Annotated in this window: 59 protein-coding genes, 8 pseudogenes, 1 riboswitch and 1 other annotated feature (1 of these 69 cut by a window edge); of the genes and pseudogenes, 46 read left to right on the top strand and 21 right to left on the bottom strand. The window is 35.2% G+C overall.

Annotation, left to right across the window (positions count from 1 at the left end; genetic code table 11):
- Positions 1–29: the final stretch of a PhzF family phenazine biosynthesis isomerase gene (locus tag SB773_RS24435; RefSeq protein WP_060750652.1), read on the top strand. Its footprint begins 871 nt before the window's first position; 29 of the gene's 900 nt are visible here — the last part of the coding sequence; the start codon falls outside the window, past its left edge; the stop codon is at positions 27–29.
- Between the two features lie 155 nt (positions 30–184).
- Here the strand turns inward: SB773_RS24435 and SB773_RS24430 are convergent, their stop codons facing one another.
- Complete coding sequence (locus tag SB773_RS24430; RefSeq protein ID WP_044443258.1) at positions 185–394, bottom strand: hypothetical protein; 210 nt, start codon at positions 392–394, stop codon at positions 185–187.
- A 176-nt stretch (positions 395–570) separates the two neighbouring features.
- Between SB773_RS24430 and SB773_RS24425 the strand changes: the two genes are divergently transcribed.
- The 3 genes from SB773_RS24425 to SB773_RS24415 are packed head-to-tail and all read left to right on the top strand — an operon-like array spanning position 571 to position 2849.
- Positions 571–1410, top strand: a complete 840-nt coding sequence (locus SB773_RS24425) for a phosphotransferase family protein (protein WP_410592676.1) — start codon at positions 571–573, stop codon at positions 1408–1410.
- Between the two features lie 27 nt (positions 1411–1437).
- Positions 1438–1995, top strand: a complete 558-nt coding sequence (locus SB773_RS24420) for a DUF7010 family protein (protein WP_410592674.1) — start codon at positions 1438–1440, stop codon at positions 1993–1995.
- 29 nt (positions 1996–2024) lie between these two features.
- Positions 2025–2849 carry an MBL fold metallo-hydrolase gene (locus SB773_RS24415; protein WP_410592672.1) on the top strand — a complete coding sequence of 275 codons (825 nt, stop codon included), beginning with the start codon at positions 2025–2027 and terminating at the stop codon, positions 2847–2849.
- A gap of 150 nt (positions 2850–2999) precedes the next feature.
- Here the strand turns inward: SB773_RS24415 and SB773_RS24410 are convergent.
- Both SB773_RS24410 and SB773_RS24405 read right to left on the bottom strand, forming a co-directional pair.
- Positions 3000–3417, bottom strand: a pseudogene (locus SB773_RS24410) (SRPBCC family protein).
- A gap of 168 nt (positions 3418–3585) precedes the next feature.
- Positions 3586–4260, bottom strand: a pseudogene (locus tag SB773_RS24405) (aldo/keto reductase); the annotation flags it as partial.
- A 571-nt stretch (positions 4261–4831) separates the two neighbouring features.
- Here SB773_RS24405 and spxA point away from each other — a divergent pair.
- The 4 genes from spxA to SB773_RS24385 all read left to right on the top strand — a co-directional run bounded on the left by spxA (position 4832) and on the right by SB773_RS24385 (position 6538).
- Positions 4832–5227 carry a transcriptional regulator SpxA gene (gene spxA / locus SB773_RS24400; RefSeq protein WP_410592670.1) on the top strand — a complete coding sequence of 132 codons (396 nt, stop codon included), beginning with the start codon at positions 4832–4834 and terminating at the stop codon, positions 5225–5227.
- 48 nt (positions 5228–5275) lie between these two features.
- A complete protein-coding gene (locus SB773_RS24395) occupies positions 5276–5410 on the top strand; it encodes a BA3454 family stress response protein (RefSeq protein ID WP_000573526.1) in 135 nt (44 codons plus the stop codon).
- Positions 5411–5629: 219 nt separating this feature from the next.
- On the top strand, positions 5630–6043 hold the full coding sequence (gene saiR, locus SB773_RS24390) for an Rrf2-family transcriptional regulator SaiR (RefSeq protein WP_410592668.1): 414 nt from the start codon (positions 5630–5632) through the stop codon (positions 6041–6043).
- Between the two features lie 162 nt (positions 6044–6205).
- Positions 6206–6538, top strand: coding sequence for an IDEAL domain-containing protein (locus tag SB773_RS24385; RefSeq protein WP_060750659.1), 333 nt, complete (start codon positions 6206–6208; stop codon positions 6536–6538).
- 182 nt (positions 6539–6720) lie between these two features.
- On the opposite strand, the pseudogene SB773_RS24380 reads toward SB773_RS24385, so the two are convergent.
- A pseudogene (locus tag SB773_RS24380) lies at positions 6721–6924 on the bottom strand (VOC family protein); the annotation flags it as partial.
- Between the two features lie 559 nt (positions 6925–7483).
- Here SB773_RS24380 and SB773_RS24375 point away from each other — a divergent pair.
- Positions 7484–7993, top strand: coding sequence for a heme-degrading domain-containing protein (locus tag SB773_RS24375; RefSeq protein ID WP_060750707.1), 510 nt, complete (start codon positions 7484–7486; stop codon positions 7991–7993).
- Positions 7994–8120: 127 nt separating this feature from the next.
- Here the strand turns inward: SB773_RS24375 and SB773_RS24370 are convergent.
- Positions 8121–8207: pseudogene (locus SB773_RS24370) on the bottom strand (winged helix-turn-helix transcriptional regulator); the annotation flags it as partial.
- 408 nt (positions 8208–8615) lie between these two features.
- On the opposite strand from SB773_RS24370, the gene zwf reads away from it, so the two are divergent.
- The 6 genes from zwf (at position 8616) to SB773_RS24340 (ending at position 17076) form a co-directional block, all read left to right on the top strand.
- The gene (zwf, locus tag SB773_RS24365; RefSeq protein ID WP_410592665.1) at positions 8616–10100 is read left to right on the top strand and encodes a glucose-6-phosphate dehydrogenase; all 1485 of its coding nucleotides are present in this window, start codon (positions 8616–8618) and stop codon (positions 10098–10100) included.
- 39 nt (positions 10101–10139) lie between these two features.
- The gene (tkt, locus tag SB773_RS24360; protein ID WP_410592663.1) at positions 10140–12134 is read left to right on the top strand and encodes a transketolase; all 1995 of its coding nucleotides are present in this window, start codon (positions 10140–10142) and stop codon (positions 12132–12134) included.
- Positions 12135–12246: 112 nt separating this feature from the next.
- Positions 12247–13140 carry a phosphogluconate dehydrogenase (NAD(+)-dependent, decarboxylating) gene (gene gnd / locus SB773_RS24355; RefSeq protein WP_060750662.1) on the top strand — a complete coding sequence of 298 codons (894 nt, stop codon included), beginning with the start codon at positions 12247–12249 and terminating at the stop codon, positions 13138–13140.
- 202 nt (positions 13141–13342) lie between these two features.
- Positions 13343–14011, top strand: a complete 669-nt coding sequence (fsa, locus tag SB773_RS24350) for a fructose-6-phosphate aldolase (RefSeq protein ID WP_060631636.1) — start codon at positions 13343–13345, stop codon at positions 14009–14011.
- A 343-nt stretch (positions 14012–14354) separates the two neighbouring features.
- Complete coding sequence (gene gntK / locus SB773_RS24345) at positions 14355–15878, top strand: gluconokinase (RefSeq protein WP_410592686.1); 1524 nt, start codon at positions 14355–14357, stop codon at positions 15876–15878.
- Positions 15879–16008: 130 nt separating this feature from the next.
- On the top strand, positions 16009–17076 hold the full coding sequence (locus SB773_RS24340) for a lactonase family protein (RefSeq protein ID WP_486304297.1): 1068 nt from the start codon (positions 16009–16011) through the stop codon (positions 17074–17076).
- Positions 17077–17199: 123 nt separating this feature from the next.
- Here the strand turns inward: SB773_RS24340 and SB773_RS24335 are convergent, their stop codons facing one another.
- Positions 17200–17376 carry a DUF1272 domain-containing protein gene (locus tag SB773_RS24335; RefSeq protein WP_410592660.1) on the bottom strand — a complete coding sequence of 59 codons (177 nt, stop codon included), beginning with the start codon at positions 17374–17376 and terminating at the stop codon, positions 17200–17202.
- A 195-nt stretch (positions 17377–17571) separates the two neighbouring features.
- Between SB773_RS24335 and SB773_RS24330 the strand changes: the two genes are divergently transcribed.
- Positions 17572–18426 (top strand): pentapeptide repeat-containing protein, encoded by an 855-nt coding sequence (locus tag SB773_RS24330; RefSeq protein WP_410592658.1) that lies wholly within the window; start codon positions 17572–17574, stop codon positions 18424–18426.
- Positions 18427–18534: 108 nt separating this feature from the next.
- Here the strand turns inward: SB773_RS24330 and SB773_RS24325 are convergent, their stop codons facing one another.
- Entirely contained in the window at positions 18535–19422 is an 888-nt protein-coding gene (locus SB773_RS24325; RefSeq protein WP_410592656.1) for a DMT family transporter, read from the bottom strand.
- Between the two features lie 310 nt (positions 19423–19732).
- On the opposite strand from SB773_RS24325, the gene SB773_RS24320 reads away from it, so the two are divergent.
- From SB773_RS24320 to SB773_RS24305, 4 genes are all read left to right on the top strand, one after another.
- Positions 19733–20137, top strand: a complete 405-nt coding sequence (locus tag SB773_RS24320; RefSeq protein WP_088293862.1) for a MerR family transcriptional regulator — start codon at positions 19733–19735, stop codon at positions 20135–20137.
- Between the two features lie 120 nt (positions 20138–20257).
- Entirely contained in the window at positions 20258–21586 is a 1329-nt protein-coding gene (locus SB773_RS24315; RefSeq protein WP_044443291.1) for a hemolysin family protein, read from the top strand.
- A 53-nt stretch (positions 21587–21639) separates the two neighbouring features.
- A complete protein-coding gene (locus SB773_RS24310; protein ID WP_002084378.1) occupies positions 21640–22053 on the top strand; it encodes an ATP synthase subunit I in 414 nt (137 codons plus the stop codon).
- A 220-nt stretch (positions 22054–22273) separates the two neighbouring features.
- Positions 22274–22825 (top strand): DUF2179 domain-containing protein, encoded by a 552-nt coding sequence (locus SB773_RS24305; protein WP_002014015.1) that lies wholly within the window; start codon positions 22274–22276, stop codon positions 22823–22825.
- 96 nt (positions 22826–22921) lie between these two features.
- Here SB773_RS24305 and SB773_RS24300 read toward each other — a convergent pair whose 3' ends face one another.
- Positions 22922–23149: a DUF3923 family protein gene (locus tag SB773_RS24300; RefSeq protein ID WP_193664216.1), complete on the bottom strand. Its 228-nt coding sequence runs from the start codon at positions 23147–23149 to the stop codon at positions 22922–22924.
- Between the two features lie 75 nt (positions 23150–23224).
- Complete coding sequence (locus SB773_RS24295) at positions 23225–23605, bottom strand: hypothetical protein (RefSeq protein ID WP_002084382.1); 381 nt, start codon at positions 23603–23605, stop codon at positions 23225–23227.
- 369 nt (positions 23606–23974) lie between these two features.
- Here SB773_RS24295 and SB773_RS24290 point away from each other — a divergent pair.
- Positions 23975–24888 (top strand): annotated as a pseudogene (locus tag SB773_RS24290) (tetratricopeptide repeat protein).
- An 82-nt stretch (positions 24889–24970) separates the two neighbouring features.
- On the opposite strand, the gene SB773_RS24285 reads toward SB773_RS24290, so the two are convergent.
- Entirely contained in the window at positions 24971–26167 is a 1197-nt protein-coding gene (locus tag SB773_RS24285) for an MDR family MFS transporter (protein WP_088293866.1), read from the bottom strand.
- Positions 26168–26279: 112 nt separating this feature from the next.
- Here SB773_RS24285 and SB773_RS24280 point away from each other — a divergent pair, with 112 nt between their 5' ends.
- From SB773_RS24280 to SB773_RS24270, 3 genes and pseudogenes are all read left to right on the top strand, one after another.
- Complete coding sequence (locus tag SB773_RS24280) at positions 26280–26822, top strand: CGNR zinc finger domain-containing protein (RefSeq protein ID WP_060750708.1); 543 nt, start codon at positions 26280–26282, stop codon at positions 26820–26822.
- A gap of 41 nt (positions 26823–26863) precedes the next feature.
- Positions 26864–27268 carry a class I SAM-dependent methyltransferase gene (locus SB773_RS24275; protein WP_410592650.1) on the top strand — a complete coding sequence of 135 codons (405 nt, stop codon included), beginning with the start codon at positions 26864–26866 and terminating at the stop codon, positions 27266–27268.
- 198 nt (positions 27269–27466) lie between these two features.
- A pseudogene (locus tag SB773_RS24270) lies at positions 27467–28642 on the top strand (collagen-like domain-containing protein); the annotation flags it as partial.
- An 81-nt stretch (positions 28643–28723) separates the two neighbouring features.
- Here SB773_RS24270 and SB773_RS24265 read toward each other — a convergent pair.
- Both SB773_RS24265 and SB773_RS24260 read right to left on the bottom strand, forming a co-directional pair.
- Positions 28724–28867: a hypothetical protein gene (locus SB773_RS24265; RefSeq protein ID WP_000945246.1), complete on the bottom strand. Its 144-nt coding sequence runs from the start codon at positions 28865–28867 to the stop codon at positions 28724–28726.
- A gap of 97 nt (positions 28868–28964) precedes the next feature.
- Positions 28965–29107, bottom strand: a riboswitch (cyclic di-AMP (ydaO/yuaA leader).
- 28 nt (positions 29108–29135) lie between these two features.
- On the bottom strand, positions 29136–29606 hold the full coding sequence (locus tag SB773_RS24260; protein ID WP_060750672.1) for a GNAT family N-acetyltransferase: 471 nt from the start codon (positions 29604–29606) through the stop codon (positions 29136–29138).
- A gap of 231 nt (positions 29607–29837) precedes the next feature.
- Between SB773_RS24260 and SB773_RS24255 the strand changes: the two genes are divergently transcribed.
- Positions 29838–30086 carry a GlsB/YeaQ/YmgE family stress response membrane protein gene (locus SB773_RS24255; RefSeq protein WP_060750673.1) on the top strand — a complete coding sequence of 83 codons (249 nt, stop codon included), beginning with the start codon at positions 29838–29840 and terminating at the stop codon, positions 30084–30086.
- 64 nt (positions 30087–30150) lie between these two features.
- A complete protein-coding gene (locus SB773_RS24250) occupies positions 30151–31272 on the top strand; it encodes an AI-2E family transporter (RefSeq protein WP_410592646.1) in 1122 nt (373 codons plus the stop codon).
- A 28-nt stretch (positions 31273–31300) separates the two neighbouring features.
- Here the strand turns inward: SB773_RS24250 and SB773_RS24245 are convergent, their stop codons facing one another.
- A complete protein-coding gene (locus SB773_RS24245; protein ID WP_061689138.1) occupies positions 31301–32458 on the bottom strand; it encodes a 1-deoxy-D-xylulose-5-phosphate reductoisomerase in 1158 nt (385 codons plus the stop codon).
- 135 nt (positions 32459–32593) lie between these two features.
- Positions 32594–32800, top strand: a binding site (T-box leader).
- A 44-nt stretch (positions 32801–32844) separates the two neighbouring features.
- On the opposite strand from SB773_RS24245, the gene SB773_RS24240 reads away from it, so the two are divergent.
- Complete coding sequence (locus SB773_RS24240) at positions 32845–33843, top strand: tryptophan--tRNA ligase (RefSeq protein ID WP_410592644.1); 999 nt, start codon at positions 32845–32847, stop codon at positions 33841–33843.
- On the opposite strand, the gene SB773_RS24235 is transcribed toward SB773_RS24240, so the two are convergent.
- Both SB773_RS24235 and SB773_RS24230 read right to left on the bottom strand, forming a co-directional pair.
- A complete protein-coding gene (locus SB773_RS24235; RefSeq protein WP_131245416.1) occupies positions 33840–34298 on the bottom strand; it encodes an NUDIX hydrolase in 459 nt (152 codons plus the stop codon). The genes SB773_RS24240 and SB773_RS24235 overlap by 4 nt on opposite strands.
- A 17-nt stretch (positions 34299–34315) precedes the next feature.
- Positions 34316–35155 carry a DUF2785 domain-containing protein gene (locus SB773_RS24230; RefSeq protein ID WP_002013997.1) on the bottom strand — a complete coding sequence of 280 codons (840 nt, stop codon included), beginning with the start codon at positions 35153–35155 and terminating at the stop codon, positions 34316–34318.
- A 123-nt stretch (positions 35156–35278) separates the two neighbouring features.
- Between SB773_RS24230 and SB773_RS24225 the strand changes: the two genes are divergently transcribed.
- The 4 genes from SB773_RS24225 (at position 35279) to SB773_RS24210 (ending at position 39109) form a co-directional block, all read left to right on the top strand.
- Positions 35279–36001, top strand: a complete 723-nt coding sequence (locus SB773_RS24225; protein ID WP_002033371.1) for a GNAT family N-acetyltransferase — start codon at positions 35279–35281, stop codon at positions 35999–36001.
- Positions 36002–36174: 173 nt separating this feature from the next.
- A complete protein-coding gene (locus tag SB773_RS24220; protein ID WP_410592640.1) occupies positions 36175–37206 on the top strand; it encodes a tyrosine-protein phosphatase in 1032 nt (343 codons plus the stop codon).
- A 157-nt stretch (positions 37207–37363) separates the two neighbouring features.
- The gene (locus tag SB773_RS24215; protein ID WP_410592638.1) at positions 37364–38074 is read left to right on the top strand and encodes a YjjG family noncanonical pyrimidine nucleotidase; all 711 of its coding nucleotides are present in this window, start codon (positions 37364–37366) and stop codon (positions 38072–38074) included.
- A 72-nt stretch (positions 38075–38146) separates the two neighbouring features.
- Complete coding sequence (locus SB773_RS24210) at positions 38147–39109, top strand: tubby C-terminal domain-like protein (RefSeq protein WP_410592636.1); 963 nt, start codon at positions 38147–38149, stop codon at positions 39107–39109.
- 68 nt (positions 39110–39177) lie between these two features.
- On the opposite strand, the gene SB773_RS24205 is transcribed toward SB773_RS24210, so the two are convergent.
- Positions 39178–39378 (bottom strand): helix-turn-helix transcriptional regulator, encoded by a 201-nt coding sequence (locus tag SB773_RS24205; RefSeq protein ID WP_098095092.1) that lies wholly within the window; start codon positions 39376–39378, stop codon positions 39178–39180.
- Complete coding sequence (locus tag SB773_RS24200; RefSeq protein ID WP_410592634.1) at positions 39366–39725, bottom strand: DUF3796 domain-containing protein; 360 nt, start codon at positions 39723–39725, stop codon at positions 39366–39368. Before SB773_RS24200 ends, SB773_RS24205 begins: the two co-directional genes overlap by 13 nt.
- Positions 39726–39904: 179 nt before the next feature.
- Between SB773_RS24200 and SB773_RS24195 the strand changes: the two genes are divergently transcribed.
- From SB773_RS24195 to SB773_RS24170, 6 genes are all read left to right on the top strand, one after another.
- The gene (locus SB773_RS24195; RefSeq protein ID WP_002128286.1) at positions 39905–40099 is read left to right on the top strand and encodes a hypothetical protein; all 195 of its coding nucleotides are present in this window, start codon (positions 39905–39907) and stop codon (positions 40097–40099) included.
- 80 nt (positions 40100–40179) lie between these two features.
- Positions 40180–40905 carry an ABC transporter ATP-binding protein gene (locus SB773_RS24190; RefSeq protein ID WP_002033261.1) on the top strand — a complete coding sequence of 242 codons (726 nt, stop codon included), beginning with the start codon at positions 40180–40182 and terminating at the stop codon, positions 40903–40905.
- Positions 40898–42562 carry a putative ABC transporter permease subunit gene (locus SB773_RS24185; RefSeq protein WP_016120538.1) on the top strand — a complete coding sequence of 555 codons (1665 nt, stop codon included), beginning with the start codon at positions 40898–40900 and terminating at the stop codon, positions 42560–42562. The genes SB773_RS24190 and SB773_RS24185 overlap by 8 nt, the downstream gene beginning before the upstream one ends.
- Before the next feature lie 56 nt (positions 42563–42618).
- On the top strand, positions 42619–43377 hold the full coding sequence (locus tag SB773_RS24180) for an SDR family oxidoreductase (RefSeq protein ID WP_215588369.1): 759 nt from the start codon (positions 42619–42621) through the stop codon (positions 43375–43377).
- Between the two features lie 488 nt (positions 43378–43865).
- Positions 43866–44552: a hypothetical protein gene (locus tag SB773_RS24175; protein ID WP_410592630.1), complete on the top strand. Its 687-nt coding sequence runs from the start codon at positions 43866–43868 to the stop codon at positions 44550–44552.
- Positions 44553–44927: 375 nt separating this feature from the next.
- A complete protein-coding gene (locus SB773_RS24170) occupies positions 44928–45080 on the top strand; it encodes a hypothetical protein (RefSeq protein WP_410592628.1) in 153 nt (50 codons plus the stop codon).
- Between the two features lie 372 nt (positions 45081–45452).
- On the opposite strand, the gene SB773_RS24165 is transcribed toward SB773_RS24170, so the two are convergent.
- A complete protein-coding gene (locus SB773_RS24165; protein ID WP_078185441.1) occupies positions 45453–45827 on the bottom strand; it encodes a winged helix-turn-helix transcriptional regulator in 375 nt (124 codons plus the stop codon).
- Between the two features lie 127 nt (positions 45828–45954).
- Between SB773_RS24165 and SB773_RS24160 the strand changes: the two genes are divergently transcribed.
- Complete coding sequence (locus tag SB773_RS24160; RefSeq protein WP_410592626.1) at positions 45955–46635, top strand: NAD(P)H-dependent oxidoreductase; 681 nt, start codon at positions 45955–45957, stop codon at positions 46633–46635.
- 84 nt (positions 46636–46719) lie between these two features.
- Here SB773_RS24160 and SB773_RS24155 read toward each other — a convergent pair whose 3' ends face one another.
- Positions 46720–48393, bottom strand: a complete 1674-nt coding sequence (locus SB773_RS24155) for an alkaline phosphatase (RefSeq protein ID WP_410592624.1) — start codon at positions 48391–48393, stop codon at positions 46720–46722.
- Positions 48394–48660: 267 nt separating this feature from the next.
- Here SB773_RS24155 and SB773_RS24150 point away from each other — a divergent pair, with 267 nt between their 5' ends.
- Together SB773_RS24150 and SB773_RS24145 are read left to right on the top strand one after the other, a co-directional pair.
- Positions 48661–49713 carry a pyruvate kinase gene (locus tag SB773_RS24150; RefSeq protein WP_410592622.1) on the top strand — a complete coding sequence of 351 codons (1053 nt, stop codon included), beginning with the start codon at positions 48661–48663 and terminating at the stop codon, positions 49711–49713.
- A gap of 363 nt (positions 49714–50076) precedes the next feature.
- Positions 50077–50358, top strand: a complete 282-nt coding sequence (locus tag SB773_RS24145) for a DUF1292 domain-containing protein (protein ID WP_002013967.1) — start codon at positions 50077–50079, stop codon at positions 50356–50358.
- A 159-nt stretch (positions 50359–50517) separates the two neighbouring features.
- Here SB773_RS24145 and SB773_RS24140 read toward each other — a convergent pair whose 3' ends face one another.
- Positions 50518–51813, bottom strand: a complete 1296-nt coding sequence (locus SB773_RS24140) for a histidine--tRNA ligase (protein WP_078422365.1) — start codon at positions 51811–51813, stop codon at positions 50518–50520.
- 341 nt (positions 51814–52154) lie between these two features.
- Between SB773_RS24140 and ybaK the strand changes: the two genes are divergently transcribed.
- Positions 52155–52631, top strand: a complete 477-nt coding sequence (ybaK, locus tag SB773_RS24135; RefSeq protein WP_002142510.1) for a Cys-tRNA(Pro) deacylase — start codon at positions 52155–52157, stop codon at positions 52629–52631.
- A gap of 605 nt (positions 52632–53236) precedes the next feature.
- Positions 53237–54103, top strand: coding sequence for a PhzF family phenazine biosynthesis protein (locus SB773_RS24130; protein ID WP_410592619.1), 867 nt, complete (start codon positions 53237–53239; stop codon positions 54101–54103).
- Between the two features lie 212 nt (positions 54104–54315).
- On the opposite strand, the gene SB773_RS24125 is transcribed toward SB773_RS24130, so the two are convergent.
- Positions 54316–55542: a phospholipase D-like domain-containing protein gene (locus SB773_RS24125; RefSeq protein WP_410592617.1), complete on the bottom strand. Its 1227-nt coding sequence runs from the start codon at positions 55540–55542 to the stop codon at positions 54316–54318.
- 210 nt (positions 55543–55752) lie between these two features.
- On the opposite strand from SB773_RS24125, the gene SB773_RS24120 reads away from it, so the two are divergent.
- From SB773_RS24120 to SB773_RS24105, 4 genes and pseudogenes are all read left to right on the top strand, one after another.
- Positions 55753–55953 carry a DUF1657 domain-containing protein gene (locus SB773_RS24120; RefSeq protein WP_000218933.1) on the top strand — a complete coding sequence of 67 codons (201 nt, stop codon included), beginning with the start codon at positions 55753–55755 and terminating at the stop codon, positions 55951–55953.
- A 114-nt stretch (positions 55954–56067) separates the two neighbouring features.
- Positions 56068–56301, top strand: a pseudogene (locus SB773_RS24115) (DDE-type integrase/transposase/recombinase); the annotation flags it as partial.
- A gap of 92 nt (positions 56302–56393) precedes the next feature.
- Entirely contained in the window at positions 56394–56603 is a 210-nt protein-coding gene (locus SB773_RS24110; RefSeq protein ID WP_000764044.1) for a glycine zipper domain-containing protein, read from the top strand.
- Between the two features lie 429 nt (positions 56604–57032).
- A pseudogene (locus SB773_RS24105) lies at positions 57033–57242 on the top strand (hypothetical protein).
- Positions 57243–57466 lie beyond the last annotated feature (224 nt).

Genomic DNA, 57466 nt, shown 5'->3' with positions numbered 1-57466 from the left:
ATGTAAAAGAGTTTGAAATTTCAATATAAAGTGAAACTTTAATCAGCCCTCACCAATCGGGCTTTTACGGGCAGTTGATTCCCCACCTAACTTCTTTGCTTCCGCTGAATTTTGAGGTGGAGGTCTTACTGCAAGGCAAATAGCGGGATAAAAAAAGAAAGCCCGGAATACATCCAGACTTTCATTATCTGTTCAACACTTCAATATACGAAGCATCTCCAGTTGTTCTTAAAGCAGAGCGGAAATTGTTGTTTTCTAACGTTTTAGCGACTTGTTGTAATTGCTGTGCATCATCATGATGGATAAGTAAGCTGTCGGCACCGCTTTCTTCTATATGAATGTGTTCGACACTTCCAATGGCATCATGTACTGCTTTTAAAAATTCAGGTTTCATATTGTCCTCCTAATATGTATGTAACGTTGTTGTTAGTATTTCCTTATTTTTGAAATATAAAAGTAAATGATTTTTTGTTATATTAAGATTTTGGAAGGGGTTTCCTATTCGTTTGTCAAATAATAGTAAAGTTGTCTTTTGAATTGGGGGAATCTTCGGAATTAAAGGGTGAGAGAATGGACATTTCAATAATTGCTGCACAACTAGTTAAGGAGAAAGTTATTTCACATGATCCAAATAGCGTAAAAGCGTTGAACGGAGGAACGACAAGTACTGTATATTTGTTGGACGAAAAATATGTAGTAAAGCTGAATGAAGCGGAAGTAATACGTGAAGAAGCTAATTTTCTCTCATTTTATGAGGAGAATAGTTTATTTTCAAAGCTTTTGTATAAGGAGCCTTTACATACATATTTCGTGTATTCTTTCCTTGAAGGTAATACTTCGTGTAAACAAGGATATAAACGAAGTACGCTTCGTACACTTGTAAAAGAAGTTATCAATAAGTATAAAATGGTTCCAGGGGCAGCAGGCTGGGGATGGAAAGAAAGTCCGGTTCAATCTTGGAATGAATTTTTAACGGCAAATGTGATGGAAGCTTATGAAAATGTAAGACGTTACATAAGTGAGGAAGATTATAGAATTGTTCTTAAACTAGCAAATAGGGATGCCGGAGTAAATCAGCCATTTTTATTACATGGTGATTTCGGATTTCATAATTTTATATTTCGAGAGAATAGGTTACATGGGGTAATTGATCCGTTACCTATTTTAGGAGATCCTTTATATGATTTAATTTATGCGTTCTGTTCAACTCCGGAAGATGTAACAAAAGAAGCGATCGATTATGTGATGAAACAATGTGTATTTCTTAAAAAAAATCGAGATCTATACGAGGAAATAGTCATAGGATTATATTTGCGTATAGATACATGTTTGAGACACCACCCGAAAGATTTAGAAGATTACTTAGTAGCTTGGCGTTATTGGATGAACGAAATTGAGCCGGCTTTATAGTACAAATAGTTTGGGGGAGATAGTGAAATGAACATAGCAGAAGCAAAACGAGATTTAGCACAAAGAACGAAGAGGGGAGTTCCTGTTATAATAGCTGGTATTTTGTTTTGGATTGTAGCGAGTGTAACGGGTATTCTTCTTTCAGAAAAACAAGTTGTGTGGGTGTATTTAATTGGTATGGGTTGTGTATTTCCTTGTGGCTTAATGATAGCTGCTATATTAAAAATTGACATGTTTGCGAAAGGAAATCCGCTAGGGACTTTAGCTGGAGTAATTGGTGGGATAAATGTATTGAATATTCCGTTTGTATTACTTGCATACTTTCAATTTCCAGAATGGTTACCTTTTGTAGTAGCAATGTTAATAGGTGTTCATTTTTTACCATATGTATGGATTTATGAAAGTAAAAGTTATGGTTTTTTATCAGTAGGAACTGTATTAGTAACGTCAGTATGTGGGATTCTTTTTGCGGAAAAAGGATTTATTGTAATTCCTATGGCGGTTACAGTTGTCTACTTTATTACTCTTATAAGCGTATCACTTGAAAATAAAAAAGCAGAAAACTATCAACAAATATCAGCTTAATAAAAAATTAAAGAGATAGGGGAATGACTATGAATAATTTCGTTTGTACAACGTGTGGCGTGCAGTATGCAGCGAGTGTGGAAGAACTGGTAAGTTGTGTTATTTGTGATGAGGAGAGACAATATATTAATCCGAAAGGGCAGTCTTGGACGAGTTTAGAAAACTTGCAAACGAGTGATACATATAAAAATGAAATTATAGAAGAAGAAAATGGGCTTTATAGTATTACGACAAAACCAGAATTTGCGATCGGTCAAACGGCATTTGTAGTAAAAACAGAGTCATATCGTTTGTTATGGGATTGTATTACTTATTTAGATGACACGACAATTGAGAAGGTAAAAGAGTGGGGCGGATTAGATGCAATTGCACTATCTCATCCGCATTATTATTCAACACAAGTAGAATGGGCAGAAACATTTGATGTACCAATTTATATACACGAAGACGATAAAGAGTGGGTTATGCGCCCGAGTAGTCGTATTATTTATTGGACTGGTGAGTCTTTACAATTAGCAGATGGAATTACTGTGCATCGTCTCGGAGGACATTTTAGTGGCGGTTCTGTATTACATTGGGAAGAAGGAAATGATGGGAAAGGTATATTATTAACAGGTGATATCATTCAAGTTGTAGCGGATCAACAGTGGGTGAGCTTCATGTACAGCTATCCAAACTTAATCCCACTACCGGCGAGAAAAGTTGAGGAAATGGCGAATCGAGTGAAACCGTTACAATTTAATCGTTTATATAATGCTTTTCACCGAGTAGTAAAAGAAAATGCAAATGAGGCAGTGGAACGTTCTGCGGAAAGATATATGAAAGCGATAGAAGGAAAGCTGTTTCGTACGTAAAGGAGTGCTAGATTAATGAAAAAGACGATTTACACTTTGGACCACAAGGTTATGAGTATTTAGCGAAGTTAATTAGTAAAAAGTTAAAAGGGATTCTAGAAGAAGCAAAGCGCCCAGCGCTTTGCTTTTCATTGTTTCTTTTAAAGTAAATCAATCTAGAAATGCTTGTTGCAATGCCTTCAGACCATCGCTGTAGATGCTATGAAACAGATTAATTGCCTCTTCATCATTAACCCCTACAGGAGTGAAGTTACCAGACCACTCTACTAACGATGTGTTACTTTCAGTACCTTCTTTAACCTGAATCGTGGATAGATAATTAGTGACTGGAAATGGTGTATTCATAATTGAATACGTGTAGTAGCGCTCCTTATCATTGAATACTTCTAAGCGCTCTATAATCGTATCACCATCTGGATTAGCTAGATGGTGATACGCGTCCACCTTCAGTTACTTTACTGCTAGGTATATAAGGTAACCAGTCTGGAAGGGAGTTGAAACCTCCGATTAATTGCCATACTTGTTCAGGTGAAGAAAAAACTGTCATAGATGTAGTAGTATGTGCCATGTTCATTACGCTCCTTTTTATCCCACTATTTGTGGGCAGTAAAACTCCCACCTCAAAATTCGGCTGGGGCAAAGAAGTTAGGTGGGAGATCAACTGTCCGTAAATGCCCGATTGGTGAAGGCTAATAATCAGTAGGGGATAAACCGCCCCACTGATTAAAGGTTCACTTTATTTAACGTTGATTGGTAGTGGTGCATTAGGTGCTACTAATTTTTGTTCGCGCATTTCTTCCCAGAATGCCGTTGGAATTACTGTGTTTAATGCAGCTTGGTCTTCTACAATTCGTTCCGGCTTACTTGCGCCAGGAACAACAGCTGCAACAGCTGCAACAGCTGCAACAGCTGGATTAGCTAGTGAAAATTGTAATGCAGCAGCTTTGATGCTGATTTCATGACGATCTGCAAGAACTTTGATTTTCTCAACTTTTGCAATGATTTCTGGTGATGCTTTTTGATATTCGAAGTGAGCACCTCCAGCAAGAATACCTGAGCTATATGGGCCACCAACAACAATATCCATATTATGCTTTACAGCTGCAGGCATTACTCGTTGCAAGGCACGCTCGTGGTCTAATAATGAATAACGACCAGCTAACAAGGATATATTTGGCTGCGCTTCTTCTAAATCAAGCATCAGTTCAATGGATTCTACTTTGTTTACTCCAAGTCCCCAACCTTTAATGACCCCTTCTTCACGTAAACGTGTTAGCGCACGGAATGCTCCTGTACGAGCCGTTTCAAATTGTGAAATCCACTCGTCGCCATAAAAGTCTTGTGCTAAATCATGAATGAAAACAAAGTCTAGACGATCTGTTTTTAAACGTTTTAAACTTTGCTCAATAGATGTGAAAATCAAAGGCTGACCAAACCAATCTATGCCATCTCATTGCCTGACAAAATGCATTATAAAAGTATTTAAACAGTTAAAAAAGTACGCACTTTAAAGTACGATGGGTACTAAAAGGTAAAGTAGGTAATTTCTAATACTGTATTACTCACTCAACTCTTACATATGCCATTATGAAATGTATTTTACATAATAAAAAGTATGTACTTTAAAGTGCATTTGGAACTGGTTAGCGTAACACTACGGGGACATTCACGCAAAAGAAAACGATTTGTTACGTTGATAGATTTAATCCAAGACTTAACAGTTGATTAATATAACTGTAAAGTTTAAAATTACAGTATGGTTTTAAGAAGTGAGTTGTCATCGTCTGTAAAATGTAGATACAGTAATTTTATTAAAGCATCATTTTAAAAGGAAACGGATAGTTAAGATAAATTAAATATTGTCGAATAAATAACATTACGTGAATTTGATTCTAAACTGTAATTTTTTTTAATACATTTCAATAATCCATATTTAAAGTAATTGTACGTTTGATAAAGAACATTAAAGGAGTGAGTAAAATATGGTGATTCTATATACGACAGCAAGCTGTGGTTCATGCCGAAAAGCTAAAGCATGGCTTGAGGAGTATCAAATTAATTATATTGAAAAAAACATCGTATCAAATTCTATGACAGTTGATGAACTTAAATCAATTCTTCGTTTAACTGAAGAGGGGGCTACTGAAATTATTTCAACTAGATCTAAAACTTTTCAGGAATTAAATATAAATATCGAGGCGCTTTCGCTTAATGAATTTTATAAATTAATAATTGAACATCCACAAATGCTGCGTCGCCCAATTATGCTGGACGAAAAAAGATTACAGATTGGTTTTAACGAGGAAGAAATTCGCAAATTTTTACCACGTAGCGTTCGAACAGTTTTGAACATGGAATTGCAAAAGTTGGCTAATTAATAAGTAATATTTCTTAAGGGGAATTTTTTTGAAAGGAGGAAGTAGAAGATGATTGAAGTATGCGTTACAGTTAATTATAAAAATAGAAACTATCAAACAAATGTTATTGTGAGCAAAGATACGATATGGACAAAAATTAAACAATTAGCAGAAGAACAAGTTAAGAAACAGTGGGATTTTTAAATTTATTTTAAACTTAAAAAGTATGAATGATAAAAAGGTTGTTCAAATAGCTAAATGAAGTTATTTAGACATAGATGAGCTAGGATAGAATACAAAGGAATTTATTTCTTCATGGTAAGAATTATTTATATATCTTAACGTTTGACAAACTTATCTGTAATATTTATAGTTACAGTATGTTGGAAAGTGATTAGCAATTTATATCGTAGGAGGAAGACTATGAATAGTGATTTTACCTTGGCCATTCACAGTTTAACTTATCTAGCTCTACAGCCAGACCGAATGTCAACAAGTAATTCTATTTCAGAAAGTGCAGGTGTTCATCCAGTACGCATTCGCAAAGTGTTAAGTTTGTTAAAAAAACATAAGTTTATACAATCAAAAGAGGGAATTGGTGGAGGTTTTATTTTCGCTCGAGATTTAAGTGAAGTTAATCTCTGGCATATTTATCAAATAACCTCAGAAGGTGCTTTGCAACCTAAATGTCCAGAATCGAATGACCAGTGTATTGTAGGTTCGAATATGCGAAAAGTCCTTTTTGCTATTTTCTTAGGTGCTGAAGAACATCTAGGTGAATATTTAAAGAACTATACGATGAAAGAAGTAGTCGATCTAATCAATCAAGAACGATAAACGGCTTAATTGTTACATAGCCGTGTAGTTCTGATTGTTTAAGTGTAATAAAAAACATTACAGTTTGAGTTTTTTGTATATCTTGTTTGTCGCCTCTAAAAATGAGGAACTACTCCTAATATATTAATACTAAAATCATTTGTAGGAAGGTGAAAAGGTATGATGTCAAATAATAATCATGTTTTAAAAGTAGGAGATTGGGTTCGTGGAATATCAAAAGAGGGTGAATTAATACTTGGTTATATTGAATCATTTGATAATGTAGGGGAAGTAGTTAAGGTTAATGTTGTTAAATGTGACAACAGAGATACAATAAGTAAAACAATGTCCTTTTTGAGTAACCATGTAAAAAAACTTCCTGAATCAAAGGCAATAAACAAGGAGCAAATCCTTTTTCTTATAGATTTAGCATTATTAACAGGAGACGAAGAATGGTTTATCGGACTTTCTTCAAAATTAAACTCAATAAACGAGTTAGTTAATGGGGGAGTTTGAAAATTATAATAAATATGATATCTATTTGTATTTTTAAGTTTCTGTAAAATCAATCCTTCGGTTTTAAATAGTTCCATTCATCAAATATTAGCTATCATCAACAACTTAGATGTGTAAAGTCATTTCACTGCTAATAACGATAATTATGTAAATAAGCTGTCCATATGGGCAGCTTATTGTAATTAGTCACGTCTAAATGGACCTTTTGGAGCAATAAGCTCTAAATTAGTACCATCTGGATCACGGAAGTAGGCAACTCCTGTACCAAATCCAGATTTCAAGCCATCTTCTTCCTGAAAGACAATCGGCTCGCCATCGGGTTGTACCCCCATTGCTTTTAGACGTTCTACAGCGGCATCGATATCTTTTACTTCAAAACAAAGATGCTATGACAAACAAGTTTCCTTTAAAAATTCATTCTTTTCATTAATGTTTTACTGTAATTAAAATGAGCTTTTGATAGAAGTTCTATTCTAAGTCTTTTATAACAATATAGGAAAGAGTTTATACATATAATCGTATCGTGAACGAAGGTCTTTATTATGAATAAAGACATGGGAAATATAAGAGTGTTTTTCGAGCAGGAAAGAATCTAATACCGACTAGATTCTTTTTGTTTCATTTGATAAAAAAAGCTATGAATGAATGTGGATTGCAGTCATTGAGCAGAAAAAGTTTTATATTAAAAATATTATTGTTTAGTACATACATTTTTAATGTGTTAAATATATTTCATAATAGCCTACGCAAGAGGGGGATAAGTAGGATAGTACTTTAAAGTACCTATAGCACTTAAAAATGCTTACTTTTTATCATTCATAATAGCACTAGTAAGGAGAAAACAAGCTTTACGGTACTAGTTACCGATGCTGTTACAGCAGTTTATTTAGATTCAGAAGTATTGAAAGGTGATACTTTAGAGTAGGGTAATTTCAAAAAATGCCAATGTGGCATAAAACGATTATGGAGGTTGAAGATATGAGTACTTCAAATTTGAGTGAAATAAGTAAACAAATTTTAATAGACGAGGAAACACTTCAATTTTCCTCTTTTACAAATGAAGATGCCTTGCAATTAGGTTTATTTATCGTTGAAACAGCAAAGCGAGAGGGAAAATTGATTGCTGTTGATATAACAAAAAATGGTGTGCAATTATTTCATTTCAAGATGACAGGGACAACTGAGGAAAATACGAAATGGATTGAGCGTAAAAAACGAGTCGTTTCCCTGCATAATCATAGCTCGTATTATATGCAGATACAAAGTGAAATAACTGGAATTTCATATAATGAAAAATATCTGTTAGATGCTTCGGAATACGCTGCGTTTGGTGGATGCTTTCCTATCCAAATAAAAAACGTAGGGGCTATTGGAATGATAACAGTTTCAGGATTACCACCAGAAGTAGATCATGAATTGGTTATAAGAGCAGTTAAAAATCATTTGAATCAATAATAAAAGTAACTTTAATGGTTAATTAAAAAAGGCAAAAACGGACATATCCCTGTTCGTTTTTGCCTTTTTATTATTTGTCTACTGTAATGAGAATAGACGTATTTTCATTTTTTTCGAGATGACATTCTTAAAAAGTGCAAAGTGAATCTAGTATGGACGCTAAAGGCCAACCATATTCGGCTAAAGAACATTTTATTTTCGGTGGTACGCTATTCATTGAATTATACCGTCTGCTTCTAATAAATAGACAAAAACTGAAAAATATTACGAAATGAAAAGTCTTTAATTCGAGACATTTTTCTTGACGATAATAATTTGTGTAGTTAATATGCTAGATGTAAGGTTATCTAATAACTAAAAGTAATTAAATATATATTGTTAAGTATAGTTCGATAAATAAGCAAGTTGTGGTAGAAATGCTTTGAATTGCCACTATTGATATTGGGGACAATTAGAAAGCGAAAGGTATAAAGAATTGAAATTTGATAACTCTTTGTTTTTTATAAAAAGAAAAGAGTTAGAAGATAAGAAGAAGCAAGAATGAATCAACAAGAGTATGAGCTTCTGTACAATTCATTTTTAATATAGTGACAATGATTATACACCATGAGGGGGACTGAAATTGGAATCAATGACCTTTGTTTTATTTGGAGCGACAGGGGACTTAGCTAAAAGAAAAATTTACCCCGCACTATATAACTTATATAGAGATAAAAAGATTCCAAAGCAGATATCCGTTATCGGGCTTGGAAGACGTCAAGTATCTCATATAGATTTTCAAAAAAAAATAAAAGAATCAATAGAGACGTTTTCCCGTCATAGGGAGGAAGGTACTCCAGAACTCGAAGGTTTTTTAGATAATTTTCGCTATTGCCCGTTAGATGTGAGTAAGCCGGAAGACTATGAGAGGTTATTACAAGTAGTTCGTGAAAGGGAAGAAGAACTAAATATAAAAGGGAATAGAATGTTCTATCTTTCAGTTGCACCTGACCTTTTCGAGACAATTGCTTTAAATATTAAGGAAAGCGGACTTGATAGAACAGATGGATGGAAACGCTTGATGATTGAGAAACCGTTTGGACACGATCTTACATCTGCTCGTGAGCTTAATGATAAGCTTAGTCGCACGTTTGAAGAAGACGAGATATACCGTATTGATCATTATTTAGGTAAACCGATGATTCAAAACATTGAAGCACTCGAATTTGCAAATCCTGTTCTCCAATCGATTTGGAACAAAGAACATATAGCGAATGTGCAAATAACAGCTAGTGAAACAGTTGGGGTTGAAGAAAGGGCCGGATATTATGATCAGGCAGGAGCCATTCGAGATATGGTTCAAAATCATATGTTACAAATATTAATGATGACTGCTATGAATCTGCCGGAAAAGATTAACGCATCTGAAATCCGAGAGGAAAAACGAAAGGTAATGGAGACGCTTCGTAAAGTGAAAAAAGAAGACGTTCAGAACCATATCGTTCGAGGGCAATACTCTTCAGGAGAGGTAAATGGTCAACAAGTTGTAGCATATAAAGAGGAGCCAGGAGTAAATCCTTCTTCTAACATAGACACATTTGTTGCTGCTCGCTTATGGATCGATAATCCATTTTGGACTGGCGTTCCTTTTTATATACGAACAGGCAAAAGAATGAAAGAAAAGTCTACTCGTATTGTAATCGAATTTAAAAATACGTTAAAACAGCAATATCAAGAGAATAATCCAAATGCAGAACCTAACTTATTAATAATTGAAATTAGTCCAGGTGAGAATGTTTCATTACAGTTAAATAGTAAAAACCCATTGAAAAATGGAGAGATTGAACCGATCCGTATTAATTTTACTTGCGAGCAAGCGGATGTGGGAGTACCTGAAGCGTATGAAAGACTCATCCATGATGCTGTGAGTGGAGACTCTACATTCTTTGCACATTGGAGAGAAGTTGAATTGTCATGGGAATGGGTACAGCCAATTCTTGAAGCATTCGAGGAAAACTTATTGCCACTTCATGAATATCAGTCGGGTTCATATGGTCCAGATGCGGCTAATGCTTTATTGCAAGAAAGTGAATTTAAATGGTGGTTAGATCGAAAAATTGAAAAATAAGTACATTCTGAAATGAAGGTATTTAGGGGGACAATTACTATGGCACATAACATGAATCAATTAGCAGTTAATACACTTCGTACTTTATCGATTGATGCTATTAACGCGGCAAATTCAGGGCATCCAGGTCTTCCGATGGGAGCGGCACCAATGGCTTATGCATTATGGGCGAATCATTTAAATCACAATCCTAATCATCCAGAATGGTTTAACCGTGATCGTTTCGTTTTATCGGCGGGACATGGATCGAGCCTACTATATAGCCTACTTCATTTAGCTGGGTATGACGTTTCAATTGAAGACTTGAAAAGTTTCAGAAAGTTAAATAGTAAAACACCGGGACATCCTGAGTTTGGTCATACCCCTGGAGTTGAAGCGACTACAGGCCCGTTAGGACAAGGAATTGCCAATGCTGTCGGAATGGCAATGGCGGAAGCTCATTTAGCAGCGAAGTTTAATGAGGATGGTCACTCTATTATAGATCACAATACGTACGCTTTAGTTGGAGATGGTGATTTAATGGAGGGTGTCTCTTATGAAGCGATGTCAATGGCAGGACATATGAAACTTGGTAAGTTAATTGTGCTATATGATTCAAATGAAATTTCACTTGATGGTGAATTAAACATTGCTTTCTCTGAAGACATTCAGAAAAGGGTAGAATCTGCACAGTGGCAGTATGTAAGAGTTGAGGATGGAAACGATGTTGATGCTATTACAAAAGCCATTACATTAGCGAAAGAAAATACGGACCAACCTACTCTTATAGAAATTCGAACGATTATAGGTTATGGAAGTCCAAAAGTTGCTGGAACGAACAAAGCACATGGTAATCCGCTTGGAGTAGAAGAGGCGACAGCGACAAAACAAGTGTATGGTTGGCATTATGAAGAAGATTTCTTTGTGCCTGAAGAAGTAACAGCTCATTTTAATGATTTGAAACAAAAAGGTATGGAAAAAGAGAACGACTGGAATGAACAGTTCAACTTATACAGAGAAGCGAATCCTGGACTAGCAGATGAATTAGAAAAAGCGATTACAGGTGAGGTTTTAATCGAAGCGAATGACATTCTATCCTTTAATACTGGTAAAACTATTTCAACTCGTGTTGCAAGTGGGGAAGCTATTAATCATTATGTGAAATCGATACCTTCTATTTTCGGTGGAAGTGCGGATCTTTCTCATTCTACTATGACAGATATGAAAGGTGAAGCTGTGTATGCAGTAGAATCATTTGCTGGCCGAAATATATACTTCGGTGTACGTGAGCATGCAATGGGTGCGGCAGCTAACGGACTGGCTCTTCATGGAGGAGTAAAACCTTTCGTAAGTACATTCTTTGTATTTAATGATTATCTTCGTCCATCGATTCGACTTGCTGCATTGCAAAAGTTACCTGTTACTTATGTATTTACACATGATTCGATTGCTGTAGGAGAAGATGGTCCAACGCATGAACCAATTGAACAATTGGCAGCTCTTCGGGCAATTCCTGGTCTAACAGTTATTCGCCCGTCAGATGCAAATGAAACAGCCAGTACTTGGGCTTATGCTTTACAGCAAACGGATGGTCCAGTCGTTTTAGTACTTAGCCGTCAAAATTTACCGGTGTTTGATGAAACGAAAGCGAATATAGAGAATCTCTCTAAAGGAGCTTATATATTAACGCAAACAAATGAAAATCCGGATGTAATTTTAATCGCGACAGGTTCTGAAGTATCCTTGGCTGTTAGTGCGAAAGCAAAATTAGAACAAGACCATGTTTCTGTTCGTATCGTTGCAATGCCGAGCTGGGAATTATTCGATCGCCAATCGAAAGAGTATAAAGAATCGGTTCTTCCGTCTTCAGTAACAAAGCGAGTATCTCTTGAGATGGGTGTCTCTCTCGGCTGGGAGCGTTATGTAGGACAAGAAGGAAAAGTACTATCAATTGAAACATTTGGAGCTTCAGGAACTGGAGCTGAAGTCATGAATCTATTTGGATTTACGACAGAAAATGTTGTTCAAATTACAAAAAATGTATTGAATTCTTAAACTATGACTGTGAATACCTTTCGGGACATATGGATTTGTCAAGACTGAAAGGTATTCAAAATCGTAGTGATATGGATTTTTAATAAAAGATAATCTGAGGAGGAATTATATTATGCAAGTAGGGTTAATTGGTTTAGGTAAAATGGGATTAAATTTAGGGAAAAATTTAATGGATCATAAACATGAAGTAGCAGCATTTGATTTAAATACGAGTGCAGTAGAAGAAATGAAAGAGTATGGGGCTACAGGTACATCTAGTTTAAGTGAACTTGTTCAGTCATTAGAATCACCAAGAATTCTTTGGGTTATGGTTCCGCACGCTGTTGTTGATTCTGTCATTAATGAGGTTACACCGCTGTTATCAAAAGGAGATATTTTAATTGAAGCTGGAAATTCACATTATAAAGAGTCTATCCGCCGATATGAGCAATTAAAGAAAGATGGCATTCACTTTATGGATGCAGGTACTTCTGGCGGAATGGAAGGCGCTCGTAATGGTGCTTGTTACATGATCGGAGGAGATCAAGAAGCTTGGGAAATCGTTGAACCTATCTTCCGCGATACAGCTGTAGAAAATGGATACTTATATGCTGGGAAAGCTGGTAGTGGTCACTTCTTAAAAATGGTTCACAACGGAATTGAATACGGGATGATGGCTGCTATTGGTGAAGGATTTGAGATTTTAGAGAAAAGTGAATTTGATTACGATTATGAAAAAGTATCAAGAGTATGGAACAACGGTTCAGTAATTCGCTCTTGGTTAATGGAATTGACTGAAAATGCATTTTCTAAAGATGCAAAACTGGATGAAATTAAGGGCGTTATGCATTCTTCTGGTGAAGGGAAATGGACAGTAGAAACAGCATTAGATCTTCAAACAGCAACTCCTGTTATCGCAATGTCTCTATTAATGCGCTATCGCTCATTAGACAATGATACATTTACAGGAAAAGTTGTAGCAGCTCTGCGCAATGAATTTGGCGGACATGCAGTAGAAAAGAAATAAAGTGAAACTTTAATCAGTGGGGTTCTTTATCCCCCACTGATTATTAGCCTTCACCAATCGGGCTTTTACGGGAAGTTGATCCCCCACCTAACTTCTTTGCTTCGCTGAATTTTGAGGTGGGGGTCTTACTGCCTGGCAAATAGCGGGATAAACATCCTAAAAATTTTACTCATTAACGTTTAAAAAATGGAGGGAATGGATCATGAAGTTTTTTATTGATACTGCAAATCTTGAGGACATAAAAAAAGCATATAAACTTGGAGTTTTAGCTGGTGTTACAACGAATCCTTCTTTAGTAGCAAAAGAGGGCGTTAAGTTTGAAGACCGTATCGCAGAAATTTGTCAGGCAGTACCTAAAGTTGAGTCTGTTTCGGCAGAAGTAACGCCAGATGCTGTTACAGCTGAAGAAATGATTGCTCAAGCAGAAGAATTAATTAAAATTAACGGTGGCGATAAAAACGTCACGATAAAACTTCCGATGACGTTAGCTGGATTAGAAGCTTGTCGCTATCTTACTGAAAAAGGTGTGAAAACGAACGTTACACTTATTTTCACTGTGAACCAAGCTCTTTTAGCGGCCCGAGCAGGTGCAACGTACGTTTCTCCATTTTTAGGACGTTTAGATGATATTTCTGAAGATGGTGTACTATTAGTTGCTAAAATTGCTGAATTATTCGATATTCATCAATTAGATACACAAATTATTGCGGCTTCTGTCAGACACCCAGACCATGTAACTCGTGTAGCGCTGGCAGGTGCTCACATCGCAACAATTCCTTATAAAGTAATTGAGCAACTTGCTATGCACCCATTAACAGATCAAGGTATTGAAAAGTTTGCCGCGGACTGGGCAAAAGCGCCTAAATTATAATGAAGTGAAGTTTTCACTAATTGCTTTTTCACGAGAGGGCCACTCCCTATGTAACTTCATTCTGTAAACTTAATCTCGAGTTTGGCATCTTATTACGTGAAAACGGCAATAGAAAAAGAAACGATTCATTTTTAAAATAGCACAATAGTTATGAAAAGGACCCCCTTATGAGAGTAAAGTTTGTTAAAACGTAACTCTCATAAGGGAGAGTCTTTTTTCGTATAAATCATGGTACTCTCAAGTATGTATATGTAAATATCCTTCTCACCCAAGGAAGAACTTTGTGGGTGCTCTTTTGTTATAGGAATATTTTGAAAGGGGTTACATAGTGAGCTCAAAATATATGATTGGTGTAGATATTGGGACAACTAGTACAAAATCAGTTTTGTTTTCAATTGATGGATCTGTTATTGCAAGCCACGGGATTGAATATCCTTTACATTCTCCCGCGCCAGAAATAGCAGAACAAGATCCGGAAGAGATTTTTCAAGCAGTGATACATACGATTAAAGAAACTGTACGATCAAGTAGTGTAGAGTCGAATGATATTCTTTGTGTTTCTTTTAGCTCGGCAATGCATAGCGTCATTGCTATTGACGAAGAGGGGAATCCGTTAACGAGATGTATCACTTGGGCAGATAATAGAAGCGCAAGCTGGGCAGAGAAAATAAAGAGTGATATGAATGGTCATGAAATTTATCTTCGTACTGGGACACCAATTCATCCTATGTCACCACTTTCGAAATTAGTTTGGCTTCAGAATGAGCATGCAGAGTTATTCGCAAAAAGCTATAAATTCATTTCTATTAAAGAGTATATTTTCTATAAGTTATTTAAGGAATATGTAATTGATTATTCTATAGCATCAGCAACAGGAATGTTCAATTTGAAATCTTTGAAATGGGATGAAGAAGCTCTTCGTGTTGCAGGGATTACAGATGAAAAGCTTTCTACACTTGTTCCAACGACGCACAGCTTAATAGGATTAGATGAAGAACTTGCAAAAGAGATGAATGTATTTGTTTCTACTCCCTTTGTAGTAGGAGCAAGTGATGGAGTACTATCTAATTTAGGTGTAAATGCAATAGAGCCTGGAGTTGTTGCTGTTACAATTGGTACGAGCGGTGCGATACGTGCCGTCACAAATCGTCCCGTAACGGATCCAAAGGGTAGAATTTTTTGTTATGCACTAACTGAGGACCATTGGGTAATTGGCGGGCCAGTTAATAACGGTGGGATGATTTTTAGGTGGGCTCGTGACCAATTAGGCACTTCAGAGATTGAACTTGCGAAGCGTTTAGGAAAAGATCCATATGAAGTGCTTACTGAAATAGCAGCAAAAGTTAACCCTGGATCTGACGGTTTATTATTTCATCCGTATTTAGCAGGAGAAAGAGCTCCTTTATGGAATGCAAATGCGCGAGGGTCTTTCTTTGGACTTGGATTACATCATAAGAAAGAACATCTTATTCGTGCTGTTTTAGAAGGAGTAATTTATAACTTGTATACCGTTCTGCTTGCTTTAAAAGAGCTTATCGGCGAACCGAAAAAAATTCAAGCGACAGGTGGTTTTGCAAGGTCGGAACTTTGGAGACAGATGATGGCAGATATCTTTCATCAAGACGTATATGTTCCTGAAAGTTTCGAAAGTTCTTGCTTAGGAGCTGCGATCCTCGGTTTATATAGTTTAGGTGAAGTAGATACGTTGCATGTAGTTTCTGAAATGGTTGGGGCAAATTTTTATCATGAACCAAACATGGAAAGCGTGGAAAAATATAAAGATTTAACACCAATCTATATTCGTCTGTCCCGTCACTTGGAAGAAGAATATGAAAGTATAGCAACTTATCAAAAAAAATGGGTTTAAAGGCTATTTAGCAAGAAAATATGGTAACGTATAAAGAGGTACTCCGATTTTTTAGGATATTCTTTCAATATAAATAGTTTAAGGCTACTTAGTAAAAAGTATGATGAACAAAAACTATAGGGAGAGGGTTATGAAAATGAAGGATAACAAAAAGTTTATTGGATATGTTGGAACTTACACGAAAGAAAATAGCGAAGGAATATATACGTTTACTTTAGACACGGAAGCAAAAAAAATTAGTAATGTAACACTTGCGGCCAAACTGGATAACCCTACATATGTAACTATTAACCGAAATAATGAATATCTCTATTCTGTTGTTAAAGAAGGAGAAACTGGTGGTGTAGCTGCTTATTCAATTGATAGTCATACTGGAGAACTTCAGGCAAAAAACAGACAAGTAGTAGAAGGGGCTTCTCCTTGTCATCTTAGTGTTGATAGTGGAAATCATACGGTAGTTACAGCGAATTACCATAAAGGAACGATTGAGTCTTTCGGAGTAAATGAAAAAAATGGAACTGTAAATCCTGCCGCATCTATTATGGCACATGAAGGTTCAGGTCCAAATAAAGAAAGACAAGAAAAACCACATGCACATTACGCGGGATATACTCCTGATGAAAAATATGTGGTGGGTGTTGATTTAGGAATTGATAAATTAATTACATATGAAATAAAAGATAGTGCATTAACAGAAGTGAATAGCTTATCTGTAAATCCAGGAAGTGGTCCGAGACATATTACTTTTCATCCAAATGGAAAGTACGCCTATGTGATGACTGAGCTGAGTTCAGAGGTTATTGTGTTAACATATAATTCAGAAGAAGGGGCTTTTACAGAATTACAGTATATTTCTACTGTTCCAGAAGAATTTGATGGAAACAGTCAAGGGAGTGCTATTCATATTTCTTCTGACGGCCGTTTTGTGTATGCAGCTAATCGTGGTCATAATAGTATCGCTGTTTTCAGTGTGGATCAAAACTCAGGTCAGCTTACATTTATTGAACATACATCTACAGAAGGAAATTGGCCGAGGGACTTTGTATTAGATCCGATTGAAAAATTTCTTGTTGCTACAAATGAAAAGTCACATAACCTTGTGCTATTTTCAAGAAATGAATCTACTGGTAAGTTAACACTTTTACAATCTGATGTTGTTGTACCAGAGCCTGTTTGTGTTAAATTTTTAAATGTTTAATTTGTGAGAGAGATTGAAACTCAGTTCATGTAGAAATGTCTTTATTTATAGGTAAGTCGATATAATTTCATATAACCCCAAAATAGGGGAGAGAAAAAAGCAAAGCGATATCGCCTTGCTTTTTTACTGTTTCTTTTTCGGTCTGCGTACTAACTCACCACCGCAGTTTGGACAAACGTTGTTTCTTTCTTCTGTACATGGTGCACAAAATGTACATTCATATACACAAATGTATGCTTCAGAATCTTGCTCGAGGGAATGATCACAAATTTGACAGTTGGTTTTCATTTCTAGTGCCATAGTAACTCTCCTTTTAGTTTGAATATTTATAATTTAATTATAATTCATTAGATAGAAATAGTCTTTTTCAATTGAAAGGAAATTGAGTGATAAAGTTATGAATTGAAATGAAAGATGCTGTTTTATTTTAAAATTGATTATTTAATACAGTTGGAATATTATGAAATAGTCAAAAGACAACAGGGGGTATATATTTTGACTAATAATAACGATTATTTTCATGTAGAAGAGGATACAAATCACAATAGTTTAAAAGCAGATTGTGAAAAGTGTTTTGGTTTATGTTGTGTAGCATTACCGTTCGCAGCGTCAATAGATTTTGCGGTGAATAAAGATGGTGGTAAACCTTGTACAAATTTACAATCAGATTATAAATGTAGTATACATAGAGATCTTAGAGGAAAAGGGTATAAAGGTTGTACAGTGTTTGAATGTTTTGGTGCTGGACAAAAGATTTCTCAAGTTACGTTTAAGGGAATTGATTGGCGGAAAGATGCTCAGCATGCGAGAAAAATGTATGATGCTTTTCCGGTAATGCATCAACTTCATGAAATGCTTTGGTATTTGAATGAGGCTATTCTATTAAAGGCGACGCAGACCATTCATAAAGAGCTGAAGGAAGCAATTGAAGAGACTGAGCGTCTTTCTAATTTAAGTCCAGATGAGTTAATGGAAGTAAATGTGCCATTACACCGTGCAGAAGTGAACATTCTCCTTTTAGAGACGAGTGAATTAGTTTGGAAAGAAATGAATGATGCACGTAAGAAACGAATCAGTCACCGAGGTGCAGACCTTATGGGAGCGAATTTAAAAAAGAGAGATTTACAAGGAGCAAATTTAAGAGGGGCGTATCTTATTGCGGCTAATTTACGAGATGCAAATTTAAGGGGAGCGGATCTCATCGGAGCAGACTTGCGAGATGCAGACATTCGCGGGACAGATTTTACAAATAGTGTTTTTCTTACGCAAGTTCAAATTAATGCGGCGAAAGGGGACAAACATACGAAATTACCGAAAGTGTTGTCTCGTCCAGCGCATTGGAGTGCGTAAATTGCATGTAGTGGTTTGCAAAGTAATATACCAATTTGCATCGGTTTTCACGACCAAGACCCAATTATGCGAACAGGCAGAGACTAAGTCTCTGCCTGTTTTTTTATACTATTTTTGCTTTTCAAAAGTAGTAATTATAACACTGCATATAATAAGGATACCACCAATGAAAAAGTTACTGTTTAACGTCTCATTTAACAGGAGCCAGCCAAGTAATGATCCTACGATCGGTTGAAAGAAGAAAAATAATGAACCGATGCTAGCATCCATTAATTCTAACCCTTTATTCCAAAGAAAAAATGCACCTGCGGTTGAGACGATTCCTAAATAGAGTACGCCTAATAATACGTACATGTTTATATGTTCAATAGGACTTGATTGGAATTCCCATACCATAAAAGGTGTAATGAAAAAGAGTGAAAAAAATATTGCGTACGTTGTAATAATTAAAGATGAAAATCGAGCGGAAGCGATTTTTACATAAATGGATAGTAAAGCCCACGTAATAGCCGCTCCAACTAAAATGATTGTACCGATAAAATAGGAGCCGATTTCAATATCCCATCCGATAACGATAATAACACCGATTGTCGCTATTATAGTTGATAAAAGTTTACGAGCAGTTAGTTTCTCTTTTAAAAGGAGCGCTGCAAATATAACCATAAATGCAGGTGTAGCTGATGTTACTAAGGAGCCTGTATGAGCATCGGATAATTTCGTTCCGATAAATTGACATGTGATCGAAATGAAATACCCGATGAATCCAATCCAAGCGAATAATAGCCAATCTTTTTTGTGTATGGTTACTTTTTTCTTTTGCTTTTTTTCAGTTGTTTTCAAAATCGCATATAAAACAACAAAAGCGATAATAAAGCGTAGCCAAACGAGTGTAAGTGGCGGAATAAAGTCGAGTACGTATTTACTAACGACGTACATACCGCCCCAAATACTTGCTGCTAGTGATAAACATATAGCTCCTAAAATGGTTTGTTTCATTTGAATGACCTCCGTCTATTTTTAGGGTTATGATTTATTCCCTAAGACGAGGCATGGTGCACTTGTTATATGGATGCCCGTCTTAGATTATAGACGGCCTACAGGTTGATCGTTTTCGAATGAAGTGTTGTAGTACATGAACGTAGCCTCCCTTCTTCTTTTAACGATATTATAACTTAATTTTCTGATTATTAAAGAGTGTTATGGAATTGTGCATAAAATGTGAATAACAAACCGTCACGTTTGACTGTACAGTTTATGTATTGTATGATAATAGTAATATAAACAAGGGGGGAAGATCGTTGGGAAGGTGTATCGAATCGGACAGTTGGCTCTCATGGCTCACGTGTCGAAACGAACGATTGATTATTATACGAATCTAGGAATCTTAAAAGCGGAGCGATCTCAATCTAATTATCGCTATTACGACGAAACAGCATTTGAGACATTACAATTTATTGAGAAGTGCAAAGAAATGCATATGCCGCTTTGTGAGATTAAAGAGAAGATCGAGGAGAAGAAGCTGCTCGGTATCAATGAACACGTTTCGAAACATGTGAATGAAGTGACAGACCATATTCATAGATTAGAAGCAGAACTAACAGAGTTAAAGCCTCTTTTAGATGAATTGACTGATTCACAACGTGAAAAAATATCGAAATCTTTATCAGGTCAAACGACAGCTTTATTACAGACACTTGCTCTATTATTATAGAATAAGTGAAATCCGACCTCTTTAATTTTTGTATCGGGCTATGTTTTCTAACGAACAAATAAGAAAACATTATAGTATACAGGAGGTGGACACCTTAGTTTTTTTAACTAAGGGGATTCATTGGAAATATTTAATTTAGTCATGGTTGCGATTTTAATCGCATTTACTGGATTTTTCGTAGCAGCAGAGTTTGCGATTGTTAAGATACGTTCAAGTCGCATTGATCAGCTTGTTGCGGAAGGGAAACGCGGTGCGTTAGCAGCGAAAAAGGTAACAACAAATTTAGATGAATATTTATCTGCTTGTCAATTAGGTATTACAGTTACAGCGATGGGACTTGGTTGGTTAGGTGAACCGACAATCGAAAAGTTATTACACCCGTTATTTGAGAAATGGAACGTAAATCCTTCTATCTCATCAGTATTAACTTTTGGTCTTGCTTTTATGCTAATGACATATTTACACGTTGTAGTAGGGGAATTAGCTCCGAAAACGCTGGCAATTCAAAAGGCTGAAAAAGTAACGTTGTTATTGGCAACTCCGTTAATGATGTTCTATAAAATCATGTATCCATTTATTTGGGTATTGAACGGTTCAGCTCGTGTTATAACTGGTTTATTCGGTTTGAAACCAGCTTCTGAACATGAAGTAGCTCATACAGAAGAAGAATTACGTCTTATTCTTTCAGATAGCTATGAAAGTGGCGAAATTAATCAAGCTGAATACAAGTATGTAAATAATATCTTTGAATTTGATAATCGCATCGCGAAAGAGATAATGGTACCGCGTACAGAAATCGTTGGTTTCTATCTTGAAGATTCAGTAGAAGAACACATGAAAGTAATCCAAAATGAACGATACACACGTTATCCGATTTTTGGAGAAGATAAAGATGATATTATCGGTATGGTCAACGTAAAAGATTTCTTTATTCGATATATGAACAACGATCAAGAAGATTTATCATCGATTCGCACGTATATGCGTCCGATTATTGAAGTTATGGAAACGACTCCAATTCATGATTTATTACTGCAAATGCAGAAGAAGCGAATTCCAATGGCTGTTTTATATGATGAGTACGGAGGAACAGCTGGAATTGTAACGCTTGAAGATATATTGGAGGAAATCGTCGGCGAAATTCGTGATGAATATGATGAAGATGAAGCACCACCAATTCAACATGTGAACGAGTATCATAAAATTGTTGATGGAAAAGTGCTTATCTCAGAAGTAAAAGATTTGTTTGGATTACACATTGAAGAAGACGATGTGGATACAATCGGTGGATGGATTATGATGCAAAATCATGAAATCGAAGAAGGACAATACGTTGAAGCAGAAGGCTATGAATTTAAAGTATTAGAAAAAGATGCTTATCAAATTAAACGTGTTGAAATTCAAAAAATGGATCATGAACAAGAACAAGAGAAAGCAGCAACTGTGTAAGTTGCTGCTTTTCTTCTGACACATAATAAAATGTGAAATTAGGAGCGGATATTTTGATTCAAGTAGCCTTACGTGTATATCGATTACAATTGTATACGATCTTTAGTGGTTTACTACTAATGTGGGCGGTTACTCCGTTTGGGAAACAAGTGACAGGGTTCGGTATTGGTTTAGCAGTTAGCGCATATTGTCTTTGGCTATTAGCTCGCAGAGTGGAGAAATTAGGAAGAAGTATCGTGATGAAAGAAAAGGCTCCTGGATTAGGAGTTCTAAACCGATTTGCAGCCGCAATATTAGGGGCTATCATTATGTTTGAAATTGAGCATGAAATGGAAATGTGGGCATTTGGTACTGGAATATTGGGTGGACACTTTTTAATGATTGCGAATTTAGCCTATGCAAATATGCAGCTAGTAAAAGAAGAAGAGAAGCAAAAGGAAAATGCTTCGAAAAACATAGAGCTCTGATGAAAGGGACCTAATCAGGTTCCTTTTTTGCGTTTAAAAATAAATGATATAATACGAATGATTTACTGGTACTTATCGAATTTACGCCAAACATAATACGCTTATTTTTGGGGCATTTCAATAGTATGAAAAAAAATTAAAAAAAATTAAAAAACCCATCGATTTCTAAAGCTTATGTATGTTATCATGACAAAAGAATTTGCGAAAGAGGTGGATACCAATGTTACAAGCTTTACTTATTTTTGTGCTTCAAATTATTTACGTTCCAACTTTAACAATCCGTACGATTTTGCTTGTAAAGAATCAAACAAGATCCGCTGCAGGTGTAGGATTGTTAGAAGGAGCAATTTATATTGTCAGTTTAGGTATTGTGTTTCAAGATTTATCAAATTGGATGAACATTGTTGCCTATGTCATCGGCTTTAGTGCGGGACTATTATTAGGCGGTTATATAGAAAATAAATTAGCAATTGGATATATTACGTATCAAGTTAGTTTGCTAGACCGTTGTAATGAATTAGTAAATGAATTACGCCATTTTGGATTTGGCGTTACAGTATTTGAAGGTGAAGGAATAAATTCTATACGTTATCGCTTAGATATCGTTGCAAAGCGTTCTAGAGAAAAAGAACTGTTAGAAATTATTAATGAAATTGCACCGAAAGCGTTTATGTCTTCTTATGAAATCCGTTCGTTTAAAGGTGGATATTTAACGAAGGCGATGAAAAAGAGAGCATTGTTGAAGAAGAAGAAAGATGAACATGCATCGTAAAGAAAAGGGAGTAGTGCAGCTTTAAAAGCACGGCATAATCCCCATAGAAAAAAGAGAGGAATCTATATTGAAAAAGATTTCTCTCTTTTTTCTGCGTTATTTTTTTCTGCTTTTTCTCAGATTAACAATTAACCATACAACTTGAATAATTAGTGGTAATATAAATGCAATTAATAAAACGATAAATGCTATTAATTTCAGCTCAGGTGTTTGAGTAACGCCGGTCCCATCAACCTCTCTTAGCCAAATGATAGCTGCCAATATCCCGAAAGTTATAATCCAAAATATGTTACCAATCCACCAATAAATCCATCTGCTTTTCATGCTAGCACCTCTTATATTTACCCTCTGTTAAAAGTATATTTTCGGTTGTTATATTTAAATGAAATAACTATAAAACTACTTTTTTTCAACTGTATATCTAACTTGTTTAAAGGTTGCCATGTCTCCATCTTCGTTATCATCTTTCGTTTGCAAAAGTTGAACTCTTGGCTTGTAGTCTGTCCTATGAGCGTGCTCGATATCTTTAATGTTAAGTTTGTAGGATTCACCATTATTTATTTTTTGTTCCAATACTTTTTTATTGGCAACATAAATAAAAGTTACTTTATTTTCATCAATACCTTCAGTCTTAATTTCTAATTCATTATCTTTTGTTGTAATCGTTGGTGTTAATAATTCAATACTGCCGCTTCCGGTTTCTAAAGAATTTTCTACTATAGTTGAACATCCGGATAAAATGATTCCGATGAATAGCAGAACAATTAATTTCTTTTTCATAACATCCCCCAATTTCAAGTGATTTTTGATTTTGGTATTGCTAGACTGCTAGTGTGGAACGTAAATGTTTAGCTAGCACTTTTTTATTGTACCATAATATGTAAATTAAAGTAGGTTATATATCCAATTTAAGGGAGATTGAAAAGTTTACTTATTGTTGAGAATCAGTATTTTTACAGTAGGTATTTATTTTCTTTACAAAGCGGTGTTGATAAAGTCATTACGAATTGGATATCCAAATATATGATGAAATGTAGACAGGAGAAAGAGCTTAATACGAAGCAATCTTATTTTTATAGAAATTACAATTTTTACATATTAAAATGATGATAGGGAATAGATGAATTCATTCACTTCGGAGGTAGTTACTTGAACATTAACGAGAAGGCAATTGAAATGTTTGAGCAAAATGAATATGAGGAAGCAATGGAACTGTTTCAACAAGCAGTACATGAATCTAGAGGTGTGCAATCTCTCAATAATCTTGCTTGGATGTACTTTTATGAGGAAGAGAATGATGGTAAAGCTCTTGAATTAATAAAAGAAGCTGTTAAGTTGAATCCTTCCTCATACTTTCCTTATAACATCTTAGGGGAAATTTACATGAAACAAGAAAAGTGGGAAGAAGCGAAAGATGCATTACAAAAATCTATTTCGATTCAACCATCCGATGAAGCATATCACAATGTAGCTGTAGCTCATTATAATCTTGGAGAGTTGGAAAAAGCTTCGGAATTTTTCTTGCGAGTTGCAGGGGATTCAGACATTATAATGTATAACTATGTAAAGTGTTTAATTGATTTAGGGCGAAAAACAGAAGCGAAAGAGAAGTTGGATGCTTTTAACAGGAAATCTGATGATTTTGTAGGAGAAATTAATGTAGCAGGTTTATATGTTGAGTTGAATTGCTATAAAGAAGCCATTCAATGCTTCGAAAAGGGATACAAAGAAGATTGGAAAAGTCCCAATTGGATTGGTAGATTTGTTTATGCTCTATATAAAGTTAATAATTTCTCCCGTATAAATGAAGTTATACGGGAATCTATCGAAGCGAAGACAGCAGAAATAGAAGATGTTCAGAATGAAGAAGTAGAAGAAAATTGGACAGAAAACGATAAGAAAGAGTTAATTGAGGAATATATAGAAGAGAACAATTGTTATAAAAAATGATAGAACGTATCGAATCTGGATATGTTCCAGGGTTAGAATTTGAAACTGATTATATAGGGGCTTGCTATTTATTTGGTTGTAAAAGACATAATCATCTTGAATATGAAAAATAAAAAGATTCGACTGTCAAATATGATGGTCGAATCTTTTTATTATAGGCTGCTTGTCTAAAGGTACCATCTCAATTGTAATGTGTTAAAGATGTTTCGTCTCATTACATAGGTATATATCCTCTTTAGAGCTCCCTTTTTTAATATTTAAAATATGGAGTGAAATAAAACCAATAAGTCCTATTCCGCCGAAAATAAGCCATGGTGTATACATTCCGTTTAAGTTGGATGTAAAAGATGTACCGGTATAATTACCGATGATAAAACCAAATGCGAGTGATAGTTGATAAAATCCGAAGTAAGTAGCTGTATATGATTCGTTACTGTAATTTGCAATAGCGATATCAGCGTTAGGTAATACGAGTGTTTCACCGATTGTAAATAAAATTACACAAATAAATAGCCAATATGGGTGTTGAAATAAAGGAATGAGTAAAAAGGAAATACTCATTAATAAAACACCGTATTTAATAATCGAAAGTGTGTTGTATTTATGAAATAGTTTTCGGAATAACACCATAAATATGACGCCTGTTATTGCATTTATCGTAATAACTAGTGTAGCAAGCTGGTTGCTATTACTAATGTTTTTCATATGAAGTGGAAGTGCGACAGTAAGCTGAGTAAACATAATATAGAAGAAAATCATAATAAATGAAAACAAAAGGAAAGATTTGTTTTGTAAGATAGCCTGTAGCCCTAATGTAATAGACGTGTTTTCAGTAGTGACTTGGAAGTGATTTTTAAGTAAGTAAAAAATAAAAGCGAATAACAGCATAAGAGATCCTGTTAGAGAAAAAGCATAGATTGGATCGAGTAAGAGTAAGAACCCTCCTGCAATTGGTCCGATTATTGCACCGCAATTAAAACTAAGGTTTAAATATGTAAATAAATTTTTTCTCATATGAGCTGGTTGTGAGCCAAATATGGCGCGCGCAGCAGGTTCGTAAAATGCAGTTCCGAAGCCAATAAGTGCAGAAGAAATAGAAATTGTATAGAAATCAGAGCATATTCCTAAAGCGATAAATCCGATTCCTCTTAAAAATAATCCGGCTATCATCATAATGATATAGCCTATTTTGTCAGCAATTAATCCTGAGAATAATGGGATAACTCGTGATGTAATTGTCATAACCGTCAACACTGTTCCTACTTGAACAGCAGAAAAATGAAGAAAGCTTAATAGATAAATAGCTAAAAATGCGTATACTGCAAAATACCCAAAAGACATAAAGAATGAAGAAATAAGCATGAAACGTATCGGTATTGAGAAACTTTTCATAGAACTCCTCCTAATATCGTAACCAGTAAAATTATTTAATGGTTAACTATTTTATATTATAATTATACATAAAGTCAGAAAAAAGTAAATTTTAAGAAGAAGGTGGATGGAATTGAATCAATATGCACCAAATGAATTAGAATATATTCGGGAATTTTTAAATACATGGAAAATACCAAACGATACGAGAGAGCCAATTGATATGCTGCAAACAGAAGAGGATATAAAGCTTTTTATGAAAAAATATTTTCATAAAGAGGTTCCATTTCATACGATAGAGGAATTAAAAAGTTTTCGAGAAGATATTCGGTTAACGGTTGAAGGCGAAGGATCATTGCAAAAGTGGTTAGAGAAATACCCATTTCATGTACATGTAAAGGAAGATATGAAAGGTATTACATATGAGCCTGTGCACGAAGAGAATGTATATACAAAAGTATTAAGCATTGTGTTAATGTCAATTCAAGAAAATTTGTGGGGAAGGTTAAAAGCATGCCCAGATTGTCGCTGGGTATTTTATGATCATTCGCGAAATGGAAGTAAAAGATGGTGCGGTATGTATGCTGGAGAAGCAGGAGGAAGAGCGTGCGGTACGATTGCGAAAGTGAAAAATTACCGGGCGAAGAGAAAAGGGAGATCGGGTTATAATGTGTAATTTATATTAGGGGAAGAAAATTAGATGGGGGAATGTAGGATATGAAAGGTACGCAAATGTTAGCTTTAAATAAAAAGTGTTGGGATACAGTTGCACCATATTTCTTTCAAGTGGATTGTTTACCGAAATATGGCCCGTATACAGCGTCTGAAGATGAGATTCATTTGTTCGATTCAATCAGAAATAAAAAGGTTCTTGATATTGGATGTGGAAGTGGGCATTCGTTGCAATATATGGCAGGAAATGTACAAGCGACATTATATAAGAGAAAAATAAGTACATACATAAATGAGTTAAATAGAGTGGGATTTACAATTGAGAGAATAGAAGAGCCTGAACCATCTAGCTCATTTGATGAAGAACTAGCTGAGCCGTCTACGAAATATTATTCTTTATATAAAGCTAGAATGGTGCCAACGACTTTTATTATTAAGGTGAGAAAGTAAAGTGCTTTATAAAAAGAAGCCTATCATTTCAAATAAATGAAATGATAGGCTTCTTTATTTTTAAAAAAATGAGGTCAAAGATGTACTTTTCATATAAAAATGCATTTCATATAAAAAGTGTAATTATTTTGGGGAAGGGGGATTGTTGTGCGTCATCATAGAAAGTGCAAAAAATTTGGAGTGGCACTGCCTCTTCCGCTTGAAGGAGCAACTGGCCCTACTGGTAACAGTGGTCCTCCAGGCATCATCGGTCCTAGAGGAGCAACGGGTCCAACCGGTCCTCAAGGAATACAAGGAATACAGGGGCCACAAGGAGGTATAGGTCCAACAGGTGCGACTGGAATTCAAGGAGTGCAAGGTCTAGAGGGTCCAACGGGTCCAACCGGTGCAACCGGCCCTCAAGGAATCCAGGGAACACAGGGTATTCAAGGTCCAAATGGTCCACAGGGAATACAAGGTCTACAAGGAATTCAAGGCCCAATTGGTCCAACTGGATTGACTGGTCCCCAAGGGATACAAGGAATAACCGGTTCAACTGGTCCAACCGGTCCAACCGGAGCAACTGGACCGACGGGAGTAACGGGTCCACAAGGAATCCAAGGTCCACAAGGGATAACGGGGCAGGCAGGAGCAACTGGATCGATGGGAGCAACTGGTCCACAAGGCGTGCAAGGAATACAAGGTCCACAAGGTGCCACGGGAGCAACCGGAGCAACCGGTTCAACTGGAGTAACAGGTTCTCAAGGAATTCAAGGAGTGCAAGGTCCACAAGGAGTGACCGGATCCACTGGAGCAACTGGATCGACTGGCTCAACAGGTGCGATTGGACCGACAGGGATACAAGGAATAAGAGGAGTAACCGGTGCAACAGGTTCAACCGGAGTAACGGGTCCAACTGGTGCAACAGGTTCAACTGGATCAACCGGTCCAACTGGATCGTCTGCAATATCAACAGGTGGCGGCTATTTCTTTTCTACCTCAACAAGTACAATTGCAGCAAATGCCAACATTCCAATTAATTCAGGATCCACTGTATATGGAACTGGTGTATCTTTAACTAGTGCTACAACTGTCACGGTATCCACACCAGGAATATATTTAGTAAGCTACTATTTCCAAGGGGACGCGACTGGTGGGAATGAGACAGTATCTGTCAGATTACTATTAAATGGAAGTCAATTAACAGGGAGTTTTATACAAAACGTAACGACATCAACTGTAGTAATCGAGCCAGCCATTTCAAATACGCTTCTTGTGAATGTAGCGAGTGCAAATTCAACATTAGTATTACAAAATGGCCCGTTAGGTGTAGGGCATGTGACCACTATAGCAGGTGTGATTACGGCAAGTTTAAATGTGGTGAGGATATTATAAAAAGTATAGGGAATATAAAAAACACAAGGAATGTCTTTATAGACACACCTTGTGTTTTTTAATATTAAATAAACATTTTCTTTATCTTTTCGGTTGAAAAATATGCTGAAAGAAGTATTTGTGATGTAAGTTATCTACAACTTTATTTGCTTGATATGTGCGGTGTTGTTCGAGTCGAAGTCTTTGCTCCATCATTTTTATTGCGTGATCTGATAAACGTAACATTGTACCAGTCTCCTTTTCTATAAATATAGTTTTCTGATTGATATCGATTCCATATTTATAACTAAGGAGGCAAAGTGTGTAACATAGGCAAAAAGCACCTTCCTCTCCCATTACGCTTACGAGGTTAGCTGTCGGACTCGGGAAGTGAGAGTTTCCCTACTTGAAAAAGATTCGCCCCAAGTAGCATAGCTACAAAAATGGTTCCCCCGCTCCAAAATTTGGACTCAGCAAAAGGTTGTATAAAGTAAAAAATAACATAAATAAATAATTAAGTCAAACTATTTTGTTTTTTCTGTCTTTTAAGTTGTGTAAGAATCATGCCATCAGGTAGTGTTGTATCTGTTACTTCAATGAAGCTGTGTTTTTTATATAATGCCAGAGCTGGAGTATTGGCTTTACCTGTTTGTACAATGTATGTCATTGAAGACGAGAACATGTTAAATATATAAAGTAGCAGTTTCGTTGCGATTCCTTTTTGAAAAAAATCGGGCGATACAACTAATCTGTGGATATCGATTAGTTCTTCTTCTTGTATAAAAGAAATAAAGCCGACGAGTTTATTTTCAGAGAAATATCCATAGAATGTTTCATCACAATTTTGAATATCGTTTACAGTATCATATAAACGAGGTATTGCAGTACTGTTTAAAAAGTCTGCTTCAATTTTATAAGCTGGAATTTGAACATTTAAAATGGATGATGCTACTTCATAAGAAGTGGGAAGTAATTTATGAATCATAGATAATAACGCCTCCTTTAAATATGATATATTAATATAATTGATTTGTGGGTAAGTTTGACAATTTTTTTCTTTTTTGCATATAATATATGTATCTCCATACATAAAATGTTCGTAGGTATATTTCTATAGTAGGATATGGTTAGCGTAGATAAATACGTAATCTTATATAAGAGTTTAGCTACTCTTGTATTTGATAATACAAACTATAATAGAAATGAGGGACTAAAAATGGGATGGATTATCACATTAATAGTTGGTGCTATTATAGGTATAATTGCTAGTTCCATAACGGGTAAAAATTTTCCAGCTGGTATGTTTGGAAATATAATTGCTGGTTTACTAGGAGCTTGGTTAGGTAGTAGATTATTTGGATCTTTTGGGCCATCATTTGGTGGGATTCATGTCGTGCCAGCATTATTAGGTGCAATTGTGTTAATTCTTATTGTATCATTTGTAGTAAAAACTGCAAGAAAATAAAGGCTATTACTGATTGTTTTATAAAGCCCTTTTAGGGCTTTTCCTAATTAGAGAGGTGGTACACTTGGAGAAAGTAAATATAAGAAAAAGAGATAAGTTGAAAAAGTTTTTTAAAGAACAAAATTATTTAGCTGTACTACTTGGATTCGCGTTGCTGTTTGTAAATATATTATTACTTACAAAAATATCATTCGTCTTTACACCGTTCGTCGTATTTTTAAAAACAATCTTTTTCCCAGTATTATTAGCGGGAGTACTATTTTATATATTGCATCCATTCGTTTCTCTTTTAGAAAGAAAAGGTGTGTCGAGAATTGTGTCGATTGCCTCGATATATATAATTGTTCTTGGATTATTTGTTTTTCTTGCGGTCACGGTTATTCCAATTATTAAAGATCAAGTAAATGCTTTAATAGATAACTTGCCATATTTCGGGCATGAAATCGAAAGGGCAGCACGTAAATTTGGAGAAAGTAATGTAATTGGTAGAATGCAGGAAAGTTTAAATATTGATTTTGCTAATATCGTAAAAGATTCTACAATGAACTTTACAAAATCATTATCATCAGTAACAGGAAATGTAACTGGATTTTTAAGTACAATTACTGAAGTTGTTTTAACATTTGTAATGGTTCCGTTTATTTTGTTCTATCTTTTAAAAGATGGTGAGCAATTACCGAATCATTTTTTAAAGCTTATATCTGAGCAAAGACAACCAGCTGCGAAGAGAATACTAGATGATATGCATTATGCGATTAGTTCGTATATTAGAGGACAAATTATTGTTAGTTTATTTATCGGTATTATGCTATTAATCGGTTATCTTATTATTGGTATTAAATATGCGGTACTACTTGCTATTTTAGCGATGATTGTAAATATCGTTCCGTACGTAGGACCAATCATTGCAATTACACCAGCTTTAATTATCGCATTTATCGACTCGCCATCAATGGTGTTAAAAGTAATTATCGTTATGATGATTGTACAATTAGCAGAAGGTAAATTTATTTCTCCGCAAGTCATGGGGAAAAAGTTAGATATTCACCCGATTACTATTATATTTATCATTTTAACTGCGGGAAATTTATTTGGAATTATGGGGATTATTTTAGCAATTCCAGGGTATGCGATATTAAAAGTTTTAGTTACGCACGGTTATAGATTTGTGAAGTTGAATACGTGAAAAAAGAGCTAAAACAGAGAAACCTGTTTTAGCTCTTTTTCATTAACAATTGATTTGCGTATTGGCGTGCCCATTGATCAGCTTCTAATATATCATCGAGTGAAGGATCTTTTACGTTATGATGAGCTTCAACTGTATTGTAAATTGTTTTTTCGATATCGAAAAATGCAATTTCATTTTTAAGAAATAGTGCATTTGCAATTTCGTTCGCTGCATTTAATACGGCTGGAGTTGTACCGCCAATTTTTCCACATTCAAATGCATATTGTAGACAGGGGAACTTCTCTAAATTTGGTTTTTCAAAATGCAAACTACCAATTTCTAATAAATTTAATCTTTCATAGGATGAAGGTAGTCGAGTAGGGTAGTGAAACGCATATTGAATCGGCATTCTCATATCAGGAGCACCGAGCTGTGCCATGACTGATCCATCAATAAATTCCACTAAAGAGTGGATGATACTTTCTTTATGAATCATAACATCAATTTTTTCATAAGGAATATCGAATAGCCACTTAGCTTCCATCACTTCAAACCCTTTATTCATTAACGTGGCAGAATCTATCGTTAGTTTTGCGCCCATTAACCAGTTTGGGTGTTTTAAAGCATCCTTCGCTTGTAATGTTTTCATTTCTTCACGTGTTTTATCACGAAAAGCGCCGCCAGAAGCTGTAACAATTAATTTTTCGATTTCCTTATTATTTTCCCCATTTAAACATTGGAAAATGGCTGAATGTTCACTATCAACTGGAATTAGGCGGCATCCGTTTTGTTTCGCTAGTTCGGTGACAATATGTCCAGCTGCAACTAAAGTTTCTTTGTTAGCGATAGCGATATCTTTCTTCGCCTTTAATGCTTCAATTGTTGGGAGTAAACCTGAAACACCGACAACTGAACTTAATACAAGATTTGTATCAGGATGGGTAGATACTTCAAGTAAACCATCAGTTCCATATGTAATTTTCGTATTTGTTGAAATACGAGAACGTAATGTATCCGCTAATTCTTTTGTCGCTACGCTTACAATACGAGGCTGAAACGATTCGATTTGTTTTTCGAGAAGATCGATATTATAATTCGCGGTTAAACCGACGATTTTAAAATGTTCAGGATGAGCGGAAACGACATCTAATGCAGATGTGCCAATGGATCCTGTTGAACCTAAAATGGATATATATTTTACCATGAAAAAACCTCCAAAGTTGTTTCGAGTATTTCTGCAAACCTATATATTATTAGACAATCAAGGTGGAAATTCCTGCTATATAAAACAGAAAATTAGGGTTTAATTGGAAAGGGAATGTGATAAACTGTAAAAAACGAAAAAGCAATGAAAGAGAAGAGTACATGTTCAAAACTTTTCAGAGAGCTGATATGTGGTGGGAATCAGTAAGGGATGAATATGGAATGGGCTCTGGAGCTTCTAGCTGAAATGAGTAGGCGAAGACGGTTACTTCACGTTAAGAAGTTGAAGTGAGCTATAATATAGCTAATTAAGGTGGTACCGCGGGAGTCTCTCGTCCTTTTTTTAGGATGAGGGGCTCTTTTTATTTTGAGAAAGGAGGAGTTAGGATGAGCGAGAAAATTATGTTAACAGGAATTAAGCCGACAGGTTATCCGCATTTAGGAAATTATATTGGTGCAATTAAACCTGCATTGCAAATGTCAAAAAATAATGAAGGAAAAGCATTGTACTTTATAGCTGATTATCATGCATTAAATGCTGTGCATGATCCAGAGAAGTTTAGTAGTTATACGAAAGAGGTAGCGGCTACTTGGCTATCCCTCGGACTTGGAGAAGATGTTATTTTCTATCGACAAACAGAAATACCGGAGATTTTAGAATTAACGTGGATACTATCTTGCCTAACTCCGAAAGGTCTTATGAACCGTGCTCATGCGTATAAAGCGAAGGTAGAGCAAAATAAAGAAGCGGGATTAGAAATTGATGCAGGTGTGAATATGGGATTATATACGTATCCGATTTTAATGGCAGCTGACATATTACTATTTCAAGCTACTCATGTACCAGTTGGAAAAGACCAAATTCAGCATATTGAAATTGCGCGTGATATTGCGACGTATTTTAATCATACATTCGGCACGACATTTACACTTCCGGAGTATGTCATACAAGAAGAAGGTGCAATATTACCTGGTCTTGATGGAAGAAAGATGAGTAAAAGTTATGGGAATGTTATCCCGTTATTTGCAGAGAAAGAAAAGCTACGAAAGTTAATATTTAAAATCAAAACAGATTCTTCACTTCCGAATGAACCGAAAGAACTGGAAACGTTATTTATGATTTATAAAGAATTTGCGACAGAAGATGAAATTCAGTCGATGCGTGAAAAGTATGAGGCCGGAATTGGTTGGGGAGATGTGAAAAAAGAGTTATTCCGCGTTGTAGACCGTGAATTAGCCGGACCTCGTGAGAAATATGAGATGTATATGAATGAGCCGCATTTATTATATGAAGCGTTAGAGAGAGGTGCTGAGAGGGCACGAGCTATCGCAAAGGTAAATTTAGCGGAAATTAAAAAACGGATTGGATTTGAGAGGGAACGTTAAGCGTTCCCTTGTTTTTGCTGGTAATCTGTAATAATCCTATCAATAACAGGAGGGAGATTACTAGGTAATTCATCAAGTGAAAAGAAGCGCAGTTCTTTCGATTCCGTTTGATCGCATACAAGCTGACCGTGGAATTCTCGGCAAATATAAACAACGAGCACACCGTGTACTTGATCACCGTTTGGATAGATTTGAAAGAAATCAGATCCTGAGTATGTACGGAATAGTTCTGGATTTTTAATGATAAGTCCGGTTTCTTCATATACTTCTCGATTTAAAGCGTCTTCTAACGTTTCGTTATATTCTAAGGCGCCACCAATAATACCCCAGCGGTTAAAATCTGTACGGAGCTGCAGTAATATTTCATTTTTCTCATTTAATATAATGGCGTGTGATCCGATTAAAATGAGTGGATGATTTCCTACTAGATTTCTCATGTCTTCAATATAGCCCATATGTCTTCTCCTTATATTTAATAATAATTAGGCAGTTCTTTTAACATTTTTTCTGTTTTACGTGCTGTAAATGCTAAGTTATGATCATCTTTTGTTCTAAAAAATAATGTGCGTAAAAAGATTTTAATGTTTGCGCATAAAATACAATACTCATTAAGGGAAAGGCGTTTTCTAATTTGAGGAAGCCTTTTTATTTTTTTATAAATAATTGAAATTAACTCATCTTGCGGAAAGTCATGATATAGCATAGATAGTAACGGTGTAACAATTCGTTCATCTTCATTATTATGAAAAAGATCCGATGGGATGAAAATTTTATTTAATAAACAATGAATTAATTCCTCGTACCATTCAAAGGTCGTATAGGAATTGTGAACAATTTCAGAAAAGGCATCAGATACGTGGGCAAGACAATGAGCCCATCCTTTATTTTCAATATAGCCTCGAAAATCCATTTCTAAGTTTGTGTATGTAATGAGTTTGTTTTTTATTTCTTCGATATCCTCCTCTGTAAAAAAGTAGTGCGAGTTAGCGAATTGGAGTATTAATGCAAGTAACGAAACAGTATAAGAACGTGTGAAAACCCCATCTGTAAGTGGGGAGTGAATGTCACAATATAAATACTCATCACTTAAACAAGTTTGTAGAAGTAATTTCAGTTGATCGTCCATAAGGAATTCATGATGAATGAAATGTGCAAAACATTTATATATAAGTTGGTAACGAACGTAACTATCAGTTGTTCCGATATACTGAAGCATATTGAGCGTTAACTCATTAATATCTATATGTTGCAGTTGCGTATAGTCATTTTGTTGTATAAGCTCTAACTGTTGTTGCAGCGCTGTAATATCCAATGGAGAACCTCCTCCGCACTTTAAAGATGCGATGTTTTCTAGTATTCTATATATTCAAGGACAATCCTGCTCATGCAAGGAGAACAAGTAGAAATTCGAGTATGACATAGATGAGGGAAGTATATGATGACTATAGAACAGTTAGAAAAACATTTTAAAATAAGAAAAAATGCTTCTTCTATAATGATAAAAGAAAATGATGCAGAGGTTTTTACAGAAGAGCAATTAGAAGAGATAATGCAATATTGCGTTGCTGAAGCTGAAAAAGATGGAATAGAAGAATTGCAATTTGAGATTTCTTCAAAAAGCCCAAATTATGATGTGTATAAGAAATGTTTCGAAACGTATTCATTTGAATATATTACTGAAAACATGATTGTATTTAAGGATATATATGAAGTAGAAGATATAGAAAGTGAAATTGATTTTAAGCTTATTGAAGAGATAGGCGAAGCCGCTTTTTATTCACTGTGGAATGAAGTGACGGGAGAACAAATCGATTATGATCAATTTGTAAATACGATGCTACAAGAAATAGGTGGGCAATGGAAAGAACATTGTTTAACAGCAAGTATCGATGAAGAGCCAATAGGAATTGTAATCCCGCATATTGAAAGAGGTACGTTAGAAGAAGGAAAACTTATGTATTTCGCAGTCGCTCCAAATATGCGAAATAAAGGGTATGAAGCAGCATTCTTTACAGGGGCAATGTTTGTATTAAAAGAAATAGGCGCATCTTATTATATTGGCGAGACAAATGTACAAAACGAGTGGATGAAGGATGTCTTTGAAAAGAACGGATGTCAGCAGCTGAGCTCTACTGAGCGATATGTGAGAAGGTTTTAGGAGGGGGAAAAGGTTCTTGAACTTGTTTAACGGGAATCCGTGTACAAATTTTGAACAAGTAAAAGAACTTCTAGCCTGTTTGTAAGATAAAAAAAAAATGAGAACGACAAAATGGATATTCCTATAATACAATAGAGAAAGATTCGATTATACGAGAAAGCGTTGGTGAAAGAATGGAGCAGCAAAGAAATTGGTTACAAGCAACTGTAGAAAGAAATGAAGATCATACGTTACAAATAAAATGGGAAAATAATATAGAAAAAGTTCGTATTTATTGGAGTACTTCACCAGATCATATTGAAGAAAATGGAGAATTACTTGCAACGGTAAATGGAGAACCATCATATACAATTGAAAATCTAAGTTCAACTGAGCGTCCATATTTTAGACTAGTAGGAAGTAATGGACAAGCAGTGACAGTAGCTGAGCGTAGATTGCCATTACAAGGTGCATTTAACTTCCGTGATATGGGCGGATATGAAACGACAGAAGGCCGTAAAGTGAAATGGGGCAAATTGTACCGTTCTGAAGAATTAGCAGGATTAACAGAGTGGGATATCGACTATTTACAAAAGTCTGGCTTAAAGTTAATTTGCGACTACCGTACAGATTTTGAAGTGAAGCATAAGCCGAACCCAGAAATTACAGGTGCTCGTCAAGTGTGCTTACCAGTTATGCAAGATTTAGCGAAAGACTTAAATATAAATGAATTTTTCCAAGTTGGTGACCTTTCTATGTTAGGGAAACCAGGCGAGTATCTTATGAAAATGAATCAAGATTTTGTAAGTGGTAATGAAGCATTCGTGAGCTTCTTAAACTTAGCGCAAAACCCGGAAAACTTACCGTTAGTAAACCACTGTACAGCTGGAAAAGACCGCACAGGATTTGGCTCAGCATTATTATTACTTTTACTAGGTGTACCGGAAAAAACAGTAATGGAAGACTACTTACTAAGTAACGGTTTCCGTGAAAAGTTAAATGAAAAAATGATGGCCTTTTTAGGTGCGAAATTACAGAACGACGAAAGTAGAGCAATATTAGGTGCAATGTTTGAAGCACGTGCTGAGTATTTACAAGCTGCGATTGATGAAGTTAAAAAGCAATATGGATCAGTGGAAGCATACGCTGAAAAAGCTCTTGGCTTTACGAAAGAATCGTTAGAGGAAATGAAAGTGTTATTGCTAGAAGATAAAGTGAAACTTTAATCAGTGGGGGGTCATCCCCACTGATTATTAGCCTTCACCAATCGGACTGCCCGTTAATGCGGGATAAATAATGAGGAGGGAGGCTGATTGGATTAGCCTCCTTTTATTATTGTTGCTATAATTAAGCTATGAGAATATAGGAATTGAGGCGAACATCATGAAATACAAAGTAATACTATTCGACGTAGACGATACATTATTAGATTTCCCTGAAACAGAAAGAAACGCATTACATAACGCGTTTGTACAATTTGGCATGCCTACAGGGTATAATGATTATCTTGCAAGTTATAAAGAGATTAGTAATGGATTATGGAGAGATTTAGAGAATAAAATGATTACGCTAAGTGAATTAGCGGTAGATCGATTTAGACAATTATTTGCTCTTCATACTCTAGAAGTAGATGCGCAGCATTTTAGTGATGTATACCTTGAAAACTTAGGGAAAGAAGTACATCTTATAGAAGGTGCAGTGCAATTATGTGAGAATCTTCAAGATTGCAAGTTAGGTATCATTACGAATGGATATACAAAAGTGCAACAATCTAGAATTGGAAATTCGCCTTTATGTAACTTCTTTGATCATATTATTATTTCTGAAGAGGTCGGCCATCAAAAACCAGCGCGTGAGATTTTTGATTATGCTTTTGAGAAGTTTGGGATTACTGATAAATCAAGTGTACTAATGGTTGGAGATTCGCTAACTTCTGATATGAAAGGCGGAGAAGATTACGGTATTGATACGTGTTGGTATAATCCGAGTTTAAAAGAGAATACGATGAGTGTTAAGCCGACTTATGAAGTGGAGAACCTGCTACAAATTTTAGAAATTGTGGAAGTGGCGGAAGAAAAGGTAGTTTCATTTTAATCGTGTTGATATAATTTGAGTTGTGGTCAATTTATAGGGATTAACTGTGTAACAACTAGAGGTGAGTAAAGAATGTTAACGTTTTTATTTGAGTTAGACAAGGCTATTCCGCAGAAGGATGATCCAAAGTATGATGCTTATACAAAGGGCTTTATTGAAGGGGATTTAACGATTCGCGCGAGTGACAGCGTACTTTTCCAGAAGTCGTGTATGAAGGTCGCAGAGCTTGGCATTTATTTAGGACAGTGGATGGAACAAGTGCAACATGGGCAGAAAGAACAATTGAATTATGAAACGAGTGACCGTGAGGAGGTAATTCTCGGGTTCTTCTATGAAGAGGAAGATCAGTGGAGAGTTTCTTCCAGTTGGCAGCAATTTGAACTTCAGGAACGTATATCCACTACAGCATTAGTAGAGAGCGTTCAACGTTATTTATATGAGCTAAATAAGGAACTGCGCGCGATAGAATATCCTGTTACGTTTGATCAGTATTTAAGAGGAGAGCGAATGATGCAGCTTTCTTACAAACGACTGTGTGATAGTAAAGCGGATACGACTTCAATAGAGGTTTACAATGGAAGCGAAGGAGTAGGCGCAGTACGGGGCTATTATAAAAATGCGTTGATGAAAGTGCTAGACTTCATTCCGAAAGTCGGTAGTAATATCATTTATGAAATAAAGGATAGTAAGGGCAATATTCGCGTCATTGCAAAGGATGTAAGTAGGCAGCGCCAAAGAAGGATTTTAGTAACGTACATCGATAATAATGATGCAGAGCATGAAATACTTGTATGTGATGGAAAGTTATTAGATGCAAATTTCTTATTTACCTTTACATATAAGAAAGAAGAATATGTTGTTCACAAAACTTCAATTGGGCTTGGAAAGTTATTACGAAACGGCTATGTAATCGCAGATTGGAATATTCGTCTTGAGGAAGATATGTATCACATCGAGATGAATGTGTATGATGAGGGCTATATAGAAGATCAATACTTACTGTTAGGCGTATTTCATGCTGTTTTGTATGGTTGATAAATGAGAAGTACCGGCATTCTTCATGGGAAGGATGCCGGTATTTTTATGTGATTTTGTGTCCTTAATTAGTCCTCAAAAATAAAAATCTCATCAATTGTACTATGAAGTGCCTTCGCTATATCGTGAGCGAGTTGTAAGGAAGGATTATATTTTCCTTTTTCGAGATGGCTAATTGTTTCACGACGTACACCAACAGTTTTCGCTAAATCTTCTTGTGTCATATTCAATTTGGCGCGGTATTCTTTTATTTTCGTTACGAACGCCATGGTGCATCTTCCAATTCATCAACTGGTTTATCGTAAAAGAACATAGAGAAGCCGAACGTAAGAATGAGTGTGCCAAAAATAAGAGCGATATCAATCTCTTGTAGTGTAGGGTTTGGAAATAACATTTCAATAAACATAATGATAGCGGTCGTTAGTAATGTAACGATAAATGCATTGCGGCACGATTTATTGACGATTTGTTCAAATAGTTCATCGTGTTGAACCGTTCTATACGTTGTGAAAAAGGAGAAGAAACAGAACATAGTAAACAATCCTTTTTCATAAAAAAAGCCGAGGAAACCGAAGAAACCGAGAAATCCTAAATATTTTATCCAAGTTGTTTTCATAATAGGTCCTCCTTACAATGTTAGAAATAATTCACGTTATGTTATAAATATATCACATGTGGAAATGTATAGTAATAATAGTTTTCCAATTCTTTTCATAATAATAGTAAAAAGAGGAAATATACTGCGAAATAGAGAGGGTAATATTGTAAAATGGTTGTAAGGAGGGGGAGGACGAAATGTTAACTGGGATAATGATCGTTATATTACTTGTAGTTATTACTGTAATTGGAACGGTGTTAATTGGGCGAAATGGTGATGCGAACTATAGTAAAGCGACAAAAGGAAATATTAAACGACTTACGATGATTTATATAATACTAGCCGTTGTTTTAATCGTTGGATTAGGAATTTATATTTATTTTAAAGGTTGAAAAAACTGAAAAATATAAAAATCTAAGTATGCTATAATGTTAATATAGTTAATTGGTAATTAAGGAAAGGATTGGATGTAATGATCGAAATTTTGAATGTGTCAAAAAGTTATAATGGATCTACCTATGCAGTAAAAGATTTAAGTTTATCTGTACCGAGCGGAGAAATCTTTGGGTTTTTAGGACCGAATGGTGCGGGTAAATCAACGACAATTAAGATGATTACTGGTATTCATGGGGTGGACAAAGGAACCATTACAATCAACGGTAAAGATATTATGAAAAATCCGATGGAAGCGAAGAAAACATTTGGCTATGTTCCAGATAGCCCGGATATGTTTTTACGATTAAAAGGGATTGAATATTTAAACTTTATGGCTGATATGTATGAAGTACCGAAGGAAGTAAGACAAGAACGAATAGAGTCATTAGCGAAGAAGTTTGATCTGTACAATGCTTTATCTGATCAAATTCAAAGTTATTCACACGGTATGAGACAAAAGATTGTTATTATCGGCGTGCTCGTACATGAACCAGATGTGTGGATTTTAGATGAACCGTTAACAGGTCTTGATCCGAAATCTGCATATATTTTAAAAGAAATGATGAGAGAACATGCAGATAAAGGGAAGATTGTATTTTTCTCGACACACGTATTAGAAGTAGCTGAAAAAATATGTGACCGCGTCGCGATTATTAATAAGGGAAATCTTCAGTTTAAAGGGAATTTAAATGAAATGAGAGATCATTTTGAATCCAATGAATCACTTGAAAAAATGTTCTTGGAGATGACGGGCAATGAGTAAAATTTTGACGTTAACGAAAGTATTATTGAAATTAAATTATGCAGATTTCATAACAGATAAAAAGAAAAGATGGGCGTATTTATTTTCATTTGCAGCCATTTTATTTGTAGGTTTTTTAATATTCGGTTCGATGACCCATGGAATATATGAAGGAATGATACACCTCGGACAGGATCCAGGAATTGTTATTGCGATGGGATTAGCAGTTGCTAGTATATGGGTATTTTTGATGAGTATTATGAACATTTTAACAGTGTTTTACTATAGTAATGATGTTGAAATGTTGCTACCGTTACCGTTAAAACCAGCGCAAATTATTTCGGCAAAGTTCTTTACAGTGTTAATTACACAATACGTAATGAGCTCGTTTATTTTATTGCCTATCTTTATTACTTACGGTTTAAAGAGTGGTGCTTTCATTACATATTACATTTATATGATTGTCATTTACTTATTCTTCCCGATCATTCCGCTAGTGCTAGCTTCGTTAATTATGACAATTATTATGAGGTATACGAATATAGCGAAAAATAAAGATCGAGGAAGTATATTTATTGGAATCGTAAGTATACTATTTATCGTCGGAATCAATGTATTTATGCAATGGAGAAATAAAAGTGCAGTATCTGGAGCTGGAGATTCAGTTGCGAATTATCTTACAAATAATCAATCCTCCCTTTTCATACAAATGACAAATTATTTTCCAACTACATATTTTGGTGCAATGGGATTAGTAGAAAATGCATCGTGGAAGGGAATATTATACGTACTAATATACATTCTTATTTCTATCGCATTTTTCGGTTTGTTTTATTACATTGCAGAGCGTACATATTTAAAAGGGGTTATTGGACTTTCAACGAGTACAGCAAAGAAAGAGGTAATTTCAGCAGAAGGTTTACAGAAATCAACAGTACAAAGTTCTCATTTAAAAGCATATGTGAAAAAAGAATTTAAAACGTTATTCCGTACACCACAATTTTTCTTAAACTGTATTGTGCAAACTTTCGTTATGCCAATTATGCTGTTCTTTGTTTTGTTTGTACAAGATGGAAATTTAAAATGGATTACGGAATATATTGATAATCCAGAATCAGCAGGTTTCGCAATTGGTGTTGGCCTTTGTGCATCCTTATTTTTAATGGGGAGTAACGTTATTGCAACAACGTCATTCTCACGAGATGGAAGCTCTTGGTTTGTTAATCGCTACTTACCAGTAAAGGCTTCGGATATCTTTTTTGCGAAAGCGATAACGGCCTGGTTAATTAATGTAGTCATTTTAGGAGTATTCGGTATTACAATGGGAGTTGTAGCAGGTATTTCGCCAGTCTTCATGATACTTTGGTTCTTACTAAGTGCGAACGGTTTATTGTTAATTAATTTAATCGGTACACGCTGGGATGCACAAACTGCAGATATTCATTGGGATACAGAACAGAAATTATTTAAAAGTCGATATACAACTTTGTGGAATTTTTTAGCTAATATTTTAATAGCTTTAGTTATTGTAGCGGGTGTAAGTGTATTATACTTCTTCCTTCAAGTAGGACTTTGGATTATGTTTATCGTTTTATTTGTAATGTTTACGATTGTAAATTATATCTTTATTAAAATTTTAAAATTAGGCGCTGAGCGTATATTGTCAAATATTAATTAAAAAGGTAGATCCTCTGTATTCGTGCAGGGGATTTATCCATAGATGGAGGAGAAAAGGTGAAGAAAATAGCAATTGTAACAGGGGCAACTCGTCTGAATGGAATTGGTGCAGCTGTATGCAAGGTGCTTGCTCAAAATGGGATAGACATTTTTTTCACGTACTGGCCTCGGTATGATAAAGCGATGCCATGGGGAATGAATGATCAAGAGCCCTTTTTGTTGAAAAAGGAAATTGAAAGTTACGGCGTTCGATGTGAAATGGCAGAAATCAACTTATCGCAGTCTTATTCGCCTAATCGTGTATTGTATATGGTATCAGAACGTTTAGGGGATCCATCTATTCTTATTAATAATGCGGCGTATTCTACTCCTACGAAAATTGAAGAGTTAGATGTAGAACAGCTAGATAAACATTATACGGTTAATGTTCGTGCTCCTGTGCTATTAAGTTCATTATTTATTAAACATTTTTCACTTAAAACGAGTGGAAGTATTATAAATCTTACTTCTGGGCAGTCATTAGGCCCGATGCCAGATGAACTAGCATACGTAGCAACGAAAGGAGCAATAGAAGCATTTACAAAGTCAGTTGCACCAGTTGCTATGGAGAAGGGGATTACAGTCAATGCTGTTGATCCAGGACCAACGAATACAGGATGGATTACAGAGGAATTACAGCATCATTTAGTATGGAAATTCCCGCAAGGAAGAGTTGGAGAACCGGTGGATGCGGCACGCTTAATTGCTTTTTTAGTAAGTGAAGAAGCGAAGTGGGTTACTGGGCAAGTCATTCATTCGAATGGTGGTTATTCATAAAAATATTATGTTAACAAGTGTTGAGAAATAAAAAAATTAGTAATTATTTTGTTTTTTGTATAAATAAAATGTCAAGAAAGATAAAAAATTGATAGGGGAGTATGTTGTCATTTGTAGATTGTAAATCTTCATGTGACAACATACTCTTTTTCTTTTGCTACAGAGGAGGAAAATGTAGTAGAAAAAACTCGAATATTAAAATAAATTTATCGTTTTTTGTACGTATTATTATGAAGATTACTGTCGGAAAGATGGTGATTCGTATGAAAAGGGATTTTTTAAGGGGAAATAGAATCGTAAAGAGGAGGATAAAGTGAAACTTTAATCAGTGGGGGTTTTGTTCGTCCCCCGCTGATTATTAGTTGAACCAATCGGGCGTTTACGGGCAGTGGATCTCCCACCTAACTTCTTTGCTCCATCCGACCTTTGAGGTGGGAGTCTTACTGCCCGTTAATGCGGGATAAAATTGTAAACATAGGGGGATTTTTATGAAAATGAAAAAGGTCGCTATCGCATCAGTAGCAATTGGTACAATGCTTTCAATGGCAGCTTGTAGTACCTTCACAGATAAAGATGAAGCGAAGAAGGATCCAGCAACTGCACAAAATGAAGAGCAATCAAAAACGACAAGTGCAGATGAAGCGTCAAAAACAACGAAAGATACTGAAAAAGACACAAATACTTCTTCGAATGAAAAAACAGATAAGGATGCAAAAAATACAAAGGAATCATCAGGAACAGAAAGTAACGGCAAAACAGCAAAAGAAAAAGAAACGACAGGAAAAACGAATGATCAAACTACTAGCGGGAAAACAACAGATCAAAGCACAAGTACAAACAATAACGGAAAGACAACGAAAGATCCGAAGAAAAACGTCGCTGTGAAAGCAAATGTAAAAGAAGTGGTTACATTAATTGAAAGCCTAGATAAGCAATTAGCTGCAAATCCTAAATTAGAAACAGTAAATAAACTTGGAAAACAAATTAATGAGAAGTGGGATGTAATTGAAAAAGATATAGAAGCATCACATCCAACTGAATACAAAACAATTGAACAAAGTTTGTATCCATTAATTATAAGAGCGGAGAAAGAAAATATCGATATTAATAAAATGAAGTCATTAACGACGAAAACGAAAAAAGATTTAAATCAGTTATTGACGAAGCTTTCATAGTTTCAAAAGCCTACTCGTGTGAGTAGGCCTTTTTAGTTTGTTGTACATTCTCGTTGGGTGTTAAGAAATAAAGACTTCATTTAAAAGGAACATCACAATGATAAAAACGAGTGATAACTATTAAAGATATTTTTTGATAGGAAGTCATATAAAACGCTCCCTTGTATTTATATTTGCAATTTAGTAGTTTTTAAAGTTCATTATTTTCTACAAAAATTTCATTTTGTAGAAAAGGAGAATGAATTGAGATGTACGATAAAGAGGAAGTTTATGATGAAGAAATTGCACCAGTATCGCAGAAAATCCTAGAAATATGTAAACGAGAAGAACTTCCAATGGTCGCACAATTTTATTTAGCGGAAGAGTCTCCATACAGTGGCTGTTCAACCATTATATTGTTCGTCAGCAATTGTTCAGGGAGAACATAATGAAGAAGAAGGCATTCAGCAGTTACAATCAATTGCTCAAATTATGAAATACGGAACAAATGGACCACCAATAGTAATGACGGCAATGATTCGAAAATAAAAAAGCAGCTAACAAAAGCTAGCTGCCCGACTCTCCAAGGGGGAACAAGGAGAAAATCTAATGTCATGTATAGTATTGACGGAATATTTAATTTTATTCAAGGAGGGCTTATTTTTAAATGTAATTTAGGGTTGGTTCCAGAAAAGTGACATACCACAAAAATATAAAATTATTAAAAGGACAATTACTATGAAAACAATTAAAGAAACTTTCTTCCATAAATTTTTCATCAGTAGACCTCCTTTATGAAGAATATTAACACTTTTCCAGAATCTGACCCAAATAATCCTTTTACTCAAAAAAAAATCGCCTGTATACTAAGAGGCAATCTTTTTTGAGTTGTTTGTAATGGCTAATTACAGGTTTTAAATACTATTTAGTGTTATCTCTACTTTCCAAAACCTGCTCCATATTATTAGTCGCCCATTCCATCATTAAAAGGATAATTGGACGTAATGACTCGCCAAGTTCAGTTAACGAATATTCTACTTTAGGGGGCACTTCACGATATACCTCCCGATGTACGATGCCATCTGCTTCAAGTTCTCTAAGTTGAAGTGTTAACATTCTTTGGGTGATATTAGGTTTTAATCTTTTTAATTCATTAAATCGTTTCTTACCATCTAATAAATGATAAAGAATAACACCTTTCCATTTCCCGCCAATAACCTCGACGATAGCTTCTACTGGACAAGAATATTTATTTAAAAATGGATAATTTACATCATCTTCTTTTGAACTAATCATAAAAAGCCTCTCCCTTAACAATAGTATCTTTTTTGATACTATAGCACATAAATGTGCGTACTTGTATCATTGTTACTTTAAAAATATAATTTGGTTAAATAATAATTTAATGAAAAGGGGATCTTTTATGACTAACACAAAACAAAATACAAAACAAAAAATTATTGAGGCTTTTAACTTTAGATATGCATGTAAAGAATTTGATCCTATGAAGAAAATTTCAGAAGATGATTTTAAATTTATTTTAGAAACAGGAAGATTATCTCCTTCTTCTTTTGGATATGAGCCTTGGAAATTTATTGTGGTACAAAATAAAGAATTAAGAGAAAAACTATTACCATATTCATGGGGAGCAGGTGGGCAACTTTCAACAGCAAGTCATTTTGTCATTGTTCTTTCAAGAAACATCAAAGATATGCACTATGATGCAGAGTATATTCAGCACATGATGAAAGATATTATTGGATTGCCTGAAGAAGCCCAACAAATGAGATATGAATTCTTCAAAAAATTCCAAGAATCGGATTTTAAATTGTTAGACTCCGAACGTGCTGTATTTGATTGGTCATCAAAGCAATCTTATATTGCTTTAGCTAATATGATGACTAGTGCAGCTCAAATCGGTATTGATTCTTGTCCAATGGAAGGATTCGATAAAGAAAAAGTAGATTCTTTACTTCGTCAAGAAGGAATTTTAAAAGATGATAATCTTGAGGTATCAGTTATGGTTGCATTTGGATACCGTAAAGGAGAACCACAATTTAATAAAACAAGACAAACTATGGATATTATTGTTGAATGGATTTAATAAGATAAATTTGTATCCATATAACGAAAAAAACGCTACCCTGTCTATAGAAAGGATAGCGTTTTTTTATGTCTGTTTTTAAATTTAGCGAGAATGCTTTGTGAATAGTTGAATTGCTTTTTCAGGGACATAGAATTTCCCGTTGCTTTCTACAACAACACTTCCTAATTCATAATCTTTTTCACCGATATAGATAATATTTTTATTAACAAACAATTTGGCCGCCGTATTATTGCGTTTTACTACAAGCACCGGGTTTCGTGCATCTTTTTTGTCAATCGTTACAGTTGCACCAATTTGTTTAAAGGATGTTTCAGCATCTAAGAATAATTTCTTAGATAATTCTCCTAATTGAAAGCCCATTGCTTTGGCCATTATTTTCGCAATGTCTGTATTTTGGACTAAACCGTATGGCTTTTGAGGACCATAAGAGTATAAAAATACATCTTCACCCGTATGACCACCAGTTGTAAAACCGATGTTCGCCCGGTTGGCCAATAATTTAGTAAGGATTGGACCTACATCAGTTTTCTTTTGTGCAGCGTTTAACTTTTCTCTTTCATTATCAGTTAGGTCGTCTAAACCGTAAAGAGCAGCGACCTCTTTTATATTAGATAAATCATCTTTTAGTTTATTTGTAGCACCCTCAAGTGTCATTTTCGCCTTTTTCAGTGGGGCAATGTAAGCTGATACTGGTGTAGTATCATATCCTTTTGTGGTATTGCTGTTGCCAATGGAAATACCGCTATTACCATGATCCGCTAATGCAATGACCATAGTGTTACCGTCTTTCTTCGCAAATTCTAATGCTTCTGTAACTGCATCATCAAATGCCAATACATCGCTAATCATCCCGATTGGGTCATTTGCATGTGCTGCCCAATCTGCCTTACTACCTTCTACAAATAAGAAGAAACCATCTTTATCTTTTGATAATGTTTGAATTGCTTTTCTCGTCATCTGGGAAAGAGTTGGTTGCTTTAGATGGTTTGCTTTACGATCCATATCGAACGCAAGGGCAGTATTAGAGAAAGAACCCCAGATTTTATTTGATTTGGAGTTTAATAACGCATCTTTTGTTTCGACAAAGTCGTACCCTTTGTCTTGAATCACTTTTACTAAATCTTCGTTGTCTTTACGAATTCCGTTGCTTGTCGTAGGCTGAAGTGCTGCTTTTCCACCACCTAATACAACTTCTATATTTTGATACACTTGCTGTTCACCAAGTACTTCGAAATCTTTACGGTTAACGTGGTGGGCAGAGAAACTAGCCGGAGTAGCATGCTGAATTTCTGATGTAGCAATGATTCCTGTCGCGCGGCCGGAACTTTTTGCGCCTTCTAAGACGTTGGCAACTGGACGAAACTTGCATTCTTCTTTAACTGGTTCTAAGCCAGGTGAATTCACAACAGAAGGTAATACGCCCACGTAGCCGGAATTTGATTTATTTCCTGTCGCTAAAGCTGTGGCTGCTGGTGCAGAGTCCGTAATAGCCGATTCTGCTGAGTATGTACGAACACCTCCGGATACAATTTGATCTAGGGCAAGAGGTGAACCTTTGTACCACCGGGCTAATGTTGTAGCAGAAGAACTTGTCCCATCTATAACCATGAAAATCACATTTTTAGGTTGCTTTCCTGCTTTTTTCACCTCAGCTTTTACCTCGTTATCGTTCATTATGATTCCTGTTGCTAATGTAAATAGTGCTACCGTTCCCGCTAATGTTAGTCCCATTATTTTTTTTCGAAGAGTAGTCATTGTGGTTCCTCCATAGGTCGTTTTCGATATCCCAATCTAACGTTCGTATGTAAACAAGATTTATTATTAGTAGTACCCCATTGCAACGAAACTAACAATAACGATTGAGTCAAAATGTTGGGCACAAAAAGTTAAATTAAAGCTATTTCTTCAGCAAAATATTCTCTTCATATAAAACCTCTTTGCACCTTTAGTTACATGGTCTTTCCTATAAAAAGAATCTTCTCTTTATTTTATGGGAAACATTTAAAAAAGGATGGTGGGGACATGACAATTGATCGAGTTTGTACAATTGGGCCAGCGAGTAATAATGAAGAAACGTTAGCGCAGTTAATAAACAATGGTATGAAAATTGTTCGGTTAAATTTATCACATGGTACGCATGAAAGTCATAAAGACATCATTCGTTTAGTAAAATCTTTAGACGATTCTATTAAAATTCTAGGGGATGTACAAGGTCCTAAAATAAGATTGGGTGAAATGAAAGAGGAACAAATTACACTTGAAGCAGGGGAGTTATTTACTTTACATACCAATCCAGTTCAAGGGAATAAAGAAGAAGCAAGTGTTGATTATGTAGGGATCGCGAATGACGTGAAAGTTGGAAGTAGAATTCTTATTAATGATGGAGAAGTTGAGTTAATCGTTGAAAAGATAAGTTCGGAAAAAATAGAAACAAGAATAAAAACAGGTGGCAATATTTCCTCTCATAAAGGGGTGAACTTACCAGGTACAATTGTTAGTTTGCCAGCTATTACGGAGAAAGATAAAAAAGATATTCAATTTCTTTTAGAAGAGGAAGTTGATTTTATTGCGTGTTCTTTCGTTCGAAAACCTAGTCATATAAAGGAAATACGAAGTTTTATACATGAACATAAAGAAACTTCCCCAAATTTAATTGCAAAAATAGAAACGATGGAAGCAATCGGGAATTTTCAAGACATATGCAAAGAAGCGGATGGCATTATGATCGCAAGGGGAGATTTAGGTGTGGAATTGCCGTATCAATTTATTCCACTGTTACAAAAAATGCTGATTCGTGAGTGTAATCGAACGAATACATATGTCATTACAGCGACACAAATGCTTCAATCTATGGTAGATCATTCTATTCCTACAAGAGCTGAGGTGACAGATGTATTTCAAGCTGTATTGGACGGAACGAATGCTGTTATGCTTTCTGCTGAAAGTGCGTCAGGAGAGCATCCAATCGAAAGTGTGAAAACGTTACGTCTCGTTTCGGAATTCGCTGAGCATGTAAAAAAAGACGGTCCTTTTGCGATGAAAGATGTATTGGAATTGCTGCATAAGTCTCTTTAGTTTATATAGAAGGATTTATCTCTCAACCTAAAAACGTACGGAAAGGAATCAGGATAGGAGGTGCTATTTTAGTATTTACTTACAGATTGAAAGGTGGCATTCCAGCTGCCTATATGAAAGAACCATTATGGAACATGGAGGTCTTTCGGAAATCTAAAGAAGGATTTTAAATTAATTAATCCAATTATCTCATTTAAAATATGTTCATTCCTATTCATAAATGATATCCTTATAGTTGAATACTTTTACTGAATCAGCAAGAATTTGTTGTTCTTTCTGTATGAATTCAACTTTTTTATGGAAAGATATGTTAGTAAGTGTACAATTTGAACGTTTTATTTTTTAGAGTATGATAGGAGGAGAATGAATATGGAAGCAATTGAAGTAGGCGAAATTTTTAGTCTTACCGATGAGAATAATGAAGAACAGGAAGTTGAAGTGCTTGGAGCGATGGATGTCGAAGGTGCAGAATACATTGCGGTTGCCTTTGTAGAAGACATTCAAACAGAAACTGAGGAAGACATTGATATCTTCTTTTTAAAAGTAGAAGAAGATAATGAATTCTCATACATAGAGAATGACGAGGAATTTGAAAAAGTATCTGCGGCGTTCGAGAAGATTATGGACGAGCAAGAACAAGAATAATAATAAAAAGAGTTAGACAAAAGAGGGAGATGCATATCTGCCCTCTTTTTTTGTATATGGTTGAAAATTACATTTATAGAAATCGATAATTATATTATGTAAACTGAATGACTCTTTATTTATGCACTAGAAAAACCCCCCAAATGAGGGTGGCGCTTATTATATATAGTTATTAAATGTGTTATTTTCCAAGGAAGAGAGGGGAATCTTCACTTCAGTACCTTCCTTCATATTACGCAATACAACTGTTTCTGTAGATAGTTCCTCTTCACCAATTATTAGCACATACGGGATATTTTCTTTATTTGCATAATTAAGGGCACGTTTCAATTTACGTCCAGCTAGTTCAAGTTCGACTTTTAAAGAAGTAGTAGAGCGCAATTGCTGGGCAATTTGTAAGCATTGTAATTCTGTCCCGAGTGGGATGATAAATAAATCCGCTGTAGATGATATGGTTTCTTTCTGTGATAGTGCTGTATAAATAACGTCTAAACCGAATGAAATACCGACTGTTGGATAGTTCATATTATCACCACGGAATGCTCCGATAATATTATCGTATCGACCACCGCTACCGATGCTAGATGTAATCGTGCCATCTTTTAGAAAGATTTCATACACAGTGCCTGTATACATTGTGAGTCCTCTTGCTAAAAACGGATTGAATATCGTATTTTCATTTATTCCGAGAGCGAGTAAGTATTGCTGTAGTTGTTGTAGTTCCTCTACTCCATCGGCGACAAGTGTATTATTGAAAGTGTCTTTAAAGTCGGCTATAGGGAGCTTTAGGCAAGATAAAACAGTATTACATATTGTATCGGCCATTTCTACAGTAATCCCGCGCTCCAATACATCTTTTCGTACACCATCAATCCCAATCTTTTCGATTTTATCCAATGATAAAATTACGTCACTCGTTAGTTCAGTAGGGATGTTAATAGACTGGAGAATACCGTTTAATAATTTTCGGTTATTATATTGGATCGTTACTTCTAAGTTTAACGTTCGGAACAGCTCAAACGCCATGCTCATGAGTTCAGCTTCCGCCATGACTGATTCTACACCGACTATATCAACGTCACATTGAATGAACTCACGGAATCTTCCTTGTTTAATTGGCCCATCTCGAAATACTTTCCCAATTTCATAGCGTTTAAAGGGTAGGCGGATGTTCGGATTCATCGCCACGACTTTTGCGAATGGAATTGTTAAATCATAACGTAAGGCAAGATCGCGTTTTCCTTGATCCTTAAGTGTATATATTTCTTTTAAAATTTCATCGCCACCACCGTACTTGTAAGACATAAGCTCATACATATTTAACGTTGGTGTCTCTAAAGGTTTACAGCCATAACGTTCAAACGTATCTTCACAAGCTCTTTTAATTTTATTTCGTAGTACTTGTTCCTCTGGTAAATAGTCTTTTGTCCCTTTTACATTTTTCATTTCCACCATAATCACTCCTCTTTTAAATCAAAAAAAGCTATGCGGGTATAAAAATACCCACATAGCTTTATGAACGCTTCGTGGGTCAACAGGAAAAGCCCTGTACCCACGAAGAAAAATTTTTCTTCGGATACACGGCGTTACGTATGATGATGAAGTTGGAAAGACGTATTAAAAGTTCGCATTAAAATCTCTCCTTAACATAAGTTTTTCCAAATTATATCAGATGAATTTGGAAATATCAATATTTTCAGTTTTGAAGAATACGTGAAGTTATGTAGGAGAAATTGAAAAGAGTGTATAATAAAAGAAAATTTAATAATATGAAATAACTTTTTAAGGAGAACACTATGAAAAAAGATAAAACAAATGCGATGCGAATATTAGATAAAGAAAAAATTGAATATTCGATGATGTCATATGATCCGGACGATGGGAAAATTGATGGCGTATCAGTTGCTGGGAAAATTGGTAGAGAAGTGAGAGAAGTATATAAAACGCTTGTCGCTCAAGGGAATAGTAAAGATTATCATGTTTTTATAATCCCGGTAGATGAGGAACTGAATTTAAAAGCAGCCGCAAAGGCGGTCGGTGAAAAGAAGATAGAAATGATTCCTGTTAAAGATATTACGAAAGTTTCAGGGTATATTCGCGGTGGTTGTTCACCAGTAGGAATGAAGAAGTTATTTTCTACATGTATTGATGCGAGTGCTCAATCGCTTGAAACGATCATTGTAAGTGGCGGGAAAATTGGAGTACAAATTGAGCTTAAAGTTGATGACTTGGCGAAAGTGACGAGAGCGCAGTTTGGTGAAATAACGAAATAAGTATACATAGGAAAAGAAGTTCTAATTTTATTAAATTTAGATAAAGATTTATAGGATAATTAGTCCATTATGAGGGCGGATTATCCTTTTTTATTTACATAATGAATGAAATGGAAAGAGAATGAATTTTTAGTTTAATCAGTATAATATGGATGTGTAATTTTAATCATTTGTTTGGCTTTAGGAGGAGTACAATGCCTCGTTGCAAGGACTTTAAATAAACAAGCAGAGTTACTTTTAAAGATAGACAAAGGACGGGAAAGTGTTTTAATGAGGGTTCAAGAAATACCCATAAGAAAGCACATATTGGGGGATGCCAGTATTTTGGAAACCGCCCACGCTAAGAGCATGCAAGATTTTATACAGTTTTTTGGCTAATCCAGTAACAAACAAGAGCCCTAAAACCGTGCCAGGATAGGAATGTATAAAAAAATGTATAGATTCATAGAACTAAAAAAGAAGGTTCCCTTGTGAGAGCAGGTTCCTCCGTTTTCCTTGCTACCGATAATGAGACGTCATGTTAACTAGAGATGTATGGAATGTACATGTCACTTTTTATATCTACAAGATGATATACTGGGAAAAAAGGGAAAGAAGTGATTGGATTGAAGATTAAAACATATATGTTAAACTCCTTCACTAAAAATACAAAAGGTGGGAATCCAGCTGGGGTTGTTTTAGACACAAAGGATCTTACAACAAAAGATATGCAAGCTATTGCAAACAAACTAAATTTCTCCGAAACTGCCTTTGTACTTCCTTCTGTAAATTCAGATTACGAAATTAAATATTTTACACCAAATGAAGAAGTTGCTATATGTGGACATGCTACAATTGCTACTTTTTCCTTATTAGCCCAAATGAAAGAAATAAATTCAAAAGTGTATACAATAAAGACTAAAGCGGGGATGCTTAACGTAAAAATTGACGAAAATAAAATGATATCTTTACAACAAAATCTCCCTAATTTCCTTACAACACTTCCTTGTAAAGAAATTATTGAATCTTTAAATCTAGATGAAGAACAACTAATACCTGATATGCCTATTCAAATCGTGTCTACAGGTTTACACGATATTATTATACCTGTCAGAAAACTTTCAGACCTGTTAAAGATTATTCCTGATATGAAGAGGATTGCTGAAATAAGTAAGAAATATAATGTAATTGGTTATCATGTATTTACACTGGAAACACTATATAATTCTACAGCTCATTGTAGAAACTTTGCACCTTTGTTTAATGTTCCAGAAGAAAGTGCCACTGGTACATCAAATGCAGCACTAGCATGTTATTTAATAAAACAAAATAAAAATTTTAAAAAACATAATACCTTCACTTTTGAGCAAGGATATGTAATGGATCAGCCTTCAGAGATTATTGTAAATGTATCAACTGATTTTAATAATATTACAGATGTTCACGTAGGAGGCTTTACTTCTAATTTTCAAGAAAAATATATTATTATTTAAGAAAATAACTTCCACTTTCGAAAATTATGTAAATGAGCTGTCCATATGGACAGCTCATTGTATTTTTGCTTAGCGTGTTTTTTTTGATGCATGTTGATCGTTTTTATCGTTTTGGGGTAACTCGTCCTTGTTAGCTTGATGGATATGGGGTATTTGCATTTCTTATCTTGATAGCAATGTGAAACTATCCCTAATATAAAAATACTTTGTCTTTACAAATAATACTCAAACATTTTTGCAACCTTTTCTTTCATTTTTTCTTTTATAGATAATTGATTGACGTCAGAGGATGTTACTTGCTTTGAATTTTGTAAGTCTGCATTAATCACTGGTTTTATTCTCGAAATATAGATAGGGTCATGAATATAACAGTTCATTTCTTCATTTAAATGAAACGAGCGTGAATCAAAATTCACGGTCCCAACCATCAATACTTTTTCATCAATCAAAAATACTTTACCGTGTAACACCCCGTTTTTATAACCATATACTTCCATCCCCTGTTTTAATGCTTTTCGGATATATGGATATGCTGCTTCTTTAACTAATAGTGCATCCGAATGAGGTGAGAATAGAATTTTGACACGGACTCCCCTCTTTCTTGCATCTACTAATGCGTTCCAAATAGTTCTGTCTTTTGGTATAAAATAAGGTGTTAAGATAATGATGGATTCTTTTGCTTGTTGAAACAGCATTGCATAATCTTGTCCAAGTTTTTTTCCACTATAATATGCAGTAAATCGTTGCGAGGTTGCTCCCTTTTCCTTTACCGCATTGTGTATCGGAATCGATTTCTCTGAATTTTTCTTCCAGTCTAATACAAATTGGTGTTCTAAATCTTGAACTCCTTCTCCTCGTATTTGAAGATGATAATCTCTCCAATAACCAAGTTTTTCTTTTTCCCCCAAATACTTCTTTCCGATGTTGAATCCGCCAATGTAACCAACCTTTCCATCAATAACTGAAATACGACGATGATTCCGATGATCCAAAGAAGAAAAAAGATAAGGGAAAGCAGGTTTATTGTAATATGTAAAATGAACTCCTTTTTTAACTAATAATTCTCTTTCCTTTTTTTTTAGTAAAATTCCACCTAACCTGTCCAATGCATAGTATACTTCTACACCTTCTTGACTTTTTTTCCGCAATAGCTCTAGAAACTGATGACTTACTTTATCATCAGCAATAGAAAAAAAGTTAATATGCACGTAATGCTTTGCTTTCTCTATATCTGAGAATAATTGATTGTTTAACTGTTTCCCATCTGTATACATAGTAATATCACTTTGACGCATAGGGTATTGACTAGAATTCTTGCTAAATACCCCATTTTTTTCGGCTATTGTTCTGTCAATTTCACCCCAAACAAACAGAACTAAACATCCACCGATAAATAAAAAGAGGAATACTCGGAAAATTCTTCCTATCTTTTTCAGCATATTTAATCTCCTTTATATATTATCGTTTTATTTCTGTTAGTTTTTGTTATTGGGACAAAACTATTCCATGCATCTATTAGCTAAAAAATCCTCCTTTGAATGATTAACTATAAAATTTCTCATTCGCATAACCCTAAAATTGGAAATCGTACTATGATAACAAAATAGGCATTCTATATTTTGAAGTACATTTACAAGGAGGAATACTACATGACAGTAAGTACTAAACTTAAACAAACTATCGCTGGATTAAAGAGTGCTCAAGCATGCCTAGAAGGATTTGTTCTTGATACTGATAACAAGCAAGCAAAACAATTATATAAAGGTGCAGCACAACAAACTCAAGAAATTATTGAATCTTTAAATCCTCGTCTTCAACAAATTGAACATGAAGAGCCTCAGTACAAGTAATCACATAATACCTTTCACATAGAATATCGTCTCCATAGAAGAGTGCCCAGCTTAAATAACGATTATTATAATGCTGATTACGATTAAAGGGTATCGCCATATGCCCATCAACTTAAGAAACGGAATACACAATCTGCGTATGCTTTTATGAAACGACTCGTTCAAACTTTTGGAGAACCAACGGTTCTGACAACAGATAAGGCCCTTTCTTTACTTTGTTCACTCAAAAAATTAAAGGTGAATGACTTTTATAAAAGTACTACTCATTCTACAATCAAACATTTCAATAATTACATAGACCAAGATCATCGCTATGTAAAGCGCCGGTTTGCTAAATCCTCAGGATTCTAACACTTTGAATAAATCTGTCCTTATAGGTCAAAATATGTAAGGTATTGTGCTGGAATGCACTTGCCTATTCTAAATAAGGAGTGAGATGAGTGGCTGATAAAAACGAACGTAACCGTGTTGATAATGATGCTGGCGAAGCGGTAGGAACTGGTGTCGGTGCTGTCGCTGGAGCTGCTTTGGGTTCTGTTCTTGGTCCACTTGGTACCGTTGCAGGAGCTGTTGCAGGAGGAGCGATGGGTAACAAAGTCGGCGAAGGTGCCGATGAGGCTAATGACAGTGTTGCGAACCGAGAAGATTAGACTTTAACCAAAGTGACACTGAATGAATTGGATTCCCAAAAAGGGAGTCCCTTTTTTATTAAGTTAATTCAGATTTTTCAAGTGAATTTCCGGTGAGATTGTGAATCAATTCACTTAAAGTAACGGGTGCGTTAGTTCAACAAGCTATAGGCAGCAATCATAATCATTTTCTTGATTTTCCGCAATCGGGCGCCTGAATAAACCTTAGATTTTTAATCGACTTTATTGTTATATTTTTGAGTACAGTGAAGTATCTTATATTGGAAATTAAACAACTATATTTTAACCCCGTCCTAAATTTAGAACGGGGTTATGCTTGTTTTAGCTTTTAAAATTTAATAGCACCACCTAAATGGAAGTTTTATCTCGCAACGAAGAGGTAACTCCAGTTCTAAAAGAAGGGCCTGAAGTATTTTGGAGTTTGTAGAGTTGATAGATGCTTTAAAATATGTTTCACCAAGTCGTGATAAACCTTTTAAAGCTTATAAGCATATTACTGAAAATTGGGATGATAACTGGGATAGTGTAAATTCACAGTAGAAAAATATAATTGGAGGATTATTAATTTCTAGTGTCCAAGGTGAAGCATTCAAGGCAGTTGCTAGTACCATAGAATGTTTCTTTAAGGAACAGGAATGACTTAATAGTCATTCCTGTTTGTTTTTTTGCGGTATCAAGTTAAGAAGCACATTCTTCCCCAAAAATCATAAAAATGAACTTCGGTGCTATAAAAAAATTCCATTTAGGGGGTACTTTAAAATCTTAGCTTGATGGGCATGTGGCGGTACCCCACATCCATCAACTTAAGGATTTAGACTATTCTTAAACTTAAAAGCACGTTACTATTCTCTTATGTTAATGAG

Origin of the sequence: Bacillus sp. SIMBA_074 (genome assembly GCF_046534555.1) — a bacterium.
In the GTDB taxonomy this organism is placed as follows: Bacteria; Bacillota; Bacilli; order Bacillales; family Bacillaceae_G; genus Bacillus_A; species Bacillus_A mycoides.
The sequence above is the reverse complement of the archived record's forward strand: the minus strand, read 5'-3'. Positions and strand labels throughout refer to the sequence as shown.

Excerpts from the sequence above, each read along its gene's own strand:
- SB773_RS24155 (WP_410592624.1), bottom strand. The coding sequence starts at position 48,393 with ATGACTACTCTTCGAAAAAAAATAATGGGACTAACATTAGCGGGAACG.
- SB773_RS24385 (WP_060750659.1), top strand. The coding sequence starts at position 6,206 with ATGTCAAATAATAATCATGTTTTAAAAGTAGGAGATTGGGTTCGTGGA.
- SB773_RS24200 (WP_410592634.1), bottom strand. The coding sequence starts at position 39,725 with ATGAAAACAACTTGGATAAAATATTTAGGATTTCTCGGTTTCTTCGGT.
- SB773_RS24205 (WP_098095092.1), bottom strand. The coding sequence starts at position 39,378 with ATGGCGTTCGTAACGAAAATAAAAGAATACCGCGCCAAATTGAATATG.
- SB773_RS24145 (WP_002013967.1), top strand. The coding sequence starts at position 50,077 with ATGAATATGGAAGCAATTGAAGTAGGCGAAATTTTTAGTCTTACCGAT.
- SB773_RS24195 (WP_002128286.1), top strand. The coding sequence starts at position 39,905 with ATGTTAACTGGGATAATGATCGTTATATTACTTGTAGTTATTACTGTA.
- gnd (WP_060750662.1), top strand. The coding sequence starts at position 12,247 with ATGCAAGTAGGGTTAATTGGTTTAGGTAAAATGGGATTAAATTTAGGG.
- SB773_RS24420 (WP_410592674.1), top strand. The coding sequence starts at position 1,438 with ATGAACATAGCAGAAGCAAAACGAGATTTAGCACAAAGAACGAAGAGG.
- SB773_RS24275 (WP_410592650.1), top strand. The coding sequence starts at position 26,864 with ATGAAAGGTACGCAAATGTTAGCTTTAAATAAAAAGTGTTGGGATACA.
- SB773_RS24120 (WP_000218933.1), top strand. The coding sequence starts at position 55,753 with ATGACAGTAAGTACTAAACTTAAACAAACTATCGCTGGATTAAAGAGT.
- SB773_RS24255 (WP_060750673.1), top strand. The coding sequence starts at position 29,838 with ATGGGATGGATTATCACATTAATAGTTGGTGCTATTATAGGTATAATT.
- SB773_RS24305 (WP_002014015.1), top strand. The coding sequence starts at position 22,274 with ATGTTACAAGCTTTACTTATTTTTGTGCTTCAAATTATTTACGTTCCA.
- fsa (WP_060631636.1), top strand. The coding sequence starts at position 13,343 with ATGAAGTTTTTTATTGATACTGCAAATCTTGAGGACATAAAAAAAGCA.
- SB773_RS24375 (WP_060750707.1), top strand. The coding sequence starts at position 7,484 with ATGTGGCATAAAACGATTATGGAGGTTGAAGATATGAGTACTTCAAAT.
- SB773_RS24240 (WP_410592644.1), top strand. The coding sequence starts at position 32,845 with ATGAGCGAGAAAATTATGTTAACAGGAATTAAGCCGACAGGTTATCCG.
- SB773_RS24260 (WP_060750672.1), bottom strand. The coding sequence starts at position 29,606 with ATGATTCATAAATTACTTCCCACTTCTTATGAAGTAGCATCATCCATT.
- SB773_RS24245 (WP_061689138.1), bottom strand. The coding sequence starts at position 32,458 with ATGGTAAAATATATATCCATTTTAGGTTCAACAGGATCCATTGGCACA.
- SB773_RS24265 (WP_000945246.1), bottom strand. The coding sequence starts at position 28,867 with ATGTTACGTTTATCAGATCACGCAATAAAAATGATGGAGCAAAGACTT.
- SB773_RS24210 (WP_410592636.1), top strand. The coding sequence starts at position 38,147 with ATGTTAACGTTTTTATTTGAGTTAGACAAGGCTATTCCGCAGAAGGAT.
- saiR (WP_410592668.1), top strand. The coding sequence starts at position 5,630 with ATGAATAGTGATTTTACCTTGGCCATTCACAGTTTAACTTATCTAGCT.
- SB773_RS24215 (WP_410592638.1), top strand. The coding sequence starts at position 37,364 with ATGAAATACAAAGTAATACTATTCGACGTAGACGATACATTATTAGAT.
- SB773_RS24340 (WP_486304297.1), top strand. The coding sequence starts at position 16,009 with ATGAAAATGAAGGATAACAAAAAGTTTATTGGATATGTTGGAACTTAC.
- SB773_RS24335 (WP_410592660.1), bottom strand. The coding sequence starts at position 17,376 with ATGGCACTAGAAATGAAAACCAACTGTCAAATTTGTGATCATTCCCTC.
- SB773_RS24165 (WP_078185441.1), bottom strand. The coding sequence starts at position 45,827 with ATGATTAGTTCAAAAGAAGATGATGTAAATTATCCATTTTTAAATAAA.
- SB773_RS24150 (WP_410592622.1), top strand. The coding sequence starts at position 48,661 with ATGACAATTGATCGAGTTTGTACAATTGGGCCAGCGAGTAATAATGAA.
- SB773_RS24395 (WP_000573526.1), top strand. The coding sequence starts at position 5,276 with ATGATTGAAGTATGCGTTACAGTTAATTATAAAAATAGAAACTATCAA.
- SB773_RS24300 (WP_193664216.1), bottom strand. The coding sequence starts at position 23,149 with ATGAAAAGCAGATGGATTTATTGGTGGATTGGTAACATATTTTGGATT.
- SB773_RS24125 (WP_410592617.1), bottom strand. The coding sequence starts at position 55,542 with ATGCTGAAAAAGATAGGAAGAATTTTCCGAGTATTCCTCTTTTTATTT.
- spxA (WP_410592670.1), top strand. The coding sequence starts at position 4,832 with ATGGTGATTCTATATACGACAGCAAGCTGTGGTTCATGCCGAAAAGCT.
- ybaK (WP_002142510.1), top strand. The coding sequence starts at position 52,155 with ATGAAAAAAGATAAAACAAATGCGATGCGAATATTAGATAAAGAAAAA.
- SB773_RS24220 (WP_410592640.1), top strand. The coding sequence starts at position 36,175 with ATGGAGCAGCAAAGAAATTGGTTACAAGCAACTGTAGAAAGAAATGAA.
- SB773_RS24235 (WP_131245416.1), bottom strand. The coding sequence starts at position 34,298 with ATGGGCTATATTGAAGACATGAGAAATCTAGTAGGAAATCATCCACTC.
- SB773_RS24140 (WP_078422365.1), bottom strand. The coding sequence starts at position 51,813 with ATGGTGGAAATGAAAAATGTAAAAGGGACAAAAGACTATTTACCAGAG.
- gntK (WP_410592686.1), top strand. The coding sequence starts at position 14,355 with ATGATTGGTGTAGATATTGGGACAACTAGTACAAAATCAGTTTTGTTT.
- SB773_RS24190 (WP_002033261.1), top strand. The coding sequence starts at position 40,180 with ATGATCGAAATTTTGAATGTGTCAAAAAGTTATAATGGATCTACCTAT.
- SB773_RS24415 (WP_410592672.1), top strand. The coding sequence starts at position 2,025 with ATGAATAATTTCGTTTGTACAACGTGTGGCGTGCAGTATGCAGCGAGT.
- SB773_RS24175 (WP_410592630.1), top strand. The coding sequence starts at position 43,866 with ATGAAAATGAAAAAGGTCGCTATCGCATCAGTAGCAATTGGTACAATG.
- SB773_RS24225 (WP_002033371.1), top strand. The coding sequence starts at position 35,279 with ATGATGACTATAGAACAGTTAGAAAAACATTTTAAAATAAGAAAAAAT.
- SB773_RS24160 (WP_410592626.1), top strand. The coding sequence starts at position 45,955 with ATGACTAACACAAAACAAAATACAAAACAAAAAATTATTGAGGCTTTT.
- SB773_RS24285 (WP_088293866.1), bottom strand. The coding sequence starts at position 26,167 with ATGAAAAGTTTCTCAATACCGATACGTTTCATGCTTATTTCTTCATTC.
- SB773_RS24425 (WP_410592676.1), top strand. The coding sequence starts at position 571 with ATGGACATTTCAATAATTGCTGCACAACTAGTTAAGGAGAAAGTTATT.
- SB773_RS24325 (WP_410592656.1), bottom strand. The coding sequence starts at position 19,422 with ATGAAACAAACCATTTTAGGAGCTATATGTTTATCACTAGCAGCAAGT.
- SB773_RS24430 (WP_044443258.1), bottom strand. The coding sequence starts at position 394 with ATGAAACCTGAATTTTTAAAAGCAGTACATGATGCCATTGGAAGTGTC.
- SB773_RS24185 (WP_016120538.1), top strand. The coding sequence starts at position 40,898 with ATGAGTAAAATTTTGACGTTAACGAAAGTATTATTGAAATTAAATTAT.
- SB773_RS24295 (WP_002084382.1), bottom strand. The coding sequence starts at position 23,605 with ATGAAAAAGAAATTAATTGTTCTGCTATTCATCGGAATCATTTTATCC.
- tkt (WP_410592663.1), top strand. The coding sequence starts at position 10,140 with ATGGCACATAACATGAATCAATTAGCAGTTAATACACTTCGTACTTTA.